The sequence below is a fragment of the Pseudomonas sp. F007 genome (assembly GCF_057814275.1).
Genome location: NZ_JBVATA010000010.1, coordinates 226,238 through 281,084 on the forward strand (window position 1 = coordinate 226,238; position 54,847 = coordinate 281,084).

The 54,847-nt window shown below is 63.3% G+C and carries 56 protein-coding genes and 1 pseudogene (1 of these 57 only partly in view); 10 read left to right on the forward strand and 47 right to left on the reverse strand.

Annotated elements, in window-relative coordinates:
* Both ACZYR5_RS25090 and ACZYR5_RS25095 read right to left on the reverse strand, forming a co-directional pair.
* Window positions 1-438 carry the 5' portion of a helix-turn-helix domain-containing protein gene (locus ACZYR5_RS25090; protein ID WP_489092096.1) on the reverse strand. 120 nt of this gene lie to the left of the window's left edge, so 438 of the gene's 558 nt are visible here — the first part of the coding sequence; its start codon is at window positions 436-438; the stop codon falls past the left edge of the window.
* Window positions 439-463: 25 nt separating this feature from the next.
* Window positions 464-1,753 carry an NAD(P)/FAD-dependent oxidoreductase gene (locus tag ACZYR5_RS25095; RefSeq protein WP_489092097.1) on the reverse strand — a complete coding sequence of 430 codons (1,290 nt, stop codon included), beginning with the start codon at window positions 1,751-1,753 and terminating at the stop codon, window positions 464-466.
* Between the two features lie 390 nt (window positions 1,754-2,143).
* Here ACZYR5_RS25095 and ACZYR5_RS25100 point away from each other — a divergent pair, with 390 nt between their 5' ends.
* Entirely contained in the window at window positions 2,144-3,325 is a 1,182-nt protein-coding gene (locus tag ACZYR5_RS25100; protein WP_489092190.1) for a LysR family transcriptional regulator, read from the forward strand.
* A 160-nt stretch (window positions 3,326-3,485) separates the two neighbouring features.
* Here the strand turns inward: ACZYR5_RS25100 and ACZYR5_RS25105 are convergent, their stop codons facing one another.
* The 11 genes from ACZYR5_RS25105 to ACZYR5_RS25155 form a co-directional block, all read right to left on the reverse strand.
* Window positions 3,486-4,715 (reverse strand): OprD family porin, encoded by a 1,230-nt coding sequence (locus ACZYR5_RS25105; RefSeq protein WP_489092098.1) that lies wholly within the window; start codon window positions 4,713-4,715, stop codon window positions 3,486-3,488.
* A gap of 91 nt (window positions 4,716-4,806) precedes the next feature.
* The gene (locus ACZYR5_RS25110; RefSeq protein WP_489092099.1) at window positions 4,807-6,120 is read right to left on the reverse strand and encodes a dicarboxylate/amino acid:cation symporter; all 1,314 of its coding nucleotides are present in this window, start codon (window positions 6,118-6,120) and stop codon (window positions 4,807-4,809) included.
* Window positions 6,121-6,182: 62 nt separating this feature from the next.
* Window positions 6,183-7,046, reverse strand: coding sequence for an amidohydrolase family protein (locus ACZYR5_RS25115; RefSeq protein WP_489092100.1), 864 nt, complete (start codon window positions 7,044-7,046; stop codon window positions 6,183-6,185).
* A 113-nt stretch (window positions 7,047-7,159) separates the two neighbouring features.
* Window positions 7,160-8,044, reverse strand: a complete 885-nt coding sequence (locus tag ACZYR5_RS25120; RefSeq protein ID WP_489092101.1) for a LysR family transcriptional regulator — start codon at window positions 8,042-8,044, stop codon at window positions 7,160-7,162.
* A 21-nt stretch (window positions 8,045-8,065) separates the two neighbouring features.
* Entirely contained in the window at window positions 8,066-8,995 is a 930-nt protein-coding gene (locus tag ACZYR5_RS25125; protein ID WP_489092102.1) for an NAD(P)-dependent oxidoreductase, read from the reverse strand.
* The gene (locus ACZYR5_RS25130) at window positions 8,992-10,080 is read right to left on the reverse strand and encodes a 4-oxalomesaconate tautomerase (protein WP_489092103.1); all 1,089 of its coding nucleotides are present in this window, start codon (window positions 10,078-10,080) and stop codon (window positions 8,992-8,994) included. The genes ACZYR5_RS25125 and ACZYR5_RS25130 overlap by 4 nt, the downstream gene beginning before the upstream one ends.
* Before the next feature lie 5 nt (window positions 10,081-10,085).
* Window positions 10,086-10,802 (reverse strand): 4-carboxy-4-hydroxy-2-oxoadipate aldolase/oxaloacetate decarboxylase, encoded by a 717-nt coding sequence (locus tag ACZYR5_RS25135; RefSeq protein ID WP_489092104.1) that lies wholly within the window; start codon window positions 10,800-10,802, stop codon window positions 10,086-10,088.
* Window positions 10,799-11,533, reverse strand: a complete 735-nt coding sequence (galB, locus tag ACZYR5_RS25140; RefSeq protein ID WP_489092105.1) for a 4-oxalmesaconate hydratase — start codon at window positions 11,531-11,533, stop codon at window positions 10,799-10,801. Before galB ends, ACZYR5_RS25135 begins: the two co-directional genes overlap by 4 nt.
* A 269-nt stretch (window positions 11,534-11,802) precedes the next feature.
* On the reverse strand, window positions 11,803-13,650 hold the full coding sequence (locus ACZYR5_RS25145; protein ID WP_489092106.1) for an amidohydrolase: 1,848 nt from the start codon (window positions 13,648-13,650) through the stop codon (window positions 11,803-11,805).
* Window positions 13,651-13,677: 27 nt separating this feature from the next.
* The gene (locus tag ACZYR5_RS25150) at window positions 13,678-14,250 is read right to left on the reverse strand and encodes an antibiotic biosynthesis monooxygenase (protein ID WP_489092107.1); all 573 of its coding nucleotides are present in this window, start codon (window positions 14,248-14,250) and stop codon (window positions 13,678-13,680) included.
* Between the two features lie 85 nt (window positions 14,251-14,335).
* A complete protein-coding gene (locus ACZYR5_RS25155) occupies window positions 14,336-14,980 on the reverse strand; it encodes a hydrolase (protein ID WP_489092108.1) in 645 nt (214 codons plus the stop codon).
* A 137-nt stretch (window positions 14,981-15,117) separates the two neighbouring features.
* Here ACZYR5_RS25155 and ACZYR5_RS25160 point away from each other — a divergent pair, with 137 nt between their 5' ends.
* Window positions 15,118-16,059: a LysR family transcriptional regulator gene (locus tag ACZYR5_RS25160; protein WP_489092109.1), complete on the forward strand. Its 942-nt coding sequence runs from the start codon at window positions 15,118-15,120 to the stop codon at window positions 16,057-16,059.
* On the opposite strand, the gene ACZYR5_RS25165 is transcribed toward ACZYR5_RS25160, so the two are convergent.
* A complete protein-coding gene (locus ACZYR5_RS25165) occupies window positions 15,998-17,011 on the reverse strand; it encodes an AraC family transcriptional regulator (protein WP_489092110.1) in 1,014 nt (337 codons plus the stop codon). The two genes, ACZYR5_RS25160 and ACZYR5_RS25165, sit on opposite strands and share 62 nt — an antisense overlap.
* A 202-nt stretch (window positions 17,012-17,213) precedes the next feature.
* Between ACZYR5_RS25165 and ACZYR5_RS25170 the strand changes: the two genes are divergently transcribed.
* The 4 genes from ACZYR5_RS25170 (at window position 17,214) to ACZYR5_RS25185 (ending at window position 21,094) form a co-directional block, all read left to right on the forward strand.
* A complete protein-coding gene (locus ACZYR5_RS25170) occupies window positions 17,214-18,398 on the forward strand; it encodes an acetyl-CoA C-acyltransferase family protein (RefSeq protein WP_489092111.1) in 1,185 nt (394 codons plus the stop codon).
* A 14-nt stretch (window positions 18,399-18,412) separates the two neighbouring features.
* On the forward strand, window positions 18,413-19,264 hold the full coding sequence (locus ACZYR5_RS25175; RefSeq protein ID WP_489092112.1) for a 3-hydroxybutyryl-CoA dehydrogenase: 852 nt from the start codon (window positions 18,413-18,415) through the stop codon (window positions 19,262-19,264).
* Window positions 19,251-19,853, forward strand: coding sequence for a TetR/AcrR family transcriptional regulator (locus ACZYR5_RS25180; RefSeq protein WP_489092113.1), 603 nt, complete (start codon window positions 19,251-19,253; stop codon window positions 19,851-19,853). Before ACZYR5_RS25175 ends, ACZYR5_RS25180 begins: the two co-directional genes overlap by 14 nt.
* A 326-nt stretch (window positions 19,854-20,179) precedes the next feature.
* Complete coding sequence (locus tag ACZYR5_RS25185; RefSeq protein WP_489092114.1) at window positions 20,180-21,094, forward strand: LysR family transcriptional regulator; 915 nt, start codon at window positions 20,180-20,182, stop codon at window positions 21,092-21,094.
* A gap of 6 nt (window positions 21,095-21,100) precedes the next feature.
* Here ACZYR5_RS25185 and madM read toward each other — a convergent pair whose 3' ends face one another.
* From madM to ACZYR5_RS25245, 12 genes are all read right to left on the reverse strand, one after another.
* The gene (gene madM / locus ACZYR5_RS25190; protein WP_027618378.1) at window positions 21,101-21,865 is read right to left on the reverse strand and encodes a malonate transporter subunit MadM; all 765 of its coding nucleotides are present in this window, start codon (window positions 21,863-21,865) and stop codon (window positions 21,101-21,103) included.
* Window position 21,866: 1 nt separating this feature from the next.
* A complete protein-coding gene (madL, locus tag ACZYR5_RS25195) occupies window positions 21,867-22,277 on the reverse strand; it encodes a malonate transporter subunit MadL (RefSeq protein ID WP_027618379.1) in 411 nt (136 codons plus the stop codon).
* A gap of 64 nt (window positions 22,278-22,341) precedes the next feature.
* Complete coding sequence (gene mdcH / locus ACZYR5_RS25200) at window positions 22,342-23,262, reverse strand: malonate decarboxylase subunit epsilon (RefSeq protein WP_489092115.1); 921 nt, start codon at window positions 23,260-23,262, stop codon at window positions 22,342-22,344.
* Entirely contained in the window at window positions 23,259-23,879 is a 621-nt protein-coding gene (locus tag ACZYR5_RS25205) for a malonate decarboxylase holo-ACP synthase (protein WP_489092116.1), read from the reverse strand. The genes mdcH and ACZYR5_RS25205 overlap by 4 nt, the downstream gene beginning before the upstream one ends.
* Complete coding sequence (mdcE, locus tag ACZYR5_RS25210; RefSeq protein ID WP_489092117.1) at window positions 23,873-24,676, reverse strand: biotin-independent malonate decarboxylase subunit gamma; 804 nt, start codon at window positions 24,674-24,676, stop codon at window positions 23,873-23,875. The genes ACZYR5_RS25205 and mdcE overlap by 7 nt, the downstream gene beginning before the upstream one ends.
* The gene (locus ACZYR5_RS25215; protein WP_489092118.1) at window positions 24,673-25,524 is read right to left on the reverse strand and encodes a biotin-independent malonate decarboxylase subunit beta; all 852 of its coding nucleotides are present in this window, start codon (window positions 25,522-25,524) and stop codon (window positions 24,673-24,675) included. Before ACZYR5_RS25215 ends, mdcE begins: the two co-directional genes overlap by 4 nt.
* Window positions 25,517-25,816 (reverse strand): malonate decarboxylase subunit delta, encoded by a 300-nt coding sequence (locus ACZYR5_RS25220; protein ID WP_489092119.1) that lies wholly within the window; start codon window positions 25,814-25,816, stop codon window positions 25,517-25,519. Before ACZYR5_RS25220 ends, ACZYR5_RS25215 begins: the two co-directional genes overlap by 8 nt.
* Window positions 25,816-26,688, reverse strand: a complete 873-nt coding sequence (locus ACZYR5_RS25225) for a triphosphoribosyl-dephospho-CoA synthase (protein ID WP_489092120.1) — start codon at window positions 26,686-26,688, stop codon at window positions 25,816-25,818. The genes ACZYR5_RS25220 and ACZYR5_RS25225 overlap by 1 nt, the downstream gene beginning before the upstream one ends.
* The gene (gene mdcA / locus ACZYR5_RS25230) at window positions 26,688-28,358 is read right to left on the reverse strand and encodes a malonate decarboxylase subunit alpha (RefSeq protein ID WP_489092121.1); all 1,671 of its coding nucleotides are present in this window, start codon (window positions 28,356-28,358) and stop codon (window positions 26,688-26,690) included. The genes ACZYR5_RS25225 and mdcA overlap by 1 nt, the downstream gene beginning before the upstream one ends.
* Before the next feature lie 305 nt (window positions 28,359-28,663).
* Entirely contained in the window at window positions 28,664-28,915 is a 252-nt protein-coding gene (locus tag ACZYR5_RS25235) for a hypothetical protein (protein WP_489092122.1), read from the reverse strand.
* Between the two features lie 81 nt (window positions 28,916-28,996).
* Entirely contained in the window at window positions 28,997-29,461 is a 465-nt protein-coding gene (locus ACZYR5_RS25240; protein ID WP_489092123.1) for a GFA family protein, read from the reverse strand.
* Window positions 29,462-29,493: 32 nt separating this feature from the next.
* Window positions 29,494-30,405, reverse strand: coding sequence for a LysR family transcriptional regulator (locus ACZYR5_RS25245; protein ID WP_489092191.1), 912 nt, complete (start codon window positions 30,403-30,405; stop codon window positions 29,494-29,496).
* 106 nt (window positions 30,406-30,511) lie between these two features.
* On the opposite strand from ACZYR5_RS25245, the gene ACZYR5_RS25250 reads away from it, so the two are divergent.
* Complete coding sequence (locus tag ACZYR5_RS25250; protein WP_489092124.1) at window positions 30,512-31,708, forward strand: MFS transporter; 1,197 nt, start codon at window positions 30,512-30,514, stop codon at window positions 31,706-31,708.
* Between the two features lie 54 nt (window positions 31,709-31,762).
* On the opposite strand, the gene ACZYR5_RS25255 is transcribed toward ACZYR5_RS25250, so the two are convergent.
* Window positions 31,763-32,206 carry a hypothetical protein gene (locus tag ACZYR5_RS25255; protein ID WP_489092125.1) on the reverse strand — a complete coding sequence of 148 codons (444 nt, stop codon included), beginning with the start codon at window positions 32,204-32,206 and terminating at the stop codon, window positions 31,763-31,765.
* A 98-nt stretch (window positions 32,207-32,304) separates the two neighbouring features.
* Here ACZYR5_RS25255 and ACZYR5_RS25260 point away from each other — a divergent pair.
* Window positions 32,305-32,427, forward strand: a pseudogene (locus tag ACZYR5_RS25260) (outer membrane lipoprotein carrier protein LolA); the annotation flags it as partial.
* A gap of 16 nt (window positions 32,428-32,443) precedes the next feature.
* On the opposite strand, the gene ACZYR5_RS25265 reads toward ACZYR5_RS25260, so the two are convergent.
* From ACZYR5_RS25265 to ACZYR5_RS25345, 17 genes are all read right to left on the reverse strand, one after another.
* The gene (locus ACZYR5_RS25265) at window positions 32,444-32,614 is read right to left on the reverse strand and encodes a hypothetical protein (protein ID WP_489092194.1); all 171 of its coding nucleotides are present in this window, start codon (window positions 32,612-32,614) and stop codon (window positions 32,444-32,446) included.
* A gap of 94 nt (window positions 32,615-32,708) precedes the next feature.
* Window positions 32,709-33,749 (reverse strand): 3-ketosteroid-9-alpha-monooxygenase, oxygenase component, encoded by a 1,041-nt coding sequence (locus ACZYR5_RS25270; RefSeq protein WP_489092126.1) that lies wholly within the window; start codon window positions 33,747-33,749, stop codon window positions 32,709-32,711.
* Between the two features lie 180 nt (window positions 33,750-33,929).
* On the reverse strand, window positions 33,930-35,306 hold the full coding sequence (locus tag ACZYR5_RS25275) for a DUF1329 domain-containing protein (protein ID WP_489092127.1): 1,377 nt from the start codon (window positions 35,304-35,306) through the stop codon (window positions 33,930-33,932).
* 95 nt (window positions 35,307-35,401) lie between these two features.
* Window positions 35,402-36,604 (reverse strand): helix-turn-helix transcriptional regulator, encoded by a 1,203-nt coding sequence (locus tag ACZYR5_RS25280; RefSeq protein WP_489092128.1) that lies wholly within the window; start codon window positions 36,602-36,604, stop codon window positions 35,402-35,404.
* A 64-nt stretch (window positions 36,605-36,668) separates the two neighbouring features.
* A complete protein-coding gene (locus ACZYR5_RS25285) occupies window positions 36,669-37,877 on the reverse strand; it encodes an acetyl-CoA C-acyltransferase (RefSeq protein ID WP_489092129.1) in 1,209 nt (402 codons plus the stop codon).
* 7 nt (window positions 37,878-37,884) lie between these two features.
* Window positions 37,885-38,355 (reverse strand): MaoC family dehydratase, encoded by a 471-nt coding sequence (locus tag ACZYR5_RS25290; protein ID WP_489092130.1) that lies wholly within the window; start codon window positions 38,353-38,355, stop codon window positions 37,885-37,887.
* A 10-nt stretch (window positions 38,356-38,365) separates the two neighbouring features.
* On the reverse strand, window positions 38,366-39,151 hold the full coding sequence (locus ACZYR5_RS25295; RefSeq protein WP_489092131.1) for an SDR family oxidoreductase: 786 nt from the start codon (window positions 39,149-39,151) through the stop codon (window positions 38,366-38,368).
* A gap of 293 nt (window positions 39,152-39,444) precedes the next feature.
* Entirely contained in the window at window positions 39,445-40,323 is an 879-nt protein-coding gene (locus ACZYR5_RS25300; protein ID WP_489092132.1) for an SDR family oxidoreductase, read from the reverse strand.
* A 61-nt stretch (window positions 40,324-40,384) separates the two neighbouring features.
* Window positions 40,385-41,536 carry an acetyl-CoA C-acetyltransferase gene (locus ACZYR5_RS25305; RefSeq protein WP_489092133.1) on the reverse strand — a complete coding sequence of 384 codons (1,152 nt, stop codon included), beginning with the start codon at window positions 41,534-41,536 and terminating at the stop codon, window positions 40,385-40,387.
* A 3-nt stretch (window positions 41,537-41,539) separates the two neighbouring features.
* Window positions 41,540-42,598: an acyl-CoA dehydrogenase family protein gene (locus tag ACZYR5_RS25310; RefSeq protein ID WP_489092134.1), complete on the reverse strand. Its 1,059-nt coding sequence runs from the start codon at window positions 42,596-42,598 to the stop codon at window positions 41,540-41,542.
* 9 nt (window positions 42,599-42,607) lie between these two features.
* Window positions 42,608-43,771, reverse strand: a complete 1,164-nt coding sequence (locus tag ACZYR5_RS25315; RefSeq protein ID WP_489092135.1) for an acyl-CoA dehydrogenase family protein — start codon at window positions 43,769-43,771, stop codon at window positions 42,608-42,610.
* A gap of 9 nt (window positions 43,772-43,780) precedes the next feature.
* A complete protein-coding gene (locus tag ACZYR5_RS25320) occupies window positions 43,781-44,533 on the reverse strand; it encodes an enoyl-CoA hydratase family protein (protein WP_489092136.1) in 753 nt (250 codons plus the stop codon).
* A complete protein-coding gene (locus ACZYR5_RS25325; RefSeq protein WP_489092137.1) occupies window positions 44,530-45,642 on the reverse strand; it encodes an NAD(P)H-dependent flavin oxidoreductase in 1,113 nt (370 codons plus the stop codon). Before ACZYR5_RS25325 ends, ACZYR5_RS25320 begins: the two co-directional genes overlap by 4 nt.
* Complete coding sequence (locus ACZYR5_RS25330) at window positions 45,639-46,547, reverse strand: enoyl-CoA hydratase (RefSeq protein ID WP_489092138.1); 909 nt, start codon at window positions 46,545-46,547, stop codon at window positions 45,639-45,641. The genes ACZYR5_RS25325 and ACZYR5_RS25330 overlap by 4 nt, the downstream gene beginning before the upstream one ends.
* Window positions 46,548-46,562: 15 nt before the next feature.
* The gene (locus tag ACZYR5_RS25335) at window positions 46,563-47,360 is read right to left on the reverse strand and encodes a CoA-transferase subunit beta (protein WP_489092139.1); all 798 of its coding nucleotides are present in this window, start codon (window positions 47,358-47,360) and stop codon (window positions 46,563-46,565) included.
* Window positions 47,361-47,372: 12 nt separating this feature from the next.
* The gene (locus ACZYR5_RS25340; protein ID WP_489092140.1) at window positions 47,373-48,248 is read right to left on the reverse strand and encodes a CoA transferase subunit A; all 876 of its coding nucleotides are present in this window, start codon (window positions 48,246-48,248) and stop codon (window positions 47,373-47,375) included.
* 12 nt (window positions 48,249-48,260) lie between these two features.
* Entirely contained in the window at window positions 48,261-49,151 is an 891-nt protein-coding gene (locus ACZYR5_RS25345) for a VOC family protein (RefSeq protein ID WP_489092141.1), read from the reverse strand.
* Between the two features lie 364 nt (window positions 49,152-49,515).
* Between ACZYR5_RS25345 and ACZYR5_RS25350 the strand changes: the two genes are divergently transcribed.
* Together ACZYR5_RS25350 and ACZYR5_RS25355 are read left to right on the forward strand one after the other, a co-directional pair.
* On the forward strand, window positions 49,516-50,688 hold the full coding sequence (locus tag ACZYR5_RS25350; protein ID WP_489092142.1) for an acyl-CoA dehydrogenase family protein: 1,173 nt from the start codon (window positions 49,516-49,518) through the stop codon (window positions 50,686-50,688).
* Complete coding sequence (locus ACZYR5_RS25355; RefSeq protein ID WP_489092143.1) at window positions 50,685-51,878, forward strand: acyl-CoA dehydrogenase family protein; 1,194 nt, start codon at window positions 50,685-50,687, stop codon at window positions 51,876-51,878. Before ACZYR5_RS25350 ends, ACZYR5_RS25355 begins: the two co-directional genes overlap by 4 nt.
* Before the next feature lie 800 nt (window positions 51,879-52,678).
* Here the strand turns inward: ACZYR5_RS25355 and ACZYR5_RS25360 are convergent.
* From ACZYR5_RS25360 to ACZYR5_RS25370, 3 genes are read right to left on the reverse strand one after another with little or no spacing between them, the layout of a single operon-like run.
* Window positions 52,679-53,314: a nuclear transport factor 2 family protein gene (locus tag ACZYR5_RS25360; RefSeq protein ID WP_489092144.1), complete on the reverse strand. Its 636-nt coding sequence runs from the start codon at window positions 53,312-53,314 to the stop codon at window positions 52,679-52,681.
* Entirely contained in the window at window positions 53,314-54,087 is a 774-nt protein-coding gene (locus ACZYR5_RS25365) for an SDR family NAD(P)-dependent oxidoreductase (RefSeq protein ID WP_489092145.1), read from the reverse strand. The genes ACZYR5_RS25360 and ACZYR5_RS25365 overlap by 1 nt, the downstream gene beginning before the upstream one ends.
* 16 nt (window positions 54,088-54,103) lie before the next feature.
* Window positions 54,104-54,838: an SDR family NAD(P)-dependent oxidoreductase gene (locus tag ACZYR5_RS25370; RefSeq protein ID WP_489092146.1), complete on the reverse strand. Its 735-nt coding sequence runs from the start codon at window positions 54,836-54,838 to the stop codon at window positions 54,104-54,106.
* Window positions 54,839-54,847: the final 9 nt, after the last annotated feature.

Sequence of the window (54,847 nt, forward strand, 5' to 3'; positions counted from 1 at the left end):
GTCCAGCCACAGGGTCAGTTCGCCTTCGAGCACGTAGCCGCCCTGCTCCGAGCTGTCGGTCAGGTGCCGCTCGCCACTGTTGGCCCCGGCTTCCAGGCGGCTTTCGAGCATGGAAAAACTCGAGCGCATCTTCGGCGAAACGAGGATGTCGGTGATGCCATTGGCGAAATACAGGGTGCGGCGCTCATCGGGGCGGGTGACCCACGGCAGCGCCTTGGGTTTCGGCAGGCTGTAGAAATAGGTGGTGGGCACGCCCAGGGTTTCGCTGATCGCGGTCAGGTCGGCCACGGTCGGGCGCGACAGGCCGCGTTCGACCTGGGACAGAAAACCCACCGAGCGGTCGATTTTGTCGGCCAGCTCCTTGAGCGTGTATTTCTTGTGCTTGCGCAGGTCGTGAATGAGGATCGCCAGCGCAGCGATTTCTTCTTGCTTGTTCATCGCAAAAATTCCGGAAGAAGTGGGCTCAAATGCTGTCGCGCAAGCGATACCAGGCCTTGCCGATGGCTTCCAGCGGCGCCGCGAAGTATTTGCCGCCGGGGAAGCTGTCGTTGCGCAGCTCCTGGTACAGCGCCAGTTCATCGTCATCGCCGAGGATCGCCGCCGATACTGCGCGGGCGGCGGCCAGGGTCGGCAGCACGCCGTGCCCCGAATAGCCCTGCAGCCAGTACAGATCGCCGCTGCGGCCGATGTCCGGGGTGCGCTTGAGCGTCAGGTCAATATGCCCGCCCCAGGTGTATTCCAGCTGCACGCCCTTGAGTTGCGGGAACACTCGTTCGAGGAATGGCCGGGTGGCGGCGCCTATATCCTTGGGCATGCCGCCGAGGTAGGTGCAGCCGCCGCCGAACAGCAGGCGGTGGTCCGGGGTGCGGCGGAAGTAGTCGAGGACGAACTGGTTGTCGGTGACGCAGACGTTGCCGGGCAGCAAGGCCTCGGCCTGCTCGGGAGCCAGCGGCGCGGTGGCGACCTGGTAAGTGCCCACCGGCAATACGCGGCTGGCCAGTTGCGGGTGGAGTTTGTCGAGGTAGGCATTGCAGGCCAGCACCAGCACGTCGGCACGAATCTGTCCGCGCTCGGTGCTGACCACGTAGCGCCCGCCCTCCTCGCGATAATTCAGCGCTTTGCTCTGTTCATGGATATGCCCGCCGGCACGCTCGATGGCGGCGGCCAGGCCCAGGGCCAGTTTCAGCGGGTTAAGGTGCGCGCCTTCAGGGTCGAACAGGCCGGCCTGGTAGCGCTCGCTGGCGACCCATTGCGGCAATTGTTCACGGGGGATGAATTGCAGGCCGTCATGGCCCCACTTGTGGCTGGCATCGTGTTGCCATTCGGTAAGAATGCTGACCCGCCGTGGCATCACCGCGGTCCACAAATGCCCGGGCCGATAGTCGCAGTCGAAGCCATGGCGCCCCGGCAGTTCACGCAACTCCTGTCCCGCCCAGCGCATGCTGTCCCACAGCCGGCGAGCGCGCTCGTACCCCAGCGCCGCCTCCAGTGGTGGCATGTCGCACGACCAACCGAGAATCGCCTGCCCGCCATTGCGCCCGGACGCCGCCCAAGCCACCCGACTGGCTTCCAGCACCGTCACGCGCTTGCCCGCCAGGGCCAGGCGCAACGCGGTGTGCAGGCCACTAAAGCCGGCGCCGATAATCAGCACCTCAGTGTCCTGCCCGCCCTCCAGCGCCGGGCGCTGCAGCAAACGATCGGCACAACTGTGGGCGTAGTAGCTGGCGACATGCTGGGAGGACTGTAGGAACATTCGGGCACCATGAAATTATGTTCTTATAATTTCATGAAAAACTACAGGATAAATTTCACCATAGCAACCGCAGAAAGAAAGCCAGGGCGTTTTCAAGGTTGGAGTTTTTCAGGATTATTTGCAGTTTTTCATGATTTTTGAACGGACGTTGACGGCTCGTAGCGAACAGGCCTGGGTGACGCCGCTGCGCAGGTTGTCGCGCATCCGGATCTGCGATATGGCGTCGAAAAAAGCATCCTGACGGGTGCTGCGAGCCCAGCCACTCGCGCCTTTTTGCGACTAGGTGGCTTGTTGCCGGTGGTATACTTTTTATTTATCCACCCAATCTGCGCCCGCGCAGCTCATGCTTCCTGGAGGATAGAGTTGACTGCGTTGCCGCTGCCCGCCCTGATGCAAATACGCGCCTTTGTGCGAGTAGCCGAACATGGCAGTATCTCTCGTGCATGCCCATTTTTACTGCGCGCACAATCGGTCATCACTCGATCAATCCTTGACTTGGAAAAACGCCTTGATGTGCCGCTGTTTGAGCGCCACGCGAACGGCATGCTGCTGACACCTTATGGCAAAGCAATCTTGCCTCGTGCGCTGCGCATTCTTGCTGAACTGGATGCTATTCCTGCGTTGCTCGGGCATGCGCCCCACGAACCTCTGTATCTACTGCAGACACGGCGCCTGGAAATTTTTGTCAAACTTTGCGAAACACGCCACATGCAAACCGTTGCCAAGGCGTTCGATCTCACCCAACCGGCGATCAGTGCATCCCTGAAAATTCTCGAAGAAGGCGCCGCAAAAGCTCTGTTCGAGCGCACAGCGCGTGGGCTTCAGCCGACTCGAGCCAGTTACGACATCCTCTACCCCGTGCGCCGTGCGCTGAATGATTTACGCCGCCTGGAAGCCGACGTCGCGGCCATCAAGGGCTCGCTTCAGGGTGTGGTGATGGTCGGGGCATTACCGCTGGGGCGCACGCGAATCCTGCCGGAGGCCATCGTCCAGTTACTGGAAAAACACCCAGGTGTCCGGGTGGCGACTAACGAAAGTCCGTTCAACCTGTTGGCGCTGGAGTTGCGAGCTGGAGATATCGATTTCGTATTCGGCGCCCTGCGTGCGAACGATTACGCCAGTGACCTGCAGGGTGAAGAGTTGCTGACAGAAGAAATGGTAATCCTTGCGAGAAGCGGCCACCCCCTCCTGCAAAAGAGCCTGCATCTGGAGGATCTCGAGGGAGCGCGTTGGGTCTTGCCGCGAGCTGACACACCGGCAAGATTGCTGCTTGAGGCGCATTTCAAACGTATCGGCCAGCCTTCTCCGGAACCCGTCGTGGAGACCGGCGATATGGCGATCATACGAGGAATGCTCATGCGCTCGGACATGCTCGCCGTCGTGTCGGCCCACCAATTGGAATACGAAATGGCCAGTGGCGAATTAAAGGCGCTTTCGCTTGATCTGCACGATACGGTACGACCCATTGGTTTGATCTACCGCACCAACGGACTGCCGTCACCTGCGGCTGAGGCGTTGATGACGCTGGTTCGTGAAGTGACGAGGCGCGCTGATGGAATCCACTCACCGTGAACACCCCGTCAGCGCTTTCCGGCTACCACGATCTGTGACCAGGCGTCATTCCGCCTGGCTTCATTGGCACCCGCGCAATGTGCCAATCCAAATAGAGCGCAGAGCCTGTTTTCAAAGCCGGTCGCGCCGTTGAATTCAATTCCAACGGCGCTTTTTCAGTTTAAAAAGAAGAGAACATGTACGTTGCAATCAAACGTGTCTCATCAATATCTCTGGCGTCGTCACTGCGATAGGTCGCGTTCCTCAACCGCACGGAAACGCCCTTGAGCCCCCCCTGAAACGCGTAACTCACGTCCACATCGCGTTCCCACTCCTTGTCCGCACCGACTTTCTTCAGTCCATCTCCACGGATGTACGCCGTAAAAAAGGACAGGCCGGGAACACCCAAGGCTGCGAAATCGTATCCATACCGAAGTTGCCAGCTACGTTCGCCCGCGCTGCCAAAGTCGTGGTATTGAACGTAGTTGGGCAGGTATGGGTTATTGATGTAAGGGAACCCGGTATTACCGCCCATGACCTGATAAGCCGCCATCACACTGTGTCCATTGCCCACGGCATAACCAAGGGAAGCGCCATAGGCGCGATTGTCCACCTCCCCCGCTTTCGCTGCGCCAACATCACGGCTGGCGAACGCACGCAGGTCAGTCGTCAAGGTGCCGCCTCCCAGGCGTGTGCTGTGTGTCAGCCCGGCGAACTGCTGACGATAGACATCATCAAGCTCGCCATAAAAGTACGTGGCATTGAGGTCGGGTGTCAGCTTGTAGGTACCGCCGCCAAATCGGTAATGGTCGCCAACACCTGTGGCGCGATAACGCCCATCTTTCACGGCCAGACTGATGTCCTGCAAATCGGTTGAGTCTGGCGTGATTGTCTTGTCGAATTGAGCCAGGTTTATCGTCAGGCGATCGACGTCGGTGGAGTTGAGCTGCCATCCCTGAAACGTCTGAGGCAGCAGACGGCTGTTGTTGTATTGCAGCACCGGGACCTTCGGCAAAGACATCCCATAACGCAATGACGTCTGAGATATCTTGATTTTGGCGCCGTAGCCCGCTTTTGAATATTCGTCAGCGGCCTCACCGGATGCACGTTTGGGGAGCAGGCCACTTCCGGCTCGATCCGGACTCGAGTCCAGCTTGAAACCAGCGAGGATCATTGCATCGGCACCAAAACCGATGATCCCCGGTGTGTATCCCGATTCGTAGTTGACGAAGAAGCCTTGAGCCCATTCTTCTTTTTTGGACACGCCAGTGCCTTGGCGAAAATCACCGTTGTAATAGAAGTTACGGGCTTCCAGGCGAACCTTGCTGTCGGCAAGAAACCCTTCCGCCATTGAGTAGTCGATGGAAAAAAACATCGGTGCGAGAAGTGCAAGTTGTAGGGTGCGATTCATTTTTATTATTTTCCTGACGCAAGGAGTCGCTGCTCGGTGCAAGACCGAACAGGGACTCTTGAAAGAAGGGATACTCGATAAAGCGGGAGGTTTACGCCTTGGTACCCAGTTCCTTGGCGAGCTGATCGCGATCCAGTTCCTTTTCCCACGCTGAGACAACCAACGCGGCGATGCCGTTACCCACCAGGTTGGTCATGGCAAGCCCGGTGCCCATGAAACGGTGGATCCCCAGGATCAATACCATTCCCGCCACCGGCACGAGCGGCACCACCATCAACGTGCTGGTCAACATGACGAAAGCTGCACCTGACACGCCGCTGGCGCCTTTAGAGGTGAGCATGGCCACAACCACTAACGTGAGCTGCTGTGATAGCGACAGGTCGACGTTCAGTGCTTGAGCGATAAAGAGCACCGCCATCGTCAGGTAGATGTTGGTCCCGTCGAGGTTGAAGGAGTAGCCCGTAGGAATGACCAGGCCGACAACTGGCTTGGAGCAGCCAAGTCGTTCCATTTTTTCCATGATCTGAGGCAACACCACTTCAGAGGAGCTGGTGCCGAGTACGACCAACAACTCCTCTTTGATATAGGCGATGAAGCGCAGAATGCTGAAGCCGCAGACTCGCGCAACCCCACCCAGAACCACGATCACGAACAAGGCGCACAGCACGTAGAAGCTGCCTACCAGTTTCATCAGAGGAAGCAGTGATCCGACGCCGTAAGTACCTACCGTGAAAGCGATGGCACCAAAGGCACCCACGGCGGAGAGCTTGGCGATGAGGTGCACGATGCGAAAGAACACACCGGATAGGCCTTCGATCATGTCGTACACCGGCCTGCCCTTCTCACCCATCGCTGACAACGAGCACCCGAAAAGCACGGACACGAGCAATATGCAAAGGACGTTGCCCTCGGCAAAGGCCTGGACGAATGTCGAGGGAATGATCCCCATCAGAAAATCGACCATGTGCATGTGCTGTGCTTTCTCGGCGAAGCCAGTGACCGCCGACGCGTCCAGTGTGTTCACGTCCACATTGAAGCCGGCCCCCGGATTGAACAGGTGACCGCCGATAAGGCCGATGAGCAACGAAACGGTCGAGATGACTTCGAAATAGAGCAGCGCCTTCCCCCCCACGCGCCCGACCTTTTTCAGGTCGCGCATGCCCGCAATACCGGTAACGACTGTGCAGAAAACCACAGGGCCGATGATCATCTTGATCAACTTGATGAAGGCATCACCCAAGGGCTTGAGGTCCGCCGCAAAAGTGGGCCAGAAGTGACCGACGGCAACGCCCGCGAGAATCCCGAGGAGGACTTGGAAATACATCGCGCGGTAGAACGGCGGCTTGGTCTTCACGACGACGGGAATGGTCACGTCGGCCTGAGCAGATGCAGGGCTAGGGTTCATGGCGTTCACTCACTGAAAGTCTTATTTTTGGAGATGCAGCAACGTTCTGAGTCTGTTTCGCTTTAGCGGCCGTATAGCTTCATCGGATTGTCCACCAACAGCTTTTGGCGCAACTGTGGGTCGGTGCAGAAGTCGAACATCAGGTCGACCAACTCGCCATCGTTGGGCATGTCCTTGGTGATGTTCGGATGGGGCCAGTCGGTGCCCCACAGGACGCGCTCAGGAGCGATCTGGATCAATCGTTCAGCGAACGGTACGGCGTCATTGAATGGACGTCGGCCCACGGATACTCGCTCGGCGCCACAGACCTTGACCCACGCAAGCGGATTCTCCATCAGCTGCTGCAGCGCCTGGAAGGCTGGCTGCTCGATGCCCTCCTGAGCCTTCACCCTGCCCATGTGATCAATGATGAAAGGCACGGGAATACGCGCCAGCCTGTCGGCGTAGGTCAGAATATCCTGGGCATCAAGATGCAAGACAACGTGCCATTCAAAATCGGCAAGGCGATCAACGGTGCGGTCGAAGACGTCCAGGTCTGGAGCGCCGCCCAGATGCGCAACGAAGTTGAAACGCACGCCGCGTACACCGCCTGCGTCCATCTCGGCGAGCTGTTCATCACTCTCGCTGCCGTCAACAATCGCCACACCGCGATACCGCCCTTCACTGCGAACAATGGCGTCCAGCATCGCGCGGTTATCGGTGCCATGGCAGCTGGCCTGGACGATCACACCGCGAGTGAATCCCAAATGGTCATGCAACCCGCGCAGTGTCTCAAAGGCAGCATCGGGTGGGGTGTAACTGCGATCGTCGGCAAAAGGAAATTCAGCCGCAGGGCCAAATACGTGGCAATGAGCATCCCACGAGCCGTCTGGCAGGAGCTGCTTGGGTTTGACTGGATTGGCGTCCGGGGCGAGGCAGGTTTTCATCTCGTGTCCTTTAGTTATTGTTAGCGAATCGATAGCCCGATGGTGGGCGTCCCTGCGCTATGCAACAACCGGATACAGGCTCTAACAGCTATGCGGATTTTGCATTTTGCTATTCAACCCGCGCAAATCTCTCGGACCAGAGCCATTGTCTGCTCTGCCAGGCGTGACAGCGGGCGCTGCTCGAACGTGGCAACAAACAAATGTGTGTGGATGGAAGGGTCGACAATCTGCGCCGCTTTCAAGCCCTCGAGCTTTCCGTCGCTGTTGGACAGCGCCGAGCGAAAGAGGATGCCGTAGCCCATGTCGAGGTTGATCAATTCGAGCAGCGACGGAATGCTGTCGATCTCCAGACTGACATTCAAACTCACGTCATGCCGTGACGCTTCGCTTTCGATCAGGCGACGGATGGAGTGAGGTTCGCTGGGAGTAATCAGGGGGTAATGCCCCAGATCGTTCATCGTTACCTGGGCAGGAAGGTCCGAATGTTGGCCACCAATGAGCATCAGCGGCTCTGAATGGATGTGCTCGTATTGCAACTGTGCGTTGTGCCCGGGATTGAAGAGCAACGCAAAATCCAGACGGCCCAGTAACAACCACTCGCGCATTGAGTGCGTCAGGCCTTCCTTGATACCCAATATGCAACCTGGAAAGCGTTCACGAAAGGCAGACACCAACGCCACGGTGTGACATCGGGAAATACTGGGGGGCAACCCTACGACCACCTTGCCGGACAACGTATCGCGCTGCTCGCGCAAATCCTCACGAGCGACCTGTACCTGTCGCAGGATGCCTTTGCCATGCTCAAAGAAGCGCTGCCCGGAAGCCGTCAGCAAGACCCCTCGACCATTGCGCAGCAGCAGATGCTCCTGGAGTTCGACTTCGAGGTGTCTGACCTGACGGCTGACGACTGACTGAGAAATATTCAGTACGGCTGCAGCCTTGGTGAAACTGCCAAACTCGGCCACCCGTACAAAACATTCGAGCTGTTTCAAATCCATGGGCGCAACTCTGGGAAAACCCTATGTTACCGCTTTTTTCCAGTCGCACTCACGAGCGACCGGACTGCCATACAAGCGGTCGATCAGGTTTATCCAGTCAAACGGCTCCAGCGTCGGGTAATCAATATCCGCATCCAGCATGGCATCGACCAGTCCACGTTGGGCGTCGACAATGGCGTGACTCATGCTGGGAATAACGTCCACATCACGCGCCGTTCTTGCCACCTCTTTCATTTCTTCCGAGCGACGCCGACCGTGCTCTGCCACCCGGCTGATCAAATAATGGGGCAATGCGCCGTTCCAACCCATTTGCGGAAAGCTCTGATGCAAAGACGCCAGCACCTCATCCTCGGCCTGATACTGGCGAGCGGTACTCAGGCACTCAGTGGTCAGTGCCTCCAGACCTTTGATCATGATGCTGCGGCACATTTTGATTGCTGACGCCACGCCAATCACGTCAGCCACTACTCGCACGTTCATTCCCAGTTCGCCCAGTCGCTCGCATACCTGCCCGGCACGCTGGCCACCCAACAGGATGGGAGTCTTCAGACGCTGGGGAGGAACGGGCGCCATCACCGCCGCGTCGATGTAATCGACACCATAAAGTTGCATGGCGGCGGCTGAAGCGCGCTTCGTCGAAGGCGCCACCGAGTTGATGTCGATAAACAGTTGGCCATGTCGCATCAGTGGCGCGGCATTGAGTGCGACGTAAAGGGCGTTGTCCGCCGTGACCGCTGAAATGACCCAGTCGCCCAGCGAAATTGCCTGAGCTGCGTTCTCGCAAAGGTGAACACCACACCGGTGCGCCCGCTCGAGCAACGTGGCGCGCTTGTCAGTGCTATCAAGAAGTTGATCGTAGGCGTAGATCGCTACACCTTTAGCCGCGAGATCCTGACCCAAAATCGCGCCGGCCTCACCGAATCCGATCAATGCCAAAGAAGTCGTTGTCATGTTCTCACCGATTTTTGCCAGATATCCGCGGCAATCAACACGTTGCCTTCGAACAACAGTCGGGCCGTCCGCACCAGTCCGCAACCGGCCAACTGGCCCTCCAGCAAACGTAACTCGACAGTAAATTCCCCTGTTGGGTGCTCGACCGAGAGTCGCACTCGATCTCCACTTCCCACCTGGGCCAGGCTGCTTGCGACAGTACCGGGGACCTGACAGGCAGAAGCCACGCTTACCGCGCCAAACACACCGATCGAGACGTGGCAACGATGCGGAATAAAGGTGCGGCTGCAAATGGCGCCTGCGTCGCGAGGCGGCGCAATCAAGCACATCTTCGGTACGGTCCGCGCCTTAACGTCGCCCAAATTCATCAACGGGCCCGCTTGCAGACGGAGCGATTCCACCAGTGCCTTGAGTTCAATGTTGGCGTCCAGTTGCTCAGGGCTTTCGTAGCCAGTGCATCCTGCGTCGGCGGCCCTGATCAAAACCACGGGCATACCATTGTCGATACACGTCACGTCGATGCCATCGATCCGATCAACGGCATTACCAGTGGGTAACAGCGCTCCACAACTGGAGCCGGCAATGTCCTCGAACTCGACAATCAGAGGAGCGCCGGTGCCCGGCACACCATCGATACGCGTATCACCGGCGTACTCGACAATGCCACCAGGCGTCGGAACGTTCGCCACTGCGATCTGGCCCGTATTGACCATGAAGATCCTCACGGCAGTCAGCGACTGATCAGCGCTGATCAACTCGCGCTCGATCGCAAAGGGGCCGACACCCGCGAGGATGTTCCCGCAGTTCTGGCCGTAATCAACTAGCGCCTGATCGACCGAGACCTGAGCAAACAGGTAATCGACATCAGCGTCCGGGCGTTTCGAGCGACTGATGATTGCGACTTTGCTGGTCAGCGAATCGGCCCCACCAATGCCGTCTATCTGACGCGAGTCGGGCGAGCCCATGACGGCCAGCAACACTCTGTCGCGCAACGGACCTGCGGGAGGCAGGTCGTCGGCCAGGAAGAAAGCGCCCTTGGAGGTGCCTCCACGCATCATGAGACACGGAATTCGGGTCTGGTGCATGGCGGTTATCCTTGCAGGTCAGTGAGGCTGTCGTAATAGGTCAGGCCGCGGTCAACGAGCTTCTGACGCATTTCGTAGATATCCAGGCCCAGTTCACCGGCAGCTAGCCGCACACGCTTTTCTTCTTCGATACGTGCACGTTTTCGGCTGGTTTCGTGGACGCCTGCCAATTCTTCTCGACGGACAATGACCACACCGTCGTCGTCAGCCACGACCACATCGCCGGGCTCGACCAGTTGGCCGGCGCAGATCACGGGTACGTTGACCGAACCCAGCGTTTCCTTGACGGTGCCCTGGGCATGAACGGCTCGCGACCACACCTTGAAGCCCATTTCGCGCAACGTTCTGGTGTCGCGTACCCCGGCGTCAATGATCAGGGCACGTACCCCGCGGGACATCAATGAGGTGGCAAGCAAGTCGCCGAAATAGCCATCGGTGCACGGCGACGATGTCGCAACCACCAGAATATCGTCGGGCTGGCACTGTTCGACCGCCACATGAAACATCCAGTTATCGCCCGGCGCGACCAACACGGTCACAGCCGATCCGCTAATACTCTGATTGCGCTGGATCGGGCGAATGGCCTCGTCCAGCAAGCCTTTGCGGCCCTGGGCTTCATGTACGGTCGCCACGCCGAAGCGATCCATGTCCTGAACCAATGCCGTGTCGGCGCGGAGAATGTTGCGCACCACAATGCCGGTTTTACCAATCAAGCTGCTCATGCCAGGTTCTCCGTCACCCGCGGGAAGATGCTCTGATAGCCTTCCGCATAAACGATGTTACGAGTGGAGGCGATACCCACGTTGCGCTTGGCCTGTACGCCACGTTGCAGGGCGACACGGGTGTAATACTCCCAAAGGTGTTCCTGACCGGCCATGCACTGAATGGCCGCGTATTTCTTGTCCCAGACGTCGGTGATGTCCAGCAAAACGTCCGGGCGCCACTCGCATTGCTCGGGCTGGTGGGGTTCGAAGCTGTACACCGGAGGAGCACCGACAATCTTTTCGCCAGGCTTGTAGCCCTCGGCCTGGGCAATGATGCGAGCTTCCTGGGTCAGGTTCATCGCCAGCGGGTGATCGTAGTTGTAGGGATCCTTGATCGAGTGACTGAGGACAAACTCCGGTTGCACGCGACGAAATACGTCGGCCAGACGAAACAGCGTTTCCTTGTCAGCACGCATCGGATAATCGCCGATGTCGAAAAATTCCACGCTCGCACCAAGAATTTCCGCTGCCGCTTGGGCCTCGCCGCGGCGTGCGGTCTTGACCTTGTCTTCAGACATTTCGCCTTTGCGCCAAAGCTTGGCCGACTCACCCCTTTCGCCATAAGACAGGCAAACGATGTGCACGTCGTACCCCTGTTGGGCATGCAGCGCAATGGAGCCACCTGCGCGCCAGACGAAATCGGCAGAGTGGGCGCTGACGACCAGTGCGGTTTTGTTTGTATTGTTCATATGAAAGGCTCTACTGGTTGCTATTCGGTAGAGCCTACGGTCGCACCTGAAGCTGCTGGTGAATAATGCGTTCATTTGTACGAGGCATGCTTTTTCCTTATCGCAGGTAGCCACCGATTGTCGTCGGGGCCGGACCAACGGGTTTGATGGCTCCCATTAACCTGATAAAAAGCAAGACAGCTGGCAGATCGAGCTGTCCGATCCCCTGATGTGATACCGGGCACACCCACAAAAAACGGGGCGCCTTCAAGGCGCCCCGGTGACTTCAATCAAAAGGCAAAACACGAACAACCAAACGCCCCCCAGAAGCCCTGGAAGTCGCTGACCGGCGCATTCGACAGGCGCGCCCGATCGTGGCTATGGGAATGCACCGCACAGGGGCCGCTGCACTGGTGCACTTGATTGGCCAACGGCGATTGCGGCCGCCAGTGCCCCGGCACCTTGACCACCGGCGACCAGTCCGGGGTCACCGGCAATGGCGCCGGCGCCAGCCGATCGAAGTCGCCAGCGGCGTGTACCACCTCGCCACCGACCACCGTCAGCAACGACTCGATCCACTTGATCGCCTCGTCCTCGACGCTGAAATAGTCCGCCGATAACGCCACCAGGTCCGCCAGTTGCCCGACCTTGATCTGCCCCTTCTTGCCTTGCTCCGAGGAGAACCAGGCGCTGCCGTGGGTGTACAACTCCAGCGCGGTGTCGCGGGACAAACCCTGCGGGTACAACTCCAGGCCGCCAACCGTGCGCCCGCTGACCATCCAGTACAGTGAAGTCCAGGGGTTGTAGCTCGACACCCGCGTGGCATCGGTGCCGGCACCCACCGGCACGCCCTCGGCGAGCATGCGCTGGATCGGCGGGGTCATCTCGGCAGCCTTGGCGCCGTAGCGCTCAACGAAATACTCGCCCTGAAACGCCATGCGGTCTTGGATCGCGATGCCGCCGTTCAGCGCCCGCACCCGCTCGATGTTTTTCGGGCTGATGGTTTCGGCATGGTCGAAGAACCACGGCAGGCCATTGAACGGAATATCCCGGTTGACCTTCTCGAACACGTCGAGCATCCGCGAGATCGATTCGTCGTAGGTGGCGTGCAGGCGGAACGGCCAGCGCTGCTCCACCAGATGGCGCACCACCGGCTCCAGTTCCTGCTCCATGGTCAGCGGCAGATCCGGGCGCGGTTCGAGGAAGTCTTCGAAGTCCGCCGCCGAGAACACCAGCATTTCCCCGGCGCCGTTGTGCCGCAGGTAATCGTCGCCCTGGTGCAGGGTGACGCTGCCGGTCCAGTGCTTGAAGTCGGTCAGCTCTTCCTTGGGTTTCTGGGTAAACAGGTTGTAGGCGATACGAATGGTCAGCTGTTGCTTGGCCGCCAGTTCGTTGATCACTTGATAGTCGTCGGGGTAATTCTGGAAACCGCCGCCGGCGTCGATGGCGCTGGTCACGCCGAGGCGATTGAGTTCGCGCATGAACTGGCGGGTCGAGTTGACCTGATATTCCAGCGGCAGTTTCGGCCCCTTGGACAGGGTCGAATAGAGAATCATCGCGTTCGGTCGCGCCACCAGCATGCCGGTGGGTTCACCGTTGGCATCGCGGACGATTTCGCCCCCCGGCGGGTTCGGTGTGTTGCGGTTGTAGCCCACTACCTTCAAGGCGGCGCGGTTGAGCAAGGCGCGGTCGTAAAGGTGCAGGACGAACACCGGGGTATCGGGCGCCGCCTTGTTCAGTTCATCGATGGTCGGCATGCGCTTTTCAGCAAACTGGAATTCGTTCCAGCCGCCCACCACCCGCACCCATTGCGGCGCCGGTGTGCGTTCGGCCTGGTCCTTGAGCATGCGCAAGGCGTCCACCAGCGACGGCACGCCTTCCCAGCGCAATTCGAGGTTGTAGTTGAGGCCGCCACGGATCAGGTGCAGGTGCGAGTCATTGAGCCCGGGGATCACCGTGCGGCCCTTGAGGTCGATTACCTGGGTCGCGCTGCCGCGCAGGGCCATGGCCTCGGCGTCGTTGCCCACCGCGACGAAACGCCCGTCCTTGATCGCCACCGCAGTGGCCGTGGGGTTGGCGCGATCGACCGTGTGCAGGCGACCGTTGTGCAAAATCAGATCGGCAGTTGTGTTGTGCATCACAGAATTCCTTGATCGAAAAAAGGCTCAGGCCGACGGCGGTTGCAGCCAGCGGCTGAACAGGCGGGTGACGCGGGGCATGAACACGTAGACCACCAGCAGCACGATGGTCGCGGTGATCAGCACGTTGGCCGGCACCCGACCGCCCAGCCACGGCACCCGGCGGAACAGCGGCTGGAACAGCATCGGCACCAGAAACGACAGCGGCAGGATCACCATGAAGGTCACGCAGGCCTGCTTCCAGCGCGGTGGCGGCGAGGCACCGGCTTCCACCGGGGTGAACCAGAACTCGCGGTCGGCGTTGATTTCGGTCTGGTCGCCGTCGGCAAGCATCGGCCGGGCGATTTCCACCAGGCTGCGGCGGTCTTCGGAGTCGAGCCAGGTCTGCAGTTGCTCGGTGCTGGCGAAACGCAGGACGCTGGTGAACTGCGCCAGGCCCTGGCGATGGCCGCGCATCACGTCGATGCCCAGGTGCCCGGGGTAGCTGCGCGCCTTGGCGATGATCCCGCGCAGCCATTCTTCATAGGCCTGATCCTGGCCCTTCCTGACCGTGTGCCGCACCAACAGGGTGACCACGCCGTCCGACAGATCGATTTCCATCACTCACTCTCCAGGCCCGATGAAGACCTTCAACGGTAGCTCAACAACGTCAGGCCGGACGCGCAGTTCGCGCCCGGCCCGAGGCTTACTTGACCTGACGCTGCGGCGCCTTGTGCACCATGGTGTAGGCGTAGTCGACGCCCATCCCGTAAGCACCGCTGTGCTCGAGCACCAGGCCCATCACCGCGTCGTAGGTTTCCTTGTGCGCCCAGTCGCGCTGGTATTCGAGCAACACTTGCTGCCAGGTCACCGGCACCGCACCGGCCTGGATCATGCGCTGCACCGACATGTCGTGGGCTTCCTTGCTGGTACCGCCCGAGGCGTCGGTGACGATGTACACCTCGTAGCCTTCAGCCAGGGCTTCGAGGGCCGGGAAGTTCAAGCACACCTCGGTCCACAGCGCCGCCATGATCAGCTTCTTGCGCCCGGTGGCCTTCACCGCTTCCACCAGCTTCTTGTCTTCCCAGGAGTTCATCGAGGTGCGCTCGATCGGCTGCTGCTCAGGGAACACGTTCAACAATTCCGGCCAGATGTAGCCGCTGAAGCTTTCGGTTTCCACCGAGGTGAGGATGGTCGGCACATTGAAAATCTTCGCTGCCTTGGCCAGGGCCACGGTGTTGTTCTTCAAGGTCTGACGATCGATCGATTGCACGCCGAACGCCATTTGTGGCTGGTGGTCGATCAGGATCAGGGTGGAGTTGGTTGGGTTGAGCAGTTCACGAATAGACATGGCGCGTTCCTTTTGATGTCGGTGATGGGCATTGCGTGCTGCGGTGTGCAGCGCGTCTGGAGGCCAATTTAGCGACTAGTCATTACGGGAACAATTCCCTAGAATCCGGATTCATTGTTTCGAAATCAGGGACAGTCGTGGACCGCGTCGATTGCATGCGGGCGTTTGTCGCCACCGTCGGGGAAAACGGCTTCGCCGCTGCCGCCCGGCTGATGGGCGTGCCACGCTCGAAAGTGAGTAAACAGATTCAGGCGCTGGAAGAGGCCATCGGTGTGCAACTACTGCAGCGCACCACCCGCAACCTGCACCTGACCGAAGCCGGGGCCGAGTACTACGAAGCGGCGCGGGAAGTGATCGCGGCGGTGGACGAGGCCGAGCAGCGGGCGCGCAGTGGCAGCGGCGAGCTGCGCGGGGTGCTGCGGGTCAATGCGCCGATGTCGTTTGGTCTGCGCCGGCTCGGGCGGCTGATTCCGCAGTTCCATGCGCAGCACCCGAACATCGAACTGCAACTGGTGCTCAGCGACCAGCAGGTCGACCCGGTGCGCGGCGGCTTCGATGTGACCATCCGCATCGCCAGCCTGGCGGATTCGTCGCTGGTCGCCCGTCTGCTGGCCCCTGCCCCACGGATCCTGGTGGCCTCGCCCGGCTACCTGGCGCGGGCCGGCACGCCGCGTTCACCCAAGGAACTCAGCGCGCACCAGTGCCTGAACTACGGCTACCTGCAGAGCGGCGTCAGCCTGCAATTGAGCAACGGCAAGGAGACCCAGCGCGTGCACGTCACCGGGCCGTTGCACGCGAACAACGGCGACTTGTTGGCGCAGGCCGCCGAAGCCGGCATGGGCATCGCCCTGCTGCCCGATTTCATTGTCGAGGAGGCGCTGTGCGCGGGCCGCCTGGTGCCGGTGATGTGCGAGTGGCAGGCGCCGCCCATCAGCATCCACGCGGTCTATCCGTCGGCACGCCGGGTGCCGCAGAAGACCCGCGCCTTTATCGACTTCATGGTCGCGGCGCTGGCGCTTACGGCTTGTCCTGGAAGCGTGCCCGATAACGCCCCGGGCTCTCACCCGTCCACTTCTTGAAGGCGCGGTGAAAGGCGCTGGGTTCCTGAAAGCCGATCTGCTCGGCAATCGCCGTGACGCTGGCCTGGGTCCGGCGCAGTTGCTCGATGGCCACGGCGCGCCGCACTTCGTCCTTGATCTCCTGGAATGAACAGCCCTCGCGCTCGAGCTTGCGCCGCACGGTGCTGGGGCTCAGGTGCTGCTCGCTGGCAAAGGCTTCGAGGGTCGGCCACTGGCTGTAATGGGTGTGGCGCAGGCGCTGGTGGACCTGGGCGGCGAGGCCGTGCTGGTTGCGGAAGCGGATCACCAGCCATTGCGGGGCGCTGCGCAGAAAGGCTTTTAACGAGGCCAGGTCCTGGGTCACCGGCAGTTGCAGGTAGCGGCTGTCGAACTCGATTTCGGTGCGCTGGGCACCGAACGTCAGGTTGGCGCCCCAGAGCAAGGCGTCGTCACTCAGGGACAGGCGCTCATGTTGAAAGTCGGCGCGGTCGATGGGGATCCGCCGCCCGCCGAGCCAGCACAAGAGGCTGATCATCAACACCAGGAAGGTTTCTTCACCATAACGCGCCAGCTCATCGTTCTGCGCTTCGGTCTGCAGGCTGATCACCGCGCGTTTGCCGCGCACCGTCAGGTTGCCGCGAAAATCCCGCAGGAACAGCGCGAAGTTGGCCAGGCATTGGCGCAGGGCTTTTTCCAGGTTGGTTTCCTGGATCAGCGCGCGGCAGATCAGGGCAAAGCTGCCGGGGGGCATACCGTGGGAATCGAGGCCGAAGAACTCGTCGTCCAGCTCGCGGATCTGCGCCAGCCACAGGGCGGCGAACGCCTGGGCCGGCACCCGCGCCGCCGGCTGTTGCAACAGCGCCGGATCGATGCCCACGTCTTCGAGGATCGCCTGCAGGCGCTGCGGATCCGTGCGCAGGGCATGGATCATCGGGTACACGAAGTACACCGCTACCGAATCGCTTTCGCGCATCTGCTCCCCATCTTCCGAATATGGCAAAAAACGCCAGCATTTTTGCGCGGTTGCGGCATAGGCGAAGCGTCGCGGCAAACCCTAGACTCGACGCCATCACTTGCAGTGACCGCTTGGTGTGCCTGCAACTTCAACCGACATCAGCGCGGCGCCGACCATAGTACGTGAGCGACGCGCGTCCCACGAGACCCAGGGGTTTTCCATGAAGCATTCCGATATTTTTGTCCTCAGCGCCGTGCGTTCCGCGATTGGCGGTTTTGGCGGCTCGCTCAAGGACGTGGCACCGATCGACCTGGGCACCACCGTCGCCCGCGCCGCCATCGAGCGCTCGGGACTGGCCCCGGAAAAGATCGGCCACACCGTGATGGGCCACGTGATCCCGACCGAAACCCGCGACGCCTACCTGTCCCGCGTGATCTCGATGAACGCCGGCCTGCCGAAAGAAACCCCAGCCTTCAACGTCAACCGTCTGTGCGGCTCCGGCCTGCAGGCGATTGTCAGCGCCGCCCAGAGCCTGATGCTCGGTGATGCCGACGCGGCCCTGGCCGGTGGTGTCGAGTCCATGAGCCGTGGTGCCTACCTGCTGCCGCAAGCCCGCTGGGGTGCGCGCATGGGCAACATCCAGGGCATCGACTACATGCTCGGCGCCCTGCACGACCCGTTCGCCAACATCCACATGGGCATCACTGCGGAAAACATCGCTGAACACTTCGGCATCACCCGCGAAGCCCAGGACGCCCTGGCCCTGCAAAGCCAGCAACGTGCCGTGCGCGCCATCGCCGAAGGCCGTTTCGACAGCCAGATCGTGCCGATCGAAGTGCCGACCCGCAAAGGCCCGGTGTCCTTCGCCACCGATGAGCACGTGCGTGAAGACGCCAGCACCGAGCAACTGCAGCGCATGAAGCCGGCATTCAAGAAAGACGGCAGCGTCACCGCCGGCAACGCCTCGGGCCTCAACGATGGCGCTGGTGCACTGGTCCTGGCCACCGGCAAGCTGGTGGAAGAGCAAGGTCTGAAGCCGATGGCGCGGATCGTCGGTTACGCCCACGCCGGTGTCGACCCGGCGATGATGGGCCTGGGTCCGATCCCGGCCACCCGCCTGGTACTGGAGCGCGCCGGCCTGACCGTCGCCGACCTGGACGTGATCGAGTCCAACGAAGCCTTCGCCGCCCAGGCGTGCGCCGTGGCTCAGGAACTGGGCTTCGATCCGGAGAAGGTCAACCCTAACGGTTCCGGCATTTCCCTGGGCCACCCGGTGGGCGCCACCGGCGCGATCATCGCCACCAAAGCCATCCACGAACTGCACCGCGTGCAGGGCCGTTACGCCCTGGCAACCATGTGCATCGGCGGCGGCCAAGGCATCGCCGTGCTGTTCGAGCGCGTGTGAGCAAGGACCTGACCATGAATCTGCAGAATATTGGCGTCATCGGCGCCGGCACCATGGGCAACGGCATCGCGCAGGTGTGCGCGGTGGCCGGCTTCAACGTGACCCTGATCGACATCGCCGAGAGTGCCTTGCAAAAGGCCCTGGCGACGGTCGGCAAAAACCTTGATCGCCAGGTCGCCAAGGGCACCCTGAGTGAAGAACAGAAACTGGCGGCGCTCGACAAGATCGCCACCAGCACCGACTACGCCAGCCTGCACGGCGTGCAACTGGTGATCGAGGCGGCCACCGAGAACCTCGACCTCAAGCTGCGTTTGCTGCAACAGGCGGCGGCTCAGGTCAGCACTGATTGCGTGATTGCTTCGAATACCTCGTCGCTGTCGATCACTCAGTTGGCGGCCAGTGTCAGCCATCCCGAGCGCTTCATCGGCCTGCATTTCTTCAATCCGGTGCCGGTGATGGCGCTGATCGAAGTGATTCGTGGCCTGCAAACCAGCGACGCGACTCACGCCCTGGCCCTGGCCATGGCCGAACGCCTGGGCAAGACCGCGATTACGGCGGGCAACCGTCCGGGCTTCGTGGTCAACCGCATCCTCGTGCCGATGATCAACGAAGCGGTGCTGGTGCTGCAGGAAGGCCTGGCCAGCGCCGAGGACATCGACGCCGGCATGCGCCTGGGCTGCAACCAGCCGATCGGCCCGCTGGCGTTGGCCGATCTGATTGGCCTCGATACCCTGCTGGCGATCATGCAAGCCTTCTACGACGGCTTCAACGACAGCAAATACCGCCCCGCGCCGTTGCTCAAGGAAATGGTCGCGGCGGGTTATCTGGGTCGCAAGACCGGGCGCGGCTTCCATGCCTACGACTGAGCGCTGCTCGCGCTTCGCGGACAGCCGCGACAAAGCCCTGGAGCTGTTCGCCAGCAAGGGCTTTGGCCAGGTCGGCATGCGTGAGCTGGCAGCGTACCTGGGGCTGACCCCAGGTTCGCTGTATCACCATTACCCGAGCAAACAGCACCTGCTGCTGGATTTGATCGAAGAATTCTACGAAGAACTGCTGGCCACTTTGGCCCGCATTGAACGGCGGCGCTCCCTCGACCGCCTGCAACCGCTGATCCAGGCGCACCTCAAACTGCACCAGGACATGCCCTGGCATTTCCGTCTGGTGGAGCGCGACAGCAGTTGCCTGAATGAAGAGCAACAGGCGCAGGTTCGCCAGTTGCAGTTGGGTTACGAGCAACGCCTGATCCGCGTGCTGTGCCCCGTCTCGTCTTTGCGTGAGCCTGCCTTGCAAGCCGCCGGCCACGCCATCGCCAGCCTCCTCAACAACGCCCCCGGCTGGCTGCAACACCACCCCCTGCCCCCGCGCGAACGCGAGCGGCTGCTGCACAGCCTGCTGGCGGGCGCGATCGAACGGCTGCTGGCCGACAACGCGCCATTGCAGGTGCATGTGGCCTAAGGTCGCCGCCGCCCAGCGGTCCCCTGTAGGAGCGAGCTTGCTCGCGAAGAGGCCGGTAGATCCAGCACATGTTTCGCCTGACTCACCGCATCGCGAGCAGGCTCGCTCCTACAGTTCCGATCGCGATCGAACACAAATCCTGTGTTAACCATCAATCCCTGTGGGACCGAGCCTGCTCGGGAAGAGGCCGGCACATCCGGCATATGCTTCGCCTGACACATCGCAATCGCGAGCAGCGGAACGCCGCCCGAGCTGCTCCCACAGTTTGGGTCGCGGTCGGACGCCCGGCTGGTGCACAATCAGCCACCCCCCCACGAGGCCCGGCGATGCTGATCGACGAAGAACTGTCCCTGAAGAAACTTGAGGTGTTTCTGGTCTATATGCGCACCGGCAATCTGGCGCGCGCCGCGGCGGAACTGGAGACCAGCAACGTCAGCGTGCACCGTGCCATCCATTCGCTGGAAAGTGCCCTGCGCTGTCCGCTGTTCAAGCATGAAGGGCGCAACCTGACGCCACTGGAAAGCGCCTACGTGCTCGAGGAGCGCGCGCAGAAGCTGATTGGTGATGTGGTCGAAACCGTGCGCCTGACCCGCGAAGCCGCCGGCTTCTCGGCCGAGCGCTTCAAGCTCGGCTCGCTGTATTCACTGACGGTCAAGACCGTGCCGCAGTTGATCATGGGCCTCAAGCTGCGCCGCAGCGAACTCAATATCGACCTGATCCTTGGCTCCAACTTCGACCTCTTGTACAAGCTCAAGAACATGGAAGTCGATGCGATCCTGGTGTCACTGGACGACAGCGTCAACGACCCGGACTGCGCGCAGATCCAGCTGTTTTCCGATGACATATTCCTCGCCACGCCGATCAACTCGCGGTTTGCCCAGCGCACCGAAGTCGACCTCGCCGAGGTCCGCGACGAGACCTTTATCACCCTGACCCAAGGCTTCGCCACTCACCAGGACAGCAACCGCGTGTTCAAGCAGGCCGGGTTCGAGCCGAAGGTGGCGATGCAGGTCAACGACATCTTTACCCTGCTGAGCATGGTCAGTTCCGAGGTGGGTTACGCCCTGCTGCCAGGGCGCATTGCGGCGGTCTACGAAAACCGGGTCAAGCTGATCCCGCTGCAGGCGCGCTACCGCCTGCAGCAGCACATTGGCGTGGTGTTCCTCAAGGCCAAGGAGCGCGATCCGAACCTGCTGGCGCTGTTGGCCGAATGCCGGATGTACGCCAACCGGCATGGGTGAAACCGCTTAGCCCACCAGCGCGCGGACGATGAAGTACAACAACGATGGCCCCAGCAGGCAGCCCAGGCCGGTGTGGAAGGTGGCGGTCAGCGCACCGTAAGGCACCAGGCGCCGATCGGTGGCGGCCAACCCTGCGGTCACGCCGCTGACGGTGCCGGCCAGTCCACCGAAAACCATCGCCGAACGCGGGTTGTCCAGGCCCATCCAACGCGCCGCCATGGGCGTGCAGACCATCACCAGAATCGCCTTGATCAGGCCAGTGGCAATCGACAGCGCAACCACGTCGGAACTGGCACCAATCGCCGCGCCAGTCACCGGCCCGACGATGTAGGTCACCGCGCCCGCGCCGATGGTGGTCATGCTCACCGCATCGCGATAGCCGAACAGCCAGGCGATGCAGGCCCCGACAATGAACGGCAGTACGGTGCCCAGCAGCAAGGCGACGACGCCGATCATGCCGGCCTTGCGCGCTTCCGTGGCCTGCACCTCAAACGCCGTGGCGACGATGGCAAAATCGCGGAGCATCGCCCCTCCCATCAGGCCGATCCCGGAGAACAACGTCAGGTCCGCCAGGCCTTTCTGCCCACCGGTCATGGTGCCGCCGACCCAGGCCAGCACCAGGCCAATCACGATGGCAATCGCCGAGCCATGGATCCGCCCGAAGGTCAGGCGCTTGGACAGAACCACTGAAATCCACATGATCACGCCGACAAACGCGAAGGCGGTGACCAGACCGTTATGCTCCAGACCTTTCTCGATGATGTCCCACATATCAGCGCGCTCCATTCGGGGTGGCAGTCAGGTCGCTCGGCAGAGCCGGCAACGGTTCACCCTTGTGGGTGCGACTGATCAGGGCAATGGTGCCGCCACACAGCAGCACCGAGCCGATGGCCGCGAGGACCGCCACCGGGCCACCGTGCAACGCGGTGACCACATTCTGTTGCGCGGCCATGGCCACCACCACCGGGATGTACATCGCGCCCCAGAAGCCAACGCCCATTTCGCATTCGTGGCTCAGGCCGCCACGCTTGTGCATCCACAACCGGGCGCAGATCAACAGGATCATCGCGATCCCCACCCCGCCGACGTTGGATTTCACCCCCAGCAACACCCCCAGCAGGTCACCCACTATTACCCCTGCCAGCGTACAGATCGCCAATAGCGCCACACCGTAGATAATCATCGTCGTCTTCCTCGAAATGCATCGTTGTCTGTTGTTTTTGTTGTTCGAAGCCTTGCATCGCGGTCTAGGAGTGGCGGCTTCCCTCCTCTCGCAACAGCGCTTGCAGGGTGTCCAGGCGTGCGCCGGCAAACGCCATCACACTGCCCTGGGCGAACACCCGTCGCGCCAGCCCGGTCAGTACCGCACCGGGCGGCAGTTCAATCTGCAGGCGCACGCCGCGCTCATAGGCGCCCTGCACCGTGCCGCGCCAGTCGACGACCCGGCACATGTTGAACGCCAGGTCATCGCGCAGCGCCTCGACCGAACGGATCGGCCGCGCGCGGCTGCCACTCAGATAGGCCAGGCGCGGCAGGCGCATGTCCACCAGAGCGAACGCCTCGGCCAGTGCCTGTGCCGGCTGCGCCAGCAACGGGCAGTGCGACGGCACGCTGACCGCCAGACGCTTGGCCAGACCCGCGCCCTGCTCCCGGGCCAACTCGGCCACCGCCTGCATGGCCACATCACTGCCGGCGACTACGCACTGGTTGTCGGCATTGATGTTGGCCAGGTACACCGGCGTCGCTTCGCTGTGGACCTGGGCCAGCAAGCCTTCGACGGTAGCCAGTTGCAGACCGATGATCGCCGTCATGCCATAGCCGTGCGGATAGGCCTGCTGCATCAACTCGCCACGCAGGCTGACCAGTTTCAGCGCATCGGCAAAGCCCAGCGCCCCCGCCACCACCGCCGCCGGATACGCACCGATGGACAGGCCCGCCACGTAGTCGACCGCCAGTTCCTCTTGCAACAACTGCCGCGAGGCGGCGACGCCCGCAATCAACAAACACAACTGCACTGCCCGAGTCGATTGCAGGGCCTGCGGCGAATCAAGCTGCAGCACATCCTCGCCGAGCAAGGCACTGGCCTCCTCCAGGGTATCCGCCGGCAAGCCGTGGAGCATGCCCGGCTGCTGCGCGCCCTGGCCGGGAAACACCAGCAGGCTGCTCACGCTACACACTCCAGTGGCTGCCACGGATCACTGACCAGGCAGGCCTGACGGGCGTTCTTCAGCAGCACGCGACTGGACGGGCCCGCCCACTCGGCCAGCGCCACGGCGCCTTGGGGCGTCTGCAATTGCAGATCGACCCGGCACTCGACCGCTTCAAGTTGCTGCAACAGGGCCCGCGCCAGATCCCGGTCCAGCGGTTCAGGCGTGCGCAGAATCAGATCCAGGTCGCTGTGCACATGCAGCGCCCACAGGCCCGTGGCCAATTCAAAGCCGGCGCTGCCACCGACGCCCCAGATCAACCCACTGTCATCGAGCAGCCCGCGTACCTGCGCCAGCGCCCTGAGGGCAGGCAGATCACGCGCACACTCAACGTGGCACAACTGCTCCGGTCGTACGCAGCGGCTGATCGACTCGACCGCCATGAAACAGGCGTAGCGCTGCTCGCGCAGTGATCCACGCACGCCAACCGCCACCTGCCCCGCTGCCGCCAGTGCGCGGCGCACCACCACTGGCTGGCCCTCGGTCAGCACCGCACGCGCCCACGCTGGCGCATCCGCAGGCAACTGCGCCGGCCTCATGCCCCAGAGCAGGTCGTGGGCCAGCACGGCGCTCACCATTGCTCGCGCAACAGTTGGCGGACCCGGCTCGAGGCGGCGCGATTGCTCGCCCCCAACCGTCCGTGCAAATCCGTGCCGCTGCGGGCGACATCGGCAATCGCCTGAGCCAGGCAGTGACGCACCCGTGCCAGATCGTCCTCGCTCGGCTGTTCGATGCGCTCCACCGACAGGGTCTCCCAAAGCAGGCCGAGGCTGGCATAGCTGTCGATGTCATAGGCCATCGGCGGCACGCTGGCAGCCAGCGCTTCCAGCTCTTCGACACTGCGCAGGGTGACCCGCGCCGCCGACGCCTTGCCCATGGCATGCACCATCACCCCCGGATCACGCAGGGCGATCAAGCGATTGGCCTGATAACCGTGGGCCAGGAACGCGCCGGACATGGCCTTGCCCACCAGCAAGGCGATCACTGGGTGGCCGGCCAGACGTGCCCGGGCGTAACTGTCGGCCGCAGCGGCCAGCGCCTGATGGATACCCAGGGCTTCCTCGCGGCGACCGTAGGCCTGGCTGGGCACATCGACAATGGCGATAATCGCGCGCTTGTCTGGCTTGCCCTGGTCGGCCTCGATCGCCTCATCCACGGCCTTGGCCAAGCCCCAGCCTTCAAGCAGGCCGACCTCGCCCTGGCGCGCGCGGACAAAGCGGTTGTCAGGGTCGGCGACCACGGCAATCCAGCGCACCGGTTGCTCCGCCACCTGACCTTCAGCGACCCGCAGCGATGCCGGCAAGCCTTGCACCCCTTCGCCACCGGCGCTCAAGGCGTTGAACCAGTTCAAGCCCCGCAGGGAATAAGCACTCATGACCGCTCTCCTTGATACAGCGCGCGCACCGTTGCCGGCTCGATTTGTGGACCCGCGTCCAGGCTCGCCAGGCGCTGCAGGTACCAGGCGCTCTGGCGGCTACGCGGTTGCGCCGGTAAACCTTGTTGCAGCAGCGCTTCGACCTGATCGCGAATCTGCGCCACGTCGTCCGCCACATAAGCGTCCACCAGGCCGCTGGCAAAACGTTGCTCGCCACCGGTCAGGCTCCAGATGAAAGGCCGATCGCGGGAGTCGTATTCCGCAAGTCCGGCTTCCTGTTCGATCACCTGCGGGCCGTTGAGGCCGAGACGGGCCTCGCGGGTCACCAGCAGGTAACTGCACAACCCCGCGGCAATCGACATGCCGCCAAAACAGCCGACACTGCCCGCCACCACCCCCACCACCGGCTGGTACTGACGCAGCTCGACAATCGCCGCGTGAATATCGGCAATCGCCGCCAGCCCGAGGTTGGCTTCCTGCAGCCGTACGCCGCCGGTTTCCAGCAGCAGCACGGCACGGGTGGCGATGCCGTTGCGGTTATCCTCGGCGGCCAGCTCCAGCGCCCCGGCAATCTTCGCCCCGCCGACTTCACCGAGGCTACCGCCCTGGAACGCGCCTTCGATGGCCGCGATCACCACCGGCAAACCACCAATGCTGCCCTTGGCGATCACCACCCCGTCATCGGCTTGCGGCACCACGCCCTGACGCTCCAGCCAGGGCGACATGACACGCTGGAACGGGTCGATCACTTCGCGAAAACTGCCAGCGTCGAGCAAGGCCTTGGCACGTTGCCGGGCACCCAGTTCGACAAAACTGTGCTGGTTCAACAAAGCTTGGGTATCAGTCATGGCCGAGCTCCTCGAAACCCTGCTCCAGGCGCAGGCGCACCACGCCGGGGGTGGCGCCGAAATCATGAATGTCGATGGCCATCGCCGCAGGCACCTGGCCCTCGAACATCCGCGCAAACAGGTGCTGCCAGCGTTGCTCGCTGCCATTCACCGAGGTCTGCACACGAATACTCAAGGTGCCCGGTTGGCCTGGTTCGATCAGCACTTCCAGGTCGCCGGAGCCGACACAGCCGACCAACGCCCGGCCCCGTGGCGGTTGCCCGGCGGCAAATTCAAAGGACAAGGTTTGCATCACAACACTCCCTGATTGAGGCCGCCCGATTCGACGCGGTCGATGAACAGGCAGGCTGCGAGCAAGTCCGCAGCACCACCGGGCGAGGCATTCAATGCGATTAGTTGGTGGTCCAGCTCGTGCAACAGCCGGCGCCCGGCCAGGCTGGCACTGCCGCCAGCGTCGAGCACGGCTTGCGCGCCGCGTTGCATGGTCAACAGGCCCTGGGTGCCGGCGCGATACAGCACGCAGGTGTCGTCCAGCTGGCTCATGATCGCCAGCAAGGCATCCAGTCGTGCGTTCTGCTCGCCATGGCCGGCGGCGCGGCTGCGTTGCAGTTGTGGCAGCGCGCGCTGGGTCACTGCCGGGAAGCCCTGTTGCGCTTCTTCCCGGGCACCGCGCACGCCATAGCGCAGGGCCACTTGCGCACCATGACTCAATGGCCGTGGCGCATACCGATCCTCGAGCAAGGCCAGGCGTGCGGCGCGCAGGGTCAAGGCGCCGGCACTCAAGCGTTGCGGATCGAGAGCCGCGGCGGCGACCAGCAGGCCCAGGGCCCAGATGCCGCCACGGTGCGTATTGACCCCGGCGGTGGTGGTCAGCATCGCTTGCTCACCGTCGCGGCCGATGCGCCCCAGGGCTTCGCGCAACGGCAGGTCGATGCGTCCGAGGTCGAGGGCGGCGTCGGCCATGGACTTGAACGCCGGCCACAGTGACAACGCCGAAGCGTGCATCAGGCCCAGGTGCAGATCGCTGTGGGCGCCATTGCCGCGCCGGTCCACCAGCGCCGGCTTGGGCGACAGGTCGGCCTCGTCGATCAGCGCGTCCACCGCCAGGTCAGCCAGTTGCTGGGCCAGGCACAATGCTTGAGGTTGCAGATTGAATGCGTGCATTACCAGCTCCTGAATTTGCCGGGCGGGTTGTACAGACCGCCGGACCACTGCACCAGGTCGGCGACGCTTTTCGCCGCCAGCAGTTCGCGGCTGGCATCGGTGCGGCGGATACCGAGGTCTTCGGGCCAGGCGATCAAGCCTTCGCGGCGCATCCGCGCGGTGTCCTTGGGGTTGTGGCGCAAGCCGATGGCGGTGACCCCGGCCACGGCGGCAATCATCGCCTGCCGCTCTTCGAGGGAGCGCGCCTTGTACAGGTAGGCGATGCCTTCTTCGGTCAGCAGGTGGGTGACGTCGTCGCCGTAGATCATGATCGGCGCCAGGGGCATGCCGCTTTTCTTCGCCACCTCGACCGCGTCCAGGGTCTCGACGAAGGTCGGTTTGCCGCCCTCCTGGAACGTCTCGACCATCTGCACCACCAGTTTCTTGCCACGTTCGAGCAGGGCTTCAGGGCCGTCGCCGTGTCGCATGTCGAGCCACGCCGGGGTGCCGTGGCGCCGGCCGCGCGGGTCGTGGCCCATGTTCGGCGCGCCACCGAAACCAGCCAGGCGGCCGCGGGTCACGGTGGAGGAATGGCCGTCGCTGTCGACCTGCAAGGTAGCGCCGATAAACAGGTCGACGGCGTATTGCCCGGCCAATTGGCAGACCATCCGGTTGGAGCGCAGCGAGCCGTCGCGACCGGTGAAAAACACATCAGGACGGGCTGCGATGTAGTGTTCCATGCCCAGTTCGGTGCCGAAGCAATGCACGCTTTCGACCCAGCCGCTTTCAATCGCCGGGATCAGTGTCGGGTGCGGATTGAGCGTCCAGTTGCGGCAGATCTTGCCTTTGAGGCCGAGGGATTCGCCGTAGGTCGGCAGGATCAGTTCGATGGCGGCGGTGTTGAAGCCGATGCCGTGGTTGAGCGATTGCACCTTGTGTTTTTCATAGATGCCGCGAATCGCCATCATCGCCATCAGCACGTGCACCGGCTTGATGTGCCGGGGGTCGCGGGTGAACAAGGGTTCGATGTAGAACGGCTTATCGGCGACCACCACGAAGTCCACCCAGGAGGCCGGAATATCAACCCGCGGCAACTCGCTGACATCGTCCACCAGCTGGTTGACCTGGACAATCACGATGCCGTCGCTGAACGCGGCCGGTTCGATCAGCGCCGGAGTGTCTTCGGTGCTCGGGCCGGTGTAGATATTGCCGGCGCGGTCGGCCATGAAACCGGCCGAAAGCACGACGTTGGGAATCAGGTCCACCACCAGCCGCGCATAGAGTTCGATGTAGGTGTGGATCGCGCCGATTTCCAGCAGGCCGTCTTCGAGCAACTGGCTGATGCGCAGGCTCTGGGTGCCGGCGAAGGAGAAGTCGAGCTTGCGGGCGATGCCACGTTCGAACAGGTCCAGGTGCTCGGCGCGGCCGACGCTGGGCATGATCATGTGCAGGTCATGCAGGATCGCCGGATCGGCCTTGGCCAGGGAGCGCGAAAGAAAATCCGCCTGCTTCTGGTTATTGCCTTCGAGCACCACGCGGTCGCCCGGCAGGATCAACGCCTGCAGGGCGGCGACGATGTTGTCGGTGGGCAACACCACACCGTCGGCCAGGCCACGCACCTGCTCGAGCCGTCGCAGCTTTTCGCTGCGTCGGCGCGTCCAGCGCGAGTCGGGGGATATTGTTGTTGTCATGCTCACTCCACGGGGTTCGCTGTCGTGGAGCCACATTAGGAGCAAGGGGTGAAGGCATCAATCAAGGTCAACGGTGAATCGTTACGGTAGGCGTAACACTTTCAAACCAGAGGGTTCCACCCTTGGCCGCCGGCGAACACAAATTCTGTGTTCCCCACCAATCCCTGTGGGACCAGCCCGGGCGGCGTTCCGCTGCTCGGGAAGAGGCCGGCACATTCGGCACATGCAACGCCTGACACACCGCCTTCGCGACGGTGCGACAATTCGACAGGCTCGCTCCTACAGTTTTGATCGCTTTCTACCTCTCAATACTTGATATCCCGCGCCTGTTCGCGTCCCTGCTGCTTGGTCTGGCGCTTGTCCTGGCGGCATTGCGGGTTGTTTTTCTGGTCGGCGGCGCGGCAGTCGTGCTTGGTCTGGCGTGCGTCCTGGCGTGTCTCCTGGCGCACCTCACGCGCGGCGCGGCGTTGTTGGCCCTGCTCGGTGGCCCAGGCGAGCTGGGTCGAGAGCATGATCACAATCGCCGCCATCACTGTTGAAATCCGTAGCTTGGACATGAGTGGTTCTCCCGTGACTCAGGCACCGGGCGTCGGTGCCGTTAAAAGGTTGGCGTTGCAGCGCGAGGGTTATCCACTATTTTAGCTCGCATCCTGTTGCTCAAAAGCAATTGCCCCTTGATTGACCTGCAACCTGTCCAGCAGAAACTCCAGCGACGGCGTCGGCCCGCCAAAGCTGTGGGCGCAACGGTGCTCGTCCCAGGGCATGGCGTCGGCGCTGCAGAAGTCGCCGATACAACTCATCTCCAGCGCACTGTCGAGCAGTCCCAGGGGAACCCAGACATAGGGCGATTCGCGCAGCGGATTGGGCACGGTGGAGCCACATTGGCCGCAGAAGTCATTGCGATAACCACTGGGCTTTTGCCAACTGCGGATCAACTCATGCCCCTGCACCCAGTGAAAGTCCTCCGCCCTGACCAGGGTCGCCAGGTTATGCCCGACCCCAGTCTGCAAACGGCACAGGCTGCAATGGCAGCGATAGAAAAAGCGTGGCTGGACCTTGAGGGAAAAGCGCACGGATGTGCACAGACAGTGTCCTGTTGTCATGGGTTAGCTCCTTTGAGTGCTGGGTTGAAAGGTCATCGTGCGGTCAGTTCAGCCGCCAGCACCTGCAGCAAGGCACTGACCCTGGGCAAGGCCTGGCGACGCTTGATCCAGGCCAGATGGATCGGCATGCCTTCGCTGGCGAGGTGCGGCAGGACTTCGACCAAGGTACCGTCGGCCAGTTGCTGCTGGATCAGCCACGAGGGTAGCTGGGCGATGCCGCTGCCGGCCAGTGCGGCCATCAGCAAGGCTTCGCCATTGCCCACCACCAGACGCGCCGGCACGTGGCGGCGCAGGGCTGCTCCGGCGGAGTTGCCGGCAAACGACCACGGACTGACCGTACCGTCCACCCAGCCATAGGCAATGCACTGGTGCTGTTGCAGATCGTCCTCGGTCAACGGCGTGCCACGCCGGGCCAGATAGCCGGGAGCCGCACACAACACATGCCATTCATGCCCGAGGAAGCGCTGCCCTACCGTGTCCGGCCAGGTGTCCGCACCGCCGATGCGCACCAGCACATCCACGCCCTCCTGGAACGGCTCGATAAAACCCTCGGAAAACGTGATGTGCGGGATCAACCCCGGATGTTCCTCGGCCCAACGCAGGAGGATCGGCAGCACCCGCGCCCGGCCGAACGCCCCCGGCAGATCGATGCGCACCCGGCCCCGAGGCTCGCTGGCCTCGGCCTGCAGCGCCAGTTCAGCCTCTTCCAGATCGGCCAGCACGCTGGTGCAGGTGCGATAAAACGCGATTCCAGCATCGGTCAGGGCCAGGCGTCGGGTGGTGCGTTCGAACAGCCGCGCCCCCAGACGACTCTCCAGGCGCGCAATGCTTTTACTGATGGCCGAGCCGGTGAGGTGCATTTTCTCTGCGGCCGCCTTGAAACTGCCAGCCTGGGCCACACAGACGAACACATCGATCCCTTTCAGGCGCTCGGAGGAAAACATCGGCATTGATGAACTCAGTTCAGTTTGTTGAGTAAAAATCATCATAAATCAGAAGCTGATTCAGCAGTAAGCTGGTACGCCATCAACCTGTACCCAAGAGGCACGGATGCTCGCCACGCTGAAACACTATCCCCGGGCGATGAACCTGCTACTGACCGCCAGCACCGTGCTGACCCTCGCCCGGGCAATCACCCTGCCCTATCTGGTGATCTACCTGTCGGGCAGCTTCGGCCTGAGCGTGGCCGAGATCGGCCTGGTGGTCGGCAGCACGCTGATCATCGGCTCGCTACTGAGCCTGTACGGCGGCTTCCTGCTGGACAAGCTGGCCAACTTCTGGCTGATCCTGGTCTTCAGCGCCCTGTACGCCACGGGCTTTCTCGGCACCTTTCTTGCCAGCGAACTGTGGCTGTTCTACCTGTGCCTGGTGGCGATCAACCTGGCCTACGCGGTGATCGATATCGCGGTCAAATCCGGCTTTGGCAACCTGCTGCCAGTGGCTGAGCGCAGCGAAGCGTTCTCCATCAAGTACACCTTGACCAACGTCGGTTATGCGGTCGGGCCGTTTCTCGGCGCCGGCCTGGCACAGTTGGATATCAGCCTGCCGTTCCTGCTGTCGGCCGGGTTGAGCGCCGGGTTTACCCTGGCGTACTGGTGCTGGGGCGAGCGCGGCCTGAGCAACCTCAAGGCACACACGCAGCCCGCGCCGTTCCTGGCCGTGGGCAAACTCCTGCTGCGCGACCAGCGGCTGGTCTGCTTCACACTCGGCGGCCTACTCTGCGCCGTGGTCTTCGGCCAGTTCACCGCCTGGCTCTCGCAGTACCTGGTGACCACCACCACGCCCGAGAACACCTACCGGGTGATCAGCAGCATCGTCGCCACCAATGCGACGCTGGTGATCTGCCTGCAATACAGCATCGGCCGGCGCATCAGCCAGCGTCACCTGAACCGGTGGCTGGCCACGGGCCTGGGCCTGTTCATCCTCGGCCTGATCGGCTTCGCCCTGGCCGACAGCCTGCTGGTCTGGGTGATCGCCATGGCGGTGTTCACCCTCGGCGAAATCATCGTGTTCCCCGCCGAATACATGTTCATCGACAACATCGCCCCCCACCACCTGCGCGGCATGTACTACGCCGCGCAAAACCTCGGCAACCTCGGCGCGGCGCTGGGGCCGGTGCTGTGCGGGTTGGTATTGGCATCGCTGCCGGCGCATTCGATCTTTGTGATGCTGGTGCTGTTCGTGGTGGTCGGCGGCGGGTTTTACTGGCTGGGAGGATCGCTGGCGGCAGGTCAAAAAGCTGAGTGAGCCATCATCACCATGGCCTGGCGGAAGATGCGCAGGCCACAGTTCGATGCGTTTCTAACCGGCGCTGATGTTGCCGCAGAACAGTGGCCGGCTACCGTCGGCCGGGCTGCTGCGCACCAGCAAGGCGTAGTCACCCTTGGCCAGTTCGCTGAGCGCCACCGGCGCCTGGGCCCAGTAACGCGTGCGCGGGGCCATCGACGGGTAGTCGACGCTGTCGGTCTGCTGGGTGCGGTAGGCCGGCTGCGCGGCCAGGTGCTGGCAATTGCCGGCGTAGAGGGCGGTGTCGATGCGACTGGGCAGCGCCAGGTCGTGCGGCACGCCGCCAAGGTTCAGCTGGATGCTGGTTTGATTGCCCACCGGACTGAGGGTGGCGCGAGCGATATGCTCGGGATTTTGCGCGGTAGCCTCGAGGGGTACATCGACAATCTCAGATCGATTCGCACAACCTGAAAGAGTCCCTGCGATCACCACCAACGCCAGCCAAGATGTTCTGCTCATCACAGATCTCCTGATTCAGGTGCGTTGATTTCATCCCCCCTCTCAAGTCTAGTGGCCCGTTGCAGGCGCGAAAATTAGCGGATGTGCGGTCGTTTATTGTGGCGCATCGACCTACTGTAGGAGCGAGCTTGCTCGCGAAGAACGTCAACGATGACGCGCGCATCCTGAATCCACGTGGTGCCCTCAGGTTTTTCGCGAGCAAGCTCGCTCCTACAGTGTGGGTTGACGTACAAGTTCTCAACGCAACCCCGGCCACCCACTGAAACTCGGAATCGCCACCACGCACTGGCTGTATTGCTTGCACAAACGGATGTTGGTCGGCTCGGTTGGGGCCACCAGCGCGGCGACCAGGATCAGCAGCAGAATCGTCAAGGGAACAGAATAAGCAACATGATTTCTTGTTTTCATTGTCAGTGCTCTCTTATGTGGCAGGCCAGCGGCTCCTTCCCATCGAGCCCCCGGCGGGCAGTGATTGCCGCCGACCGGGGTGGTCCTTCAGTGATCAGCGTTCGTCGACCGTGATGAACTCGCGGCGCTCGGCCATGCTCGCCGGCACCTGGTCCTCGTCGGTGAAGAACTGCTCGTACCATTCGCGCAGCTGGTAGACCGGGCCGTCGGTCTCGGCCAGCACCGGCTTGTCGATGCGGATCTTGTGTTTCCAGATCACCACGTCCTGGTAGAACGAATCGCGGTTGCCCATGACATAGGCCCGCGCCACTTCCTGGTTCTGCTCCTCGGTCCAGCCCGGAATGCGCTTGACCATGCACCCGAAGCGCAGGTCGAAGCTGTTGGGCGTCACCGGCACGTGGCTGTTGAGCAGGATCGCGTGGATGCGCACGTCGCCGAACATCGAGCTGATGTGGGTGAAGTGGGTGGCCGGGCCGTAATAGGCCGACGGCGCGATCAGGTCGCCACCGAGGCGCTCGGAGTCGCCGTGGAAGATCTGGTGGCCGATGTGGCCTTCGAAGATGTTGGCGAAATACTTGGTCGGCGTGCCGTGAACCGGGCCGAAGTGCTGGGCGTCCACCAGGTTGTCGACCAACTCGCGGGGGTTGGTTTCGATGTGCATGGTGTCGATGTTCCAGTCGTGAATCCAGTCCGGGTCATCCATTTCCGGCAGGTTCGGAATGATCACGCCGTCTTTCGGCGGACGGCCTTCCGGGTTGTTCCAGACGAACAGCAGGTTGTTCTCCACGCAGGTCAGCCAGCTGCGGGTCTTGGCCTTGGGCGGAATGCGCTTGCAGTACGGGATTTCCACGCACTTGCCGCCGCCGTCGTACTTCCAGTGGTGGAACGGACACACCAGGCGATCGTTCTCGACGGTGCCCTGGGACAGGTCGGCGCCCATGTGCGGGCAGTAGGCATCGAGCACGCTGATGTGGCCCTGGCTGTCGGCAAAGGCCACCAGGCGGGTGCCGAACACTTCCAGGGTGTGGGGCTTGCCGTCCCGGTAGTCGGCGGCGTTGCCCAGGCAGTGCCAGCCGCGCGCGTAACGGTGGGTACGCTGCGCGGTCTCGATGTTCAGTTCAGCGAGTTTGGTCATTGTTATTGTTTCCTCGATTGCAGGCGTCGGGGCGTGCAGTACCCCTATGAAAATCAGGGTGATCCCATGGCAAACATGATTGAGCAGCCGCGCAAGGGCGACATCGTTCAATTGGACTAGGTCAAACGCGAGCCACTCGCAACAGGCGCCCGGCTCGCAAGCAGGCGCCCTGCCCCGGGCTTACTGGCCGAAACGCCGCGCGGCTTCCGGACCGAAATCCTTGGGACTGAACCCCGGCTTGTTCAACTGGTAGCCGTTGCGCTGCTCGTTGATCAGGTTGAACGCCAGGTAGCTGCCGGCGTTGAGGTCGTAGTACAGGCCGACGCCGGCCTGCGGGCGCTGGGTTTCGTAGGCATAGAAGAAGTTCAGTTGCGAGGTGCGCCACAGCTCGCCACGGTTGTCGTAGTTGTCGGCGAGCATCGGGAACCAGGTGTCTTCGTCGATGTACAACTTGCGCTTGCCATACAGGTGGCGATAACCCGGCTTGAGGGTACCTTCCAGCTCCCAGACCCGATGCCGCTCGAAGCGCAGCGCATCCGGGTTGATGTGACCGGGGGTCAGCAGGTCGGCGTACTTGAGGTTGGCCGAGTGCAGGCGATAGGTGTTGTAGGGGATGTACATCTCGCGCTTGCCGACGATCTTCCAGTCGTAGCGTTGCCCGGAACCGTTGAACAACCGCACCTCGTCGACGGTAAGCGAACCGCCGCTGCCCGGGAACGACATGTCGAAGCCGTAGCCCGGCGACTGGCGCACTCGCCGCGTGCCCGGATCGTAGCGCCAGGCCTGGCGCGGCTCGGTCTTGTCGTTCCAGAACTCGGTGCCGGTGTTGATCTCGCCCTTGTCCCGCTGCGGCAGCAGGGTCTCGTTGAGGTAGAACGACGAGTTGCCGGTGGTCTCGCCAATCTTGCCTGGCTCCAGCCCCGGCGCGAGGTTGCGCGAATGCACGCGGCCCCAGTTGATGTTGCCGTCCTTGAGCACATAGGCGTTGTCGGAAACGTACTCTTCGGTCCAGGCGCGCAGGGTGAAGGTCGAGGCGTTTTTCAGCAGCTCCAGGCCGCTGCGCGGAACCGGAAACGCGGTGCCGCCGGTCTTGCCGACGACACCTTCGCCGTCATCCACCAGCCGCGCCACCTTGGCATTTTCGCGGGTGGCCTGGCACACCGAATCCGCAAAGCGGAAATCGCGATGGCTCGGATAGACCGGCATCTTGTAAGTGCTCGGGTACAGCTTGAACAGGGCTTTTTGGCCATCGGACAGCTGTTCGGCGTACTGCGCCATGTTCTGCGCGGTGATCACGAACAGCGGCTTTTCTTCCGGGTACGGGTCCACCGGGTGGTTGCCGGTGCCCTTGAAGTCGACGTGGGGCGGTACGCCCAGCCATTTGCCGCTGAACGCCGGGATGCTGCCGTCGGCATTGCCGGCTTTTTCCGCACCGACGCAGGTCAGGTCCTGGCCCAGGCGCGCGACGTCCTCGGGTGCAGCAAAAGCGGGAGCGACAAGCGTGCATCCCAGAAGTAGTGCCAGGGCCCGGCCCGGGGACTGATAACTGCCGATCATTGTTGTTCTCCTTTTCCAGGTTCGACATGGGTTGCCCAGTATCGACAGGCCAGGAGCCCGGCAGCATCGTCCGCACGGACTAACGCATTTTCACCTCAGCCTTGCGCCACCGCAGCTTGCGGCGCGCCCAGCGCCACCACACTGTTGAGCATGATCCGCACCAGCTCCGTCTGGCGCCGCACCCCGGTCTTGGAAAAGATCGAACGCAGGTGCGCACGGGCGGTGTTGCGGCGGATGTTCAGGGTCTCCGAGGCTTCCTCCAGCGACAGGCCGTTGGCCAATTCCAGGGCCAGCGCGGTTTCTGCCGGGGTCAGGTTGTACAGCTGCGAGGTCAGGCCGGCGCTGACCAGCGACTTGCCCACCGCATCACGCACGTACACCACCACCGTGGGTTTGCCGTGACCTTCGAGCAGCTCCTGGGACGGGATCAACTCCACCACCACCCCCAGGTTGACCTGCCCCGAAGGCCGGGAAATCGAGGTCGCCTCGGCCACCTGCACGCCCTTGCCCACGCCCTGCTTCGCCCGTTGGAAGGCGTTGCGCACCAGGCGCGACAACTCGCGATTGTCGCTGGGGTAAGTCGCCTCGAGGCGCCCACCGACAATCTTCAGGCCGTCCTGGCTGTCGAGAATCTCCCGCGCCACCGGATTGAGCTGGACCACGGTGCCGTTTTCATCGAGGACGATGGTCGCCACCGCGAGGCGGTTGATGGTCTGTGAATAGAGGCTGCCCAGCGACTCGCTGCGATCGAGCAAGGCATGCATATGCAGGGCCCGGCGCAGATGCGGCAAGAGCATCGCGCACATCGCCCGCTCGGAGTCGCCGAAGCGTGGATGACTCTCCGGGCGGTTGATCCGAAAGCGCACGGTGCCGCCGTCCGGCATGCGGATATCGGCGCCGAGCATGTGAAAACAATCGTAGGGTTCGCAGTACAGCAGGTAAAACGCCGAACGCCGCCATTCCGCGTCGCTGATCAGTTGGTCGACGGTGAACACCGAGTCGGTGTGCAGGCCGTCGAACAGGCTGGATTTGGCGTAGTAGGCATAGTGGTTGATGCCACCCTCCCCTGACTCGACATCACCGGCAACGATCATCGGCGACAGCAATGGCTCGTCCTGCACCCGCAGGATCAGGGTGACGAAATTGGCCTTGAACAGTGCGCGGATCTGGCGCAACGAGTCGCCCAGGCGCCGGGTATCCATCGCCGAATCGTAGATGTTGCCGATGATCCGCTCGTACTCCGCCAGCTCCAGGCCCATTTGCGTGAGGACCTCGGCATTGGCCAGACAACTTTGCATAACCCTTCCCCAGCAGCGGGCCTGGCTGCCAGGCCCTCATGGATTGAATGTGCAGCGCGATGCGTTATGGCAGCTCGAACAGCCCTGCAGCACCCATGCCACCTCCGATGCACATGGCGATCACCACGTAGCGCACGCCGCGCCGGCGCCCCTCGAGCAAGGCGTGGCCGACCATCCGCGCACCGGACATGCCGAACGGATGCCCGATGGCAATCGCCCCGCCGTTGACGTTCAGGCGCTCGGCTGGGATCTGCAGGGCATCACGGCAGTGCAGGACCTGGCTGGCGAACGCCTCGTTGATCTCCCACAACCCGATATCGGCAATGCCCAGGCCAAAGCGCTTGAGCAGCTTGGGAATGGCGATCACCGGACCGATGCCCATTTCCTCCGGCGCGCAGCCACCGACGGCGATACCGCGGTAAATGCCCAGTGGCGTCAGGCCACGGCGACGCGCCTCGGCACGGCTCATCAGCAAGCTGGCGGCGGCGCCATCGGAGAACTGCGAGGCGTTACCGGCAGTGACGAATTCGCCCTGGCCGACCCACTTGCCGTCCTTCCACACCGGTTTCAGTCCGGCCAGATCTTCGAGGCGGGTGTTGGGCCGGTTGCACTCGTCACGGCTGACCTGCACGCGCTCATGTCCATTGGGCTGGCCGTCGGCGGCGAACAATAACTTGTCGACGCTGAGGCTGACGATCTCCTCATCGAACAGTCCATCGCGCTGCGCAGCGGCGGTGCGCAGTTGGCTTTGCAGGGAGTATTCGTCCTGGGCAGCGCGGCTGATGCCATAGCGACGGGAGACGATCTCGGCCGTCTCGATCATCGGGATGTAGGCGCTGGGCATCACCTGCAGTACCGCTTCGGACTGCGAGCGGTAGCTGTTCTTGTGCTTGTTCTGGGTCAGCGACAGCGACTCGACGCCGCCACCGATGGCGATGTTCATCTCGCCGCTGATGATGTTTTTGGCGGCGACGCCGATGCTCATCAGGCCCGAGGCGCACATCCGGTCCAGGGCCATGCCCGGCACGCTGTCCGGCAAGCCACCGGTGTAGGCGCAGAGCCGGCCGATGTTGTAGCCCTGGGTGCCCTGCTGCACGGCGGCGCCCATGATCACGTCCTCGACTTGCGCCGGATCGATCCCGGCGCGCTCGACCACCGCGCGCACCACATGACCGCCAAGCACCGGGGCCTCGGTGTCGTTGAACGATCCGCGGAACGACTTGGCCAGCGCGGTACGGGCGGTGGCGACTATGACGACTTCATTCTGGTCCATGACGGGCTCACTTGAAATGGGGGTTGAAGGTGTAGCGGCTGATGGTGTCGATCACGCAACCGGGACGGGCCTGGCCCTCGACTTCCACCGTGATGCGCACAATCACTTGCACGGCATCGCCCAGCAGTTCGGCGCGGATGATCCGGCCGCTGCCGCGCACCTGCGAATCGACCTTGACCGGCGCCGGAAAGCGCACGCGGTCGCTGCCGTAATTGACGCCCATCGCCATATTCTCGAGGGTCATCAGTTGCGGCATGAACAGGTTGGCCAGGGACTGGGTGAGGTAGCCGTGGGCAATGCAGGCGCCAAACGGGCCGCTGGCAGCGCGCACCGGGTCGACGTGAATCCACTGGTGGTCGCTGGTGGCTTCGGCGAACAGGTCGATACGCTGCTGGTCGATGGTCAGCCATTCGGTGTGGCCGAGGTCCAGGCCTTCTGCGCCGAGCAGATCTTCGGCAGAACTGAATACGTGGGTCATGGGCGGATCCTCATGCCTGCTGCGAACTGACGGACAGCACTTCGCCGACCATGTACGAGGCGTAGTCGCTGGCGAGGAACATCATCACGTTGGCCACTTCCCAGACTTCCGCCGCACGACCGAAGGCTTCGCGTCCGGCGAGGCTGGCGAGCAGTTCTTCGCTGGAGGCTTTCTTCAGGAAGTCGTGCAGGGCAATCGAGGGTGACACGGCGTTGATGCGTACGCCGAACTCGGCGGCTTCGAGGGCGCTGCAACGGGTCAGGGCCATCACCCCGGCCTTGGCGGCGGCGTAATGCGCCTGCTCCTTCTGCGCCCGCCAACCGAGCACCGAGGCGTTGTTGACGATCGCCCCAGCGCCACGGCGCTGCATGTGCGGGAGCATGGCGCGGGTCATGCGGAAGGTGCCGGTGAGTGTCACATCCAGCACCCGTTGCCACTCTTCGTCGCCCATCTCGACCACGCGTTTCTGGCCGCCGAGGCCGGCGTTGTTGATCAACACATCGACCCCGCCCAGCGCTTCTTCGGCGGCCGTCACCAACGCCTGGACTTCGTCCTCGACCGTGACGTTGCACAGCTGGCCGTAGATCGCCTGCAACCCGGTCTCGGCCTTCAGGCGCTCGACCGCTTCCTCGAGACGGCGCGGATGTACATCGGAAATCATCAGCGCCCGGCACCCCTCCTCGGCACTGCGCCGCGCCGCCGAATAACCAATCCCGGCACCGGCCGCCGCCGTAATCAACACCGACTTGCCGGCCAGCAACTGATGACCGGGCACATAAGGGGGGGCTTGTCTCACAGGGTCTACCTCCGAAGGAATCAATGGCGGTAGTTGAACCCGGGGGGTGGTGGGGGCACATCGTCAAAATGGGGTAGAAACCACTTTTGTAGGAGCTGGCTTGCCAGCGAAGCTTTCAGCGTTCTCAAGGACGCCTTCGCCGGCAAGCCGGCTCCTACAGGTCACAAAAATCTGCGATCACCCCTTGTAGGAGCTGGCTTGCCAGCGAAAGCAATCTTGTAGGAGCTGGCTTGCCAGCGAAGCTTTCAGCGTTCTCAAGGACGCCTTCGCCGGCAGGCCGGCTCCTACGCGGGTCAGCTACCCCAGACCCGCTGCGCTTTCGGCGCTTCGGCGAGGATGGCGTTTACCGCTTCGCCAATTTCCTCGACCTGCCACAACGCGCCCTTGTCGCGGGTGACGCCGGTGCGCCAGCCGTCGCCCAGGGAGATCCGCCCGCCCTGGCTTTCGAACACCTGGCCGCTGACATGGGCCGACGCCGGGCTGCCGAGCCACACCACCAGCGGCGCGACGTTCTCCGCGGCCCAGGCATCGAAGCTGCCGTCTTCGGGCTTTTTCACCACATCGGGCATCGCGCTTTCGGTCATTGAGGTGCGTGCGGCCGGGGCCAGGGCGTTGGCGGTGACGCCGTAGCGCGCCAGCTCCGCCGCCTGCACCAGGGTCAAGGCCGCGATACCGCCCTTGGCCGCCGAATAATTCGACTGCCCCACCGAACCCTGCAAGCCGGCGCCGGAGCTGGTGTTGATGATCCGCGCATCCACTGGCGTGCCGGCCTTGGCCAGGTCGCGCCAGCGTCGGCCGAGGATGTTGGCCAGGCAGTAATGCCCCTTGAGGTGCACGCGCATGACCATGTCCCAATCCTCTTCGCTGAGGCTGATGAACATGCGATCGCGCAGCACCCCGGCGTTATTGATCAGCACATGCACTTCGCCGAACGCCGCCAGGGCCGCATCGACAATGCGTTGCGCGGTGTCGAGGGTGGTGATGTCGTCGCTGTTGGCGATGGCCTGGCCGCCGTTGGCGCGGATCTCGCCGGCCACGTCTTCGGCGGCGTCGGCGCGGATATCGTTGACCACCACATTGGCGCCCTGCGCAGCGAAAGCCAGGGCGTAGGCGCGACCGAGGCCACCGCCGGCCCCGGTGATGATCACGGTGCGGTCTGCACAAATGGACATGCTTGACTCCTTGAAGACGAATGGGCCGAACGTCCGGAAACGCCGGCCAGAAAGGAAAAAATTACAAACGCTCGATGATCGTCACGTTGGCCTGGCCGCCGCCTTCGCACATGGTCTGCAGGCCATAACGGCCGCCGCTGCATTCCAGTTCGTTGAGCAGCGTGGTCATCAGGCGCGCACCGGTGGCCCCCAGCGGATGGCCGAGGGCAATCGCGCCGCCGTTGACGTTGGTGCGGGCCGGGTCGTAATCCAGCTCCTTGGCCCAGGCCATCACCACCGAAGCGAAGGCTTCGTTGATTTCCACCCGGTCGATGTCGGCCATGCTCAGGCCGCTTTTGGCCAGGGCCTTGCGGGTCGCGGCAATCGGCGCCGTGAGGTGCCAGATCGGATCATCACCCAGCACCGTCAACTGATGGATCCGTGCCCGCGGCGTCAGGTCGTAGCGCTTGAGCGCCGCCTCGGAGACCACCAGCAAGGCCGCCGAGGCGTCGCAGGTCTGGCTCGACACCGCCGCCGTGATCGACGGGAACTGCGGATCCACCGGTTGCAACTCGGCCATCTTCGCCAGGCTGCTCTGGCGTGGCGTCTCGTCCACCGCCAGGCCGTGGCAGCTGACGATTTCCCGGGCAAAGCGACCGCTGGCGGTGGCCGCCAGGGCACGCTCGTGGCTGGTCAGGGCGAAGGCTTCCATCTGCTCGCGGCTGATGTTCCAGTGGTCGGCAATCCGTTGCGCGGCGTAGAACTGATTCACCGGCTGCTGGCCGAAGCGCGCACGCCAGCCGACGCTGCCGGAGAACGGATCGCTGAAGCCCAGCGGCTGACCGGCGAGCATCGCCGAGGAAATCGGGATCTGGGTCATGGTCTGCACCCCACCCACCGCAACCACGTCCTGGGTGCCGCTCATCACCGCCTGCGCGGCGAAATGCAGGGCCTGTTGCGACGAACCGCACTGGCGATCGACCGTGGTCCCGGGCACGGTCAGCGGCAACCCGGCCGCCAGCCAACTGGTGCGGGCGATGTCGCCGGCCTGGGAGCCAATGGTGTCGACGCAGCCGAAGATCACGTCGTCGTAATCCTCGGCCGGGATCGCGTTGCGTTCCACCAGCGCCTTGAGCACATGGGCGCCGAGGTCGATGGCGTGGATCGCGCTCAGGGCGCCCTTGCGCTTGCCGGTGGGGCTGCGCAGGGCATCAACGATATAGGCTTGGGCCATGACTCATTCCTCGAAAGTATGTCCCGGCCCCAGGCCGGTAGCGTCGGCGAACAGGTAGTCGCTGACACGGGTCTTGTGAAAACCACGGTCGCCCCAGGACGCATCGAGGGCCCAGGCGCGCTTCATGAACATCTGCAGATCGACTTCCCAGGTGTACCCCATCGCGCCGTGTACCTGGATGCCCTTGCGCGCCGCGATCCAGCTGGCTTCGTTGGCCGCCAGTCGCGCTTGCGAGACCCAGGCGCCGGCATTCACATCGCCGCGGGCCAGGGCATGGGCGGCGCGGTACAGCACCGGCTTGGCCTGCTCGATGGCGCGGGCGACATCGGCCAGGTGATGCTTGACCGCCTGGAAGCTGCCGATCGGCTTGCCGAACTGCTTGCGCTGGGCCACGTAGTCCACCGACAGGTCGAGCATGCGTTGCGCCAGCCCGAGCAATTGCCCGGCCACCGACAGCGCCCCTCGGTCCAGCAAGCGCGCCTGCAACGCCCGACCCAATTCGCCACTGGCAATGCAGCTGGCCGGCGTCGGCGTCCAGGACACCTGCCCCAGGCGCCGTGACGCATCGATACTGACGTGGCTTTGCACATCCACTTGCGAGCGCGGCACCACGTGCACTTCATCGCCATCGGTGAGAATCAGCACTTCCGCCAACTGCGCATCGCTGACCAGCGCATTGACCGGGTGACTGATGGCCAGGCGCAGGCTGCCATCGGCGATGCGCGGCAGCAGTTCGGCACGGGCCGGATGCTCGCTCGGCAGCGCGGCGAGCAGGCCGGCGGCAACATAGGCGGTGTCGGCCAGGGAATCGGGAATCGCGTAGTAGCCCAGTTCCTGGGTCATCAGCGCCCAGGTGACGTCGTCCATGCCGAGGCCGCCTTCGGCCTCGGGCACCGACAGCGCGGTCAGGCCTTGTTCGGCGATTTTGTTGCGCAAGTCGCGGGAACGCCCGACATCGGTTTCCCAGATCTCGCGCAGCATCTCGGGGGCGGCTTCGGTCATCAGGAAACGACTGATGGCTTCGCGGAACGCCAGCTGGTCATCGTTGAAAGTGAAGTCCATGGCGGTTCCTTATTTCGGCAGGCCGAGCATGCGCTCGGCAATGATGTTGCGCTGGATCTCGTTGGTGCCGGCGTAGATCGGCCCGGACTGGGCAAACAGGAAGCCCTCCAGCCAACCCGCCGCGTCATCGGCCGTTGCGCCCTTGTTCACCAGCTCGCCGCGGGCGCCCAGAATGCGCATGGCGGTCTCGTGCATCTTCAGGTCCAGTTCCGACCAGATGATCTTGTTGATGCTCGACTCGGCGCCGATCTGCTCGCCACGACTCAGGCGCCCCACCGTGTAATAGGCCGACAAGGCATAGGCCTCGGCACCCATCCAGGTCTCCAGCACCGCATCGCGCAGGCCCGGATCGCGGTCGGCGCTGGCGCGGTGCGCCTTGTACAGTTCGACCAACTTGCGCGCGGTGGCCTGGAAGCGTGCCGGCGAACGCAGCAGCAGGCCGCGCTCGAAACCGGCGGTGGCCATCGCCACGTGCCAGCCCTGCCCGTCGGCGCCAATGCGATTGCCCACCGGCACACGCACGTCGTCGAAGAACACTTCGGCGAAGGCATCCTTGCCGTTGAGTGCCTTGATCGGCCGGATGCTCACGCCCGGCGTGTCCAGCGGCACCATGATGAACGACAGGCCGTGGTGCCGGCTCGAGCCCGGCTCGCTGCGGAACAGGCCGAACAGCCAGTCGGCATAGATCGCCCGGGTCGACCAGGTTTTCTGGCCGTTGATTACGTAATGATCACCGTCGAGCACGGCCTTGCTGGTGATCGCCGCCATGTCGGAACCGGCGTTCGGCTCCGACCAGCCTTGCGCCCACATGTCGAGGCTGGCGGCCATGCGTGGCAGGAAGCGGCGTTTCTGCTCGGCGGTGCCGAATTCCATCAGGGTCGGGCCGAGCAACAGCTGGCCGTTCTGGTTGACGCGCATCGGCGCGCCGGCACCGTAATACTCTTCCTCGAAAATCAGCCACTCGATCAGGTCGCAACCGCGCCCGCCGAGCTCGGCCGGCCACATCACCATCGACCAGCGGCTTTCGAACAGCTTGGCCTCCCAGGCGCGGTGCTGTTCAAAACCTTCGCGGGTGTCGTAGCTGGCCAGCGGCTCGCGCGGCAGATTGTCCGCCAGCCAGGCGCGGACTTCGGCGCGGAAAGCGTTTTGCTTGGGGGTGTAAGTCAGGTCCATGGGGTGATCTCAGAACTTGGCGTCGCGTTTTTCGACGAAGGCCCGGCGCGTTTCCGCAGAGTCCGGGCTGCTATAGGCCTGCATGGTGAAGCCCTGCTCCCAGCGGTATTTGTCCTCGAGGTTGCCGTCTTCGATGCCGTTCAGGGCTTCCTTGGCGATGCGGATCATCCCCGGGCTTTTCGCCGCGATTTTCGCCGCGATCTCAAGGGCGGTTTCGCGCAGTTGCTCCTTGCTGACAATGCGCTCGATAAAGCCGTACTGCAGGGCCTCGCGGGCGCCGATCTGCTCGCCGGTGAAGAACAGGTAGCGGACTTTTTGCACCGGGAACAGCCGCTGCAAATGCGCGCCGCCGCCCATGGCGCCACGGTCGACTTCCGGCAAGGCAAAGGTCGCGCACTCAGAGGCGATGACAATGTCCGCCGCCCCGGTGATGCCGATGCCGCCGCCGAGGACGAAGCCATGCACCGCGACAATCACCGGCACCGGGTTGCGGTGTACGGCCTTGAAGGTCGCGTAATTGCCGGCGTTGACCTCGACGATGCGCTCGGGGTGCTTGTCCAGCTCCTTGATGTCGACGCCGGCACAGAAGCCGCGGCCTTCGGCGCGAATCACGATCACCCGCACTTCGGGGTCGGCACCGAGGGCGTCGATCTGCCGCGCCAGGGCCTGCCATTCCTGGCTGTCGAGGGCGTTGACCGGCGGTTTGGCGATCACCAGTTCAGCGATGCCCTGATTGAGTTGTGTGCTAAAGGCCTGGTTCACAGGGAGGCTCCAATGCTGACGGGTGGATTCGAGGAAACGGGCTGACTGCGCGCCAGCAGCGCATCCAGGCACTGCTGGGCCTCGTTGGCGATGCCTTCGATGACTTCGCGGCAACTGAGCAATTCGCCGATGGCCGCAGCGACCTGGCCGCTGGGCAGGATGCCCTCGTCCGGCACGCCATCGACCATCGAGCGCTGCAACAGCACCGGCTGGTTCGCGGCCATGACCACCTGGGACAGTGCGGCCGGGTCTTCGCGCAAGGCGCGGATGAACACCGCCGCCATGTGCCCCAGGCTCATGCCGGTCTGCTGTTTCCACGACCAGGCGCTGCCCAGGGCAATGCGCAAACGGCCAAAGGCGCTGGCCCGCTCGAGGTGATTGATGAAGCGGTTTTCGATCATCCGGTGGCGCATGCCGTCCACCGCCAGGGTCACGCGCACCTGCTGCGGATCGTTGACCTTGAGGTAGCGTTCCAGGGTTGCGGCCGGGGTCGGCGATTCACGGGTCATCAGGAACCGCGTGCCCATGGCGATCCCGGCACCGCCGGCGGCCAGCACCGAGGCCAGGCCACGGCCGGTGGCGAATCCACCGGCGGCAATCACCGGCACCTTGACCGCCGCGAGCACCTGGGGCAGCAGGATCGAACTCGGCACGCCGCCGGTATGACCGCCACCCTCGCCGCCCTGGATGGTGATCAGGTCAGCCCCCAGTTCCACCGCCTTGATCGCGTGTTTCAAGGCGCCGACCGTGGGGATGCACAACACGTTGGCGGCCTTGAAGCGGGCGATGGTCTGTTTGTCCGGGCCACGGCCGTAGCTCACCGCGCGCAGGCGGTACTGGATCGCCAGGTCGACGCACTGTGCGGCGTTGTCCTGGAACATATGAAAGTTGAGGCCGAAATTACTCCCGCCAGTGGCGGCGATCACCTTGCGGATCTCGCCCTCCAGTTGGTCGCTGGCAATGGTCGCACCGGCGAGAAAACCAAAGCCGCCAGCCTCGGTGGTGGCAATCACCAGGTTGGCGTCGGCGACCCAGCCCATGGCGGTCTGCACTATCGGGTAGCGGCAGCCGAGGGCGGTGGTCAATGGCGTATCGAGCCAGCGGTTCATTGGCGCTCGCCCTCGGCCTGCTTGTTGGCCTGCGCCATGCCCTTGGCGTCGAAGCCCCCCAGCTTGTCGCCGGACAGCAGCTCGTTGTGGGCATGGGCAAAGTGGTGCCAGGCGAACACCGCATCCATGGCCGTGCGTTTACCCTGCAGGTCTTCGACGTGGTTGATCGCCTGCTTGGTCAGCGCCAGGCCCATGCGCGGCTGACGGGCGATGCCGGCGGCCAGGGCATAAGTCGCCTGTTCCAGCTCGTCGCGGGGCACCAGCCGATTGACCATGCCCACCGCATAGGCGCGTGCGGCGCTCATGCGGTCACCGGTGAAGAGGAATTCCTTGGCGATGCGCGGGTTCATTTCATAGGGATGGGCGAAATACTCCACCCCCGGAATGCCCATGCGCACCACCGGGTCCTGGAAGAACGCGTCGTCGCTGGCGACGATCAAGTCGCAGACCCAGGCCAGCATCAGCCCACCGGCCACGCAGGCACCGTGGACCATGGCGATGGTCGGCTTGGGCAGCTCGCGCCAGCGCCGGCACATGCCCAGGTACACCTCCTGCTCGCGGGCGTACAGCTGCTCGCCGCCGGGCTTGTTGGTGTGGTCCCACCACAGGTGCGCGCGCTCGAACGGCTTGTCGATGTCGCGCCCCGGGGTGCCGATGTCATGGCCCGCCGAGAAGTGCTTGCCATTGCCACGCAGGACGATGACCTTGACGCTGTCGTCGTCCACCGCCTGGCGCAGCGCGGCATCGAGGGCGTAAGTCATCTGCGAGTTCTGCGCATTGTTGAAGGTCGGCCGGTTCAGCGTCAGCGTGGCGATGCCTTCGGCCACGCTGTACAGCACCGGGGTGTCCGTCTCGTAGACGGCCTTGTCCTCGCGGACGATAAATTCACTGTCGCTGCTGTACATGGGCGTCTCCCTGGTTCAGGCCGTGCGGATGCCGGACGGATTACCCTTGATCGCCGAGGCGCGGTAGTCATGGGGATCGAGGCGACGAATCAGCGCCAGTTGCTCCGCAGTCGGGTGCGCGGTCTCGCGCAGTTGCGCCGACTTGAGCAACGGGAAGCCGGTGTTGTCCTGGACCTGTTCGAAGCTCACGCCGGGATGCAGCGACAGCACCTGCACCGCGCGTTCCGGGCCGTTGAAATCGAGGACGCAGAGGTCGCTGACCACCCAATGGATGTCCATCAGGTCGCGCCGCACACCCTGGGGCCAACGCTCGGCGCGGAAGCCGACGCCGGAGACCATGTCCACCTCGCCGCTGACGAATACCCGGCTGTTGTGGCTGGGAACGAAAAACGAATTGCGGTGGTTGATGCTGTTGCCGGGCAAGCCGCGCACGCCGAGGATCGCGGTTTTCGGCTTCTGGTAATCACCGACGCAGGACAGGTTGGTCTGGCCCCAGCGGTCGATCTGGGTCGGGCCGATCATCGCGTGGCGACGCCCGCCCCACACGCATTCGAAGACCCGCTCGAAGGACATGTAGCCGGAGTAACGCGGCACGAAGTCGCCACGCGGGCCGAGGGGGATCGGCTCTTCGACCAGGAACGCCTCGCTGTCGGTCATCAACAGTTCCGGGCTGTGGGTCAGTTTCGCCAGGCTGGCGCCCAGGCGCGGGATCACGCCGAGGCCGGAAGCGATCACTTCGCCGTTGCCGCGCCAGGCTTCGGAGGCGGCGACGATCATCAATTCAGCGAGGGTGAAATCACAGGTTGCAGACATAATCGCGAATCCTCAGAACACGGGAAGGGGCAAGGCGCCCATGGAAGCGGCACCGCCGTTCTGTGCCTGGTAGGCCTGCTCGCCGGCGGCGATGTAGGTCTGCACATAGTCCTGCCAGCCGTTCTCGGCCTGGCTGCTGGCGACATAACCCTTGAGGTGTTTCATGTCCCAGCCATAGTCCGGGGCGCAACTGGTCGGGTGGGCGCCGAGGGGTGCGTGCACCACGCCGCTGACCAGGTAGCGCTCGAAAGTGTTGCCACGGGCCTGCTCGGCCGTCAGCTCAAGACGCTCTTCGAGCTGTTCGCAGGAGACAAAGCACTGCTCGGCAGCGCGGGCGAACAGGTGATCGAAATACGGGTCCGGGCCGGTCACCAGGCAATTGCCCAGGCGGTCGGCGACGTTGACATGGAGGAACGCCACGTCGAGATTGAGTGCCGGCATTGCCAGCAACACCTCGCCATCGGTGTAAGGCGACTGGACGGTCTTGAGTTGCGGATTGAGGCGCGTCACGTCAGTGGCCAGGCCGCAGCGGGTCGGCAGGAACGGCAGGCGCATACCAGCGGCGCGCAGGCCCCACTGGAACATGCCTTCGTCGAGCTCCAGCAACTCCAGCTCGCCGGCCTCGCGGGCCTTGCGGTAGTAGGGTTCCAGCGGAATCGCATCGAGGGTGGCGAAGCCGAACACCAGCTTCTTGACCTTGCCGGCTGCGCAGAGCATGCCGACTTCCGGACCGCCGTAGGCGACCACGGTCAGGTCCTTGACCGGTGAACGCAGGATCTCGCGCACGATCGCCATTGGCTTGCGCCGCGGACCCCAGCCACCGAAACCGATGGTCATGCCATCGCGCAGTTGAGCGACCGCATCGGCCGCCGTCAGTTGTTTGTTCATCATGACAATCCCTTACTGTTGGCCGACCGAAAAGTCGTGCCCCCAAATGCTCACGCGGGTGAATTCGAATGCCGAGTGTTCGGCCCAGTCGACCTGCAGGCCGCCGTAGCCGTATTCCAGGTCGAAACCGGACGGCGTCTTCATGTAGAAGCTGGTCATGCGGTCGTTGAGGTGCTGGCCGAGGGTCGCCGACAGCCTGCCTTCATGGGCGCGCAGACGGTCGTGGGCGCGGCCGACTTCGGTCATCGAATCGACCTCGACCATCACGTGTACGCAACCCGACGGCACCGGGTATTCGGCCAGCGCCAGGCTGTGGTGGCGGGCGTTCTGGCAGTGCAAGAAGTGAATGCGGATCGCTGGCGCCGAAGGGTCGGGACGGAAGTTGAAAATGTCCGACAGTGCAAAGCCGAGCACGTCCTTGGCGAACGCCAGGGTCGCATCGAAATTCGGCGCCGGCAGCACGGTGTGACCCAGGCCCATGTCGCCGGTGATAAAACGCGGCACGCCTTGTGGCGAGACGAAGGGCAGGCAATCGGAGCGATGGCCCCAGCTCAGCTCGTGGACGTTGCCGGAGGGGTCAGTAACCTTCACCAGCGCCTGCACGCCCCGTTGCTCGATCTCGGCGGCGGTGCCTGGCTGGTGTTCGATGCCGTTGGCGTTCAGGTGCTCGAGGGCGGCCTTGAACGCCGATTCACTGGCCAGTTCCCAACCGGAGGCCAGGTAACGCGCTTCGCTGCCTTCGACGATCAGCATGCGAAACGGCCGCTCGTCCATCTTCACGTACAAACCACCGCCTGGCGCCGGCTGCACTTGCATGCCGAGCACGTCTTCGGCGTAACGCTGCCATTGGCTGAGGTTTTCGATCTGCGAGACGAAATAGCTCAAACCGCGAATGTCGATCATGCCTGGGTCCTCGTGGGCTGAAGGGCTTGCGTGGCGTGCATTGTGCAAAGCGCCAGGCCGGGCTTCATCGTCCGTTGAGACTAAGCATCGTCATGAGCCGCATACCCCCTCCCCTGTAGGAGCTGGCTTGCCAGCGAAGGCGGTATCACAGGCAACGGTGATGTTGAATGTGACGCCCCCTTCGCTGGCAAGCCAGCTCCTACGCAAGCCAGCTCCTACAGGGTCCGAGTCGTAGATCAATGCAACATCCACCACAGATCTGCAGGGCCTGCGCAAGGCACCACTCCTAGTCCGTTTTAATGATTCCAACCGCCCCCGCCCGCCCCAGACTTACCTCATCCATCCGCCTTGCAGAGACAGCCCCATGGAGTTCGCTTTTACCGAAGAACACCTGATGATTCGCGACAGTGCCGAGCGCTTCCTCGCCCAGGCCAGCGACTCGCATGCCGTGCGCGCGGCGATGAGCAGCGCGCACGGCCATGACCCCGAGGTCTGGCAACGGATCGGCCAGGAGCTGTACTGGCCGGCGCTGATGGTCCCGGAGCGGTTTGGCGGCATGGGCCTGGGGTTTGTCGAACTGGCGATCCTGCTCGAGCAAAGCGGGCGTTACCTGCTCGGCTCGCCGCTTTTCGCCACCGCTTGCCTGGCCACCCCGGCCCTGTTGCTGGGTGATAACGAGGCCTTGCAGGAGCATTGGCTGGGCGCGATCGCCGCCGGTGAAGCCCGTGCCACCCTGGCCTTCGCCAGCACCCCCGGACTCAGCGCCAGCAGTGTGCAAACCCTGGCACAACCTCAGCCCGACGGCTGGACTCTGGACGGCCAGTACGCGCAAGTGATCGATGGCGCCTCGGCCGACCTGCTGGTGGTCGCCGCCCGAACCCCAGGCACCCACGACGAAAAAGGCATCAGCCTGTTTGTGATAGCGGCCGACACCCCGGGACTGGTCCGCACGCCGCTGCCAACCCTCGACCAGACCCGACGCCTGGCGCGCATCGACCTGCAGCAGGTCAAGCTCAGCGAAGCGCAACGCCTGTGCGGCCCGGAACAGGGCTGGGCGGTGCTGCGCGACACCTTGCTGATCGCTACCTGCGGCCTCGCCGCCGAACAGACCGGAGGCGCGCAACAGGCCCTCGACCTGACCCTGGCCTACATCGGCGAACGCCGCCAGTTCAAGCGGACCATCGCCAGTTTCCAGGCGATCAAGCATCGCTGCGCCGACATGATGCTGCAGGTCGAATGCGCGCGTTCGGCGGCCTACTACGCCGCCTGCGTGGCCCAGGAACGCCTCGATCCGCAGGGTGACGCGGCGGTGATCAGTGAGCTCGAGCTGGCAGCTGCCACCGCGAAGATCCACGCCAGCGAAGGGTTTTTCCATTGCGCCAGCGAGTCGATCCAACTGCACGGCGGCGTCGGTTTCACCTGGGAATACGACCCGCACCTGTACTTCAAACGCGCCCGCGCCAGCGAACAACTGCTGGGGAATCCGGCGCTGCACCGCGAGCGCCTGGCCGCACATTTACTGGGAGAACACGCATGAAAATCGGATTCAGTGCTGCCGACGAGGCGTTCCGTGAGGAAGTCGCGCAATGGCTGGCCGAACACCTGAGTGGCGAGTTCGCGGCCTTGCGCTTTCGCGGCGGGCCGGGGGATGAGCACAGCTATCCCGAAGAACGCAAAGCCTGGGAGCGCGAGCTGGCCAGCGGCGCCTGGATCGGCGTGGGCTGGGCCAGGGAGCATGGCGGACGCGGTCTGTCGATCAGTCAGCAGGTGATCTTCCACGAGGAATACGCCCGCGCCGGCGGCCCGGGGCGCATGGGCCATATCGGCGAAGGCTTGGTCGGTCCGACCCTCGCCGCCTTCGGCACCCCGGCCCAGCAGCAACGCCTGTTGCCCGGGATCCTCGACGGCAGCCAGTACTGGTGCCAGGGCTATTCGGAGCCGGGTGCCGGTTCTGACCTGGCCAACGTGCAGACCCGCGCCCGACTGGACGACAGCGGCGAACACTGGCTGATCAGCGGGCAGAAGGTCTGGACGTCCCTGGCTCACGAGGCCGACTGGTGTTTCGTGCTGGCGCGCACCGAGCCGGGTAGCCAGGGGCATCATGGTTTGTCGTTCCTGCTGGTGCTGATGGCCCAGGACAACATCCGCGTGCAGCCGATCCAGCAACTGACCGGCACCAGCGAGTTCAACGAAGTGTTCTTCGATCAGGCGGTGACCCATGCCGACAATCTGATCGGCAAACCGGGCGACGGCTGGAAGATCGCCATGGCGCTGCTGGGGTTCGAGCGCGGGGTGTCGACGCTGGGCCAGCAGATGCAGTTCCAGAATGAGCTCGACGAAGTGATCCGCATCGCCCGCGCCAACGGTGCTGCCCAGGACCCGCTGCTGCGCCAACGCATCGCCCAGGCCTGGGCCGGGCTCAAAGTCTTGCGCTACAACTCGCTGCGCATGTTGTCCGGCCCGCAGGACGGCAACCTGGGGCGCGAAGCGATGATCTACAAGCTCGCCTGGTCCACCTGGCACAGCGACCTCGGCAAACTGGCCATGGACGTGCTGGGCGACGCCGCAGAAATCCTCGACGCCGCGCCCTACCAGCTCAACCGCCTGCAGTCGCTGTTCCTGTTCACTCGCTCCGATACCATCTACGGCGGCAGTAATGAAATCCAGCGCAATGTAATTGCCGAACGGGCGCTGGGAATGCCGCGGGAAGTGCGGGTCAACGGCTGATTGCAGGCGCGGGGTTGCGACGACTCGACTTGCTCGCGATGGGGCCGATTCATTCACCCTCACCGGTGACTGACACACCGCCATCGCGAGCAGGCTCGCTCCTACAGTTGGCCCACGTCGATCACAAATGCTGGATTCACTCCAAATCCCCTGTAGGAGCGGGCTTGCCCGCGAAGGGGCCGGTACATTCACCATCACCAGTGACTGACCCACCGCATCGCGAGCAGGCTCGCTCCTACAGTTTTGATCGCGGCCGAACACAGATTATGCATCCACCACAGATCCCCTGTAGGAGCGGGCTTGCCCGCGAAGAGGCCGGTACATTCACCATCACCAGTGACTGACCCACCGCATCGCGAGCAAGCTCGCTCCTACAATTTTGATCGCTGCCGAACACAGATTATGCATCCACCACAGATCCCCTGTAGGAGCGGGCTTGCCCGCGAAGGGGCCAACACATCCACCATCCTCGGTGACTGACCCACCGCATCGCGAGCAGGCTCGCTCCTACAATTTTGATCGCTGCCGAACACAGAATCTGCATCCACATAGATCCCCTGTGGGACCGAGCCTGCTCGGGAAGAGGCCAGCACATTCACCATCCTCGGTGACTGACACACCGCATCGCGAGCAGGCTCGCTCCTACAGTTTTGATCGCTGCCGAACACAGAATCTGCATCCACATAGATCCCCTGTGGGACCGAGCCTGCTCGGGAAGAGGCCAGCACATTCACAATCACCGGTGACTGTCACACCGCCTTCGCGAGCAAGCTCGCTCCTACAGGTCCGCTGCGTCAAACTCAGCGCACGCGGATCTTCGGATCACCTGCCCCGCGCCGCAGGGTGGTCAGGAAACCCTCCAGCGGTGCCGGTTCGGCGATGTGTGGCAAGGCGTCCTTGTCCGGGCGTTGGGCCCAGAACGCGTCCCAGGACGGGAACAGCTGGTGGAAGCTGCCGGCGTAGGGTTCGCGCCCGGGCCAGCGCATTTTCAGGCCGCCGATTGGAGGTTTGTTCAGGTCGGTGGCGTACCAGTAGCACGGCAGGCGGCGGCGGAAGCACCAGCGCCCGTCGATCCGCTCATAGTCGTCCCAGTAGAGCATCTGCATGATCACCCACTCAGGCCCGGTCTCATGCTCGTTCTTCGAATAGACCACGCCAGTGGCATGGTCGGCATCGCTGAACTCGATGATGTGCTGGCCCAGATGGTGGGAAGTGCCATGGAATTGCTTGCGCATGGTTTCATCCAGCCACACCTTGAGGTGCGCGCGACCGCTCTTGTCGCGACCGACCCGCACGTCCGGGGCGAAGCAGTTGGCCATGGCGTCCATGTCGCGCATGTCCAGGGCCAGCGCGTACTTGCCGGCCAGTTGGCGGATCGCGTCCAGCGATTCCAGGCGATCGATGCGTGCCAGCAGGCTGTCGTTGTCCAGGCTCATCAGTCGAACACCGTGTACAGGTCCGAACCGCGCCCGCCATCCACCGCCAGGCTGGCGCCGGTGACGTACGACGCCTCATCGCTGGCGAGGAACAGAATCGCGTTGGCCAGCTCCACCGGCAAGCCGACACGCTTCATCGGGATGACCTTCTCGGTGTTGCCGCGCGCCTTGGCGTCGCTCAGCATGCCGGCGGTGGCCGGCGTATCGACCACGCCAGGAATGATCACGTTGCAGCGGATATTGTCCGGCGCGCCTTCGCTGGCTGCCGCACGGCTGAAGTTGATCACTGCCGCCTTGGCCGCCGAGTAACCGGCCATCCATGCGGTGCCGAACAGGCCGCAGATCGAGGCAATATTGACGATCGATCCACCACCCTGGGCCTTCATCAACTGCATCGCCGTGCGGGTGCCGAAGAAGGTGCCGTCGACGGTGGTGGCGAAGTTGGCGTGCCAGTCGGCGGTGCTCATGCTGTCGATGCCGCCCCAGGTGTAGGCCATGGCATTGTTGACCAGGATGTCCAGACGGCCGTGACGCTGGGCCGTGGATTGCAGCGCCGCGACGTAGGCCTGCTCGTCGCTGACGTCGGCCACGGCGATCTCGGCCTGCCCGCCCAGCGCCTGGATTTTCTCCTGTACGCCCTGCAGTGGCTCGATACGGCGGCCGCACAGGACCACCGTGGCGCCTTCCTCGGCGAAGCGCAGCGCGGTGGCCTCGCCGATGCCGGAACCGGCGCCGGTGACGAAGGCAATTTTTCCTTGCAGACGGTTGCTCATAGTCGTGTCTCCCCGATCAGATAAAGGCCATGCCGCCGTTGACGGCAACGTTCTGCCCGGTCATGAAACTGGCGTCTTCGCTGGCGAGGAACACCGCGACTTTGGCAATTTCATCGGTCTCGCACATGCGCCCCAGCGGCACATTTTTCAGCAGCGCCTGCATGTACTCATCAGGGATGCCGGCCATCATCGGCGTGTTGGTCGGGCCCGGCACCAGGGTGTTGACGCGAATGCCGCTGGCCGCCAATTCGCGGGCGATGGAACGGGTCAGGCCCATCACCGCAGCCTTCGAGGCGCAGTAGTGGCTGGGACCGTCGCCGGTCAGCGCGGCGGTGCTCGACAGGTTGATGATCGCGCCCTTGCGACCGCCCTTGATCATCAGTTTGGCGCCTTCACGGCAGCACAGGAAGGTCCCGCCGAGGTTCACCCCGATCACCCGCGCCCAGCTGTCGTCAGGGGTTTCGAGGAAGCTGTCGAGGGCGCCGACGCCGGCGTTGTTGACCAGCAGATCGAGGCCGCCGAAATGCGCTTCGGTCTGGCCCATGGCATCGGCCACGGACGCACTGTCGGCGACGTTGCAGGCCAAGGCCAGCACCTGGTCGCCGAGGTCGGCGAGGCTTTCGGCCAGGGCCGCCTGGTTCAGATCCACAGCCACCACCTTGGCGCCCTCGGCGACAAATCCACGGACGATGGCCTGGCCCATGCCCTGCCCGGCGCCGGTCACAAATGCCACTTTATTGAGTAACTTCATCAGCAATCT

Excerpts from the sequence above, each read along its gene's own strand:
- ACZYR5_RS25095 (WP_489092097.1), bottom strand. The coding sequence starts at position 1,753 with ATGTTCCTACAGTCCTCCCAGCATGTCGCCAGCTACTACGCCCACAGT.
- ACZYR5_RS25100 (WP_489092190.1), top strand. The coding sequence starts at position 2,144 with ATGCAAATACGCGCCTTTGTGCGAGTAGCCGAACATGGCAGTATCTCT.
- ACZYR5_RS25105 (WP_489092098.1), bottom strand. The coding sequence starts at position 4,715 with ATGAATCGCACCCTACAACTTGCACTTCTCGCACCGATGTTTTTTTCC.
- ACZYR5_RS25110 (WP_489092099.1), bottom strand. The coding sequence starts at position 6,120 with ATGAACCCTAGCCCTGCATCTGCTCAGGCCGACGTGACCATTCCCGTC.
- ACZYR5_RS25115 (WP_489092100.1), bottom strand. The coding sequence starts at position 7,046 with ATGAAAACCTGCCTCGCCCCGGACGCCAATCCAGTCAAACCCAAGCAG.
- ACZYR5_RS25120 (WP_489092101.1), bottom strand. The coding sequence starts at position 8,044 with ATGGATTTGAAACAGCTCGAATGTTTTGTACGGGTGGCCGAGTTTGGC.
- ACZYR5_RS25125 (WP_489092102.1), bottom strand. The coding sequence starts at position 8,995 with ATGACAACGACTTCTTTGGCATTGATCGGATTCGGTGAGGCCGGCGCG.
- ACZYR5_RS25130 (WP_489092103.1), bottom strand. The coding sequence starts at position 10,080 with ATGCACCAGACCCGAATTCCGTGTCTCATGATGCGTGGAGGCACCTCC.
- ACZYR5_RS25135 (WP_489092104.1), bottom strand. The coding sequence starts at position 10,802 with ATGAGCAGCTTGATTGGTAAAACCGGCATTGTGGTGCGCAACATTCTC.
- galB (WP_489092105.1), bottom strand. The coding sequence starts at position 11,533 with ATGAACAATACAAACAAAACCGCACTGGTCGTCAGCGCCCACTCTGCC.
- ACZYR5_RS25145 (WP_489092106.1), bottom strand. The coding sequence starts at position 13,650 with ATGCACAACACAACTGCCGATCTGATTTTGCACAACGGTCGCCTGCAC.
- ACZYR5_RS25150 (WP_489092107.1), bottom strand. The coding sequence starts at position 14,250 with ATGGAAATCGATCTGTCGGACGGCGTGGTCACCCTGTTGGTGCGGCAC.
- ACZYR5_RS25155 (WP_489092108.1), bottom strand. The coding sequence starts at position 14,980 with ATGTCTATTCGTGAACTGCTCAACCCAACCAACTCCACCCTGATCCTG.
- ACZYR5_RS25165 (WP_489092110.1), bottom strand. The coding sequence starts at position 17,011 with ATGCGCGAAAGCGATTCGGTAGCGGTGTACTTCGTGTACCCGATGATC.
- ACZYR5_RS25170 (WP_489092111.1), top strand. The coding sequence starts at position 17,214 with ATGAAGCATTCCGATATTTTTGTCCTCAGCGCCGTGCGTTCCGCGATT.
- ACZYR5_RS25175 (WP_489092112.1), top strand. The coding sequence starts at position 18,413 with ATGAATCTGCAGAATATTGGCGTCATCGGCGCCGGCACCATGGGCAAC.
- ACZYR5_RS25180 (WP_489092113.1), top strand. The coding sequence starts at position 19,251 with ATGCCTACGACTGAGCGCTGCTCGCGCTTCGCGGACAGCCGCGACAAA.
- ACZYR5_RS25185 (WP_489092114.1), top strand. The coding sequence starts at position 20,180 with ATGCTGATCGACGAAGAACTGTCCCTGAAGAAACTTGAGGTGTTTCTG.
- madM (WP_027618378.1), bottom strand. The coding sequence starts at position 21,865 with ATGTGGGACATCATCGAGAAAGGTCTGGAGCATAACGGTCTGGTCACC.
- madL (WP_027618379.1), bottom strand. The coding sequence starts at position 22,277 with ATGATTATCTACGGTGTGGCGCTATTGGCGATCTGTACGCTGGCAGGG.
- ACZYR5_RS25205 (WP_489092116.1), bottom strand. The coding sequence starts at position 23,879 with ATGGTGAGCGCCGTGCTGGCCCACGACCTGCTCTGGGGCATGAGGCCG.
- mdcE (WP_489092117.1), bottom strand. The coding sequence starts at position 24,676 with ATGAGTGCTTATTCCCTGCGGGGCTTGAACTGGTTCAACGCCTTGAGC.
- ACZYR5_RS25215 (WP_489092118.1), bottom strand. The coding sequence starts at position 25,524 with ATGACTGATACCCAAGCTTTGTTGAACCAGCACAGTTTTGTCGAACTG.
- ACZYR5_RS25220 (WP_489092119.1), bottom strand. The coding sequence starts at position 25,816 with ATGCAAACCTTGTCCTTTGAATTTGCCGCCGGGCAACCGCCACGGGGC.
- ACZYR5_RS25225 (WP_489092120.1), bottom strand. The coding sequence starts at position 26,688 with ATGCACGCATTCAATCTGCAACCTCAAGCATTGTGCCTGGCCCAGCAA.
- mdcA (WP_489092121.1), bottom strand. The coding sequence starts at position 28,358 with ATGACAACAACAATATCCCCCGACTCGCGCTGGACGCGCCGACGCAGC.
- ACZYR5_RS25235 (WP_489092122.1), bottom strand. The coding sequence starts at position 28,915 with ATGTCCAAGCTACGGATTTCAACAGTGATGGCGGCGATTGTGATCATG.
- ACZYR5_RS25240 (WP_489092123.1), bottom strand. The coding sequence starts at position 29,461 with ATGACAACAGGACACTGTCTGTGCACATCCGTGCGCTTTTCCCTCAAG.
- ACZYR5_RS25245 (WP_489092191.1), bottom strand. The coding sequence starts at position 30,405 with ATGTTTTCCTCCGAGCGCCTGAAAGGGATCGATGTGTTCGTCTGTGTG.
- ACZYR5_RS25250 (WP_489092124.1), top strand. The coding sequence starts at position 30,512 with ATGCTCGCCACGCTGAAACACTATCCCCGGGCGATGAACCTGCTACTG.
- ACZYR5_RS25255 (WP_489092125.1), bottom strand. The coding sequence starts at position 32,206 with ATGAGCAGAACATCTTGGCTGGCGTTGGTGGTGATCGCAGGGACTCTT.
- ACZYR5_RS25265 (WP_489092194.1), bottom strand. The coding sequence starts at position 32,614 with ATGAAAACAAGAAATCATGTTGCTTATTCTGTTCCCTTGACGATTCTG.
- ACZYR5_RS25270 (WP_489092126.1), bottom strand. The coding sequence starts at position 33,749 with ATGACCAAACTCGCTGAACTGAACATCGAGACCGCGCAGCGTACCCAC.
- ACZYR5_RS25275 (WP_489092127.1), bottom strand. The coding sequence starts at position 35,306 with ATGATCGGCAGTTATCAGTCCCCGGGCCGGGCCCTGGCACTACTTCTG.
- ACZYR5_RS25280 (WP_489092128.1), bottom strand. The coding sequence starts at position 36,604 with ATGCAAAGTTGTCTGGCCAATGCCGAGGTCCTCACGCAAATGGGCCTG.
- ACZYR5_RS25285 (WP_489092129.1), bottom strand. The coding sequence starts at position 37,877 with ATGGACCAGAATGAAGTCGTCATAGTCGCCACCGCCCGTACCGCGCTG.
- ACZYR5_RS25290 (WP_489092130.1), bottom strand. The coding sequence starts at position 38,355 with ATGACCCACGTATTCAGTTCTGCCGAAGATCTGCTCGGCGCAGAAGGC.
- ACZYR5_RS25300 (WP_489092132.1), bottom strand. The coding sequence starts at position 40,323 with ATGTCCATTTGTGCAGACCGCACCGTGATCATCACCGGGGCCGGCGGT.
- ACZYR5_RS25305 (WP_489092133.1), bottom strand. The coding sequence starts at position 41,536 with ATGGCCCAAGCCTATATCGTTGATGCCCTGCGCAGCCCCACCGGCAAG.
- ACZYR5_RS25310 (WP_489092134.1), bottom strand. The coding sequence starts at position 42,598 with ATGGACTTCACTTTCAACGATGACCAGCTGGCGTTCCGCGAAGCCATC.
- ACZYR5_RS25315 (WP_489092135.1), bottom strand. The coding sequence starts at position 43,771 with ATGGACCTGACTTACACCCCCAAGCAAAACGCTTTCCGCGCCGAAGTC.
- ACZYR5_RS25325 (WP_489092137.1), bottom strand. The coding sequence starts at position 45,642 with ATGAACCGCTGGCTCGATACGCCATTGACCACCGCCCTCGGCTGCCGC.
- ACZYR5_RS25330 (WP_489092138.1), bottom strand. The coding sequence starts at position 46,547 with ATGTACAGCAGCGACAGTGAATTTATCGTCCGCGAGGACAAGGCCGTC.
- ACZYR5_RS25335 (WP_489092139.1), bottom strand. The coding sequence starts at position 47,360 with ATGTCTGCAACCTGTGATTTCACCCTCGCTGAATTGATGATCGTCGCC.
- ACZYR5_RS25340 (WP_489092140.1), bottom strand. The coding sequence starts at position 48,248 with ATGAACAAACAACTGACGGCGGCCGATGCGGTCGCTCAACTGCGCGAT.
- ACZYR5_RS25345 (WP_489092141.1), bottom strand. The coding sequence starts at position 49,151 with ATGATCGACATTCGCGGTTTGAGCTATTTCGTCTCGCAGATCGAAAAC.
- ACZYR5_RS25350 (WP_489092142.1), top strand. The coding sequence starts at position 49,516 with ATGGAGTTCGCTTTTACCGAAGAACACCTGATGATTCGCGACAGTGCC.
- ACZYR5_RS25355 (WP_489092143.1), top strand. The coding sequence starts at position 50,685 with ATGAAAATCGGATTCAGTGCTGCCGACGAGGCGTTCCGTGAGGAAGTC.
- ACZYR5_RS25360 (WP_489092144.1), bottom strand. The coding sequence starts at position 53,314 with ATGAGCCTGGACAACGACAGCCTGCTGGCACGCATCGATCGCCTGGAA.
- ACZYR5_RS25365 (WP_489092145.1), bottom strand. The coding sequence starts at position 54,087 with ATGAGCAACCGTCTGCAAGGAAAAATTGCCTTCGTCACCGGCGCCGGT.
- ACZYR5_RS25370 (WP_489092146.1), bottom strand. The coding sequence starts at position 54,838 with ATGAAGTTACTCAATAAAGTGGCATTTGTGACCGGCGCCGGGCAGGGC.